The sequence below is a fragment of the Actinomadura keratinilytica genome (assembly GCF_039539665.1).
GTDB classification, from domain to species: domain Bacteria; phylum Actinomycetota; class Actinomycetes; order Streptosporangiales; family Streptosporangiaceae; genus Spirillospora; species Spirillospora keratinilytica.
This window is the reverse complement of the sequence record NZ_BAABDO010000039.1, coordinates 1-49,078: the sequence shown is the minus strand read 5'-3', so window position 1 is coordinate 49,078 and position 49,078 is coordinate 1. Positions and strand designations below refer to the sequence as shown.

The window sequence follows — 49,078 nt, the reverse complement described above, 5'->3', positions numbered from 1 at the left end:
GCCGTCGCGCCCGCGCCGCCGGCGGCCGCGGCGCCCGCCGCGGCGGGCGTCGCGGCCGCCGCAGAGCCCACGCTCGGCGAGCTGGCCGCCGCCAAGAACCGCTACTTCGGGTCGGCCACCGACAATCCCGAGCTCAGCGACGCCCCGTACGTGTCCATTCTCAGCAGCGAGTTCAGCTCCATCACCCCCGGCAACTCGATGAAGTGGGACGCCACCGAACCGCAGCGGGGGCAGTTCAACTTCAGCGGCGGGGACGCCATCGTGGAACTGGCCCAGCGCAACGGGCAGCAGGTGCGCGGGCACACGCTCGTCTGGCACAGCCAGCTGCCCGGCTGGGTGTCCAACGGCAACTTCTCCGCCACCGAGCTGCGGTCCATCCTGCAGAACCACGTCACCACCGTCGCGTCCCACTACAAGGGCAAGGTCGCGCACTGGGACGTGGTGAACGAGCCGCTGAACGAGGACGGCACCCTCCGCGACAGCGTCTTCTCGCGCACGCTGGGGGAGAGCTACATCGCCGACGCCTTCCGCGCCGCCCGCGCCGCCGACCCCGACGCCAAGCTCTACATCAACGACTACAACATCGACGGAATCGGCGCCAAGAGCGACGGCATGTACCGGCTCGTCAGCTCGCTGCTGGAGCAGGGCGTGCCCATCGACGGCGTCGGCTTCCAGGGGCATCTGGCGCTGCAGTACGGCTTCCCGTCCCGCATGCAGGAGAACCTGCAGCGCTTCGCCGACCTCGGCCTGGACGTCGCCATCACCGAGCTCGACATCCGCATGCAGCTGCCAGCCGACAGCACCAAGCTCGCCACCCAGGCCACCTGGTACTCCGACGTGACCAAGGCGTGCCTGGCCGTGTCCCGCTGCGTCGGCATCACCATCTGGGACTACACCGACAAGTACTCCTGGATCCCCGGCGTGTTCCCCGGCGAGGGCGCCGCGCTGCCCTGGGACGAGAACCTGCAGCCCAAGCCCGCCTACGACGCGCTGCGCGTCGCCCTGGGCGGCACCCCCGGCGGCGGCGACCCCGACCCGGTGGCGTCCTGCAGGGTGACCTACGCGGTCACCAACCAGTGGAACACCGGCTTCACCGCGTCCGTCACCATCACCAACACCGGCAGCACCGCCATCAACGGGTGGACCCTGACGTTCGACCTGCCCGCCGGGCAGCGCGTGGACCAGGGCTGGAGTGCCCAGTGGTCGCAGTCGGGGACGACCGTCACCGCCGTGAACGCCTCCTGGAACGGCACGCTCGCCCCCGGCGCGTCCACCTCCATCGGGTTCAACGGCACCCACGACGGCCAGGCGACCGCGCCCACCGCGTTCACCCTCAACGGCACCGTCTGCACCACCGCCTAGAAGAACCGGCGGCCCCAGAACCGGGCGCCGCGGCCCGTTAGCGACGGTGACCCCTCTCCGCAGCGGCCCGCGGCGCCCTTCCACGTCCGCCCGGGGGACCCGCCCGGCTCAGCGCTGGACGGGATCGATGCGGCGGCCGTCCTGGCCGAAGAACAGCGCCCGCGACACGTCCAGCGCCAGCCGCACCGGCGCCCCGACCTGCTGCCCGTGCCCGGACCTCAGCCGCACCACCAGGTCCGACCGGCGGTGCGCGCCCACATGATCGGACGCCGGCGCGGGCTCCCCGCGGCGGTTCCCCAGCCGCAGCAGCGAACGGACCCGGTCCAGCACCGCCGGCTCGGTGCGCGGGGCCGCGTCCTGCGCCGGCCGCTCCGCGCCGAGCAGGTCGCGGTCGACCACCGGCACGTCCGTCTCCACGTGCGCCAGCCACTCGTGCCCGTGGTACTCCAGCGCGCGCAGCCGCCCCGACAGCTCGGCGCCCCCGTCCGGCCCCTCCACGGGCCACAGCGCGTCGGCGCGCACCCCCACGACGATCGGCATGCCGTGGTGGCGCGCCAGGTGCTCCACCCGCGGATCGGTCCACGGCAGCCGCAGCTCCTGGCCGCCCAGGTCGATGCTGACGCTGCCCTCGCCCAGCTGCGCGTAGACGGTCCCGGTGAGCAGGTTGATCTGCGGGGCGCCCAGGAACGCGGCGGTGAACGCGGTGGCGGGGTCCTCGTACACCTGGGTCGGGGTGCCGAGGTCCTCCAGGCGCCCGTCGCGCAGCACCGCGATCCGGTCGGCCAGCGTCAGCGCCTCCACCTGGTCGTGGGTGACGTACACGGTGGTCACGCCGAGGCCGCGCACCAGCGCGCCGATCTCCAGCCGCAGGTCGGTGCGCAGCGCCGCGTCCAGATTGGACAGCGGCTCGTCCATCAGGAACACCGACGGCTCGCGGATGATCGCCCGGCCCATCGCCACCCGCTGCCGCTGCCCGCCCGACAGGCTGCCGGGCAGCCGGTCCAGCGTCTGGTCGATCTTCAGGGCGCGCGACAGCTCGACCACCTTGGCCCGGATCTCGGCCGGGTCCTCGCCCGCCAGCTCCAGCGGGAACGCCAGGTTGCCGTGGATGCTGCGGTGCGGGTACAGCGCGCCGTTCTGGAACACCATCGCCACGTTGCGCTCGCGCGGCGGCAGGTCGGTGGCCGGCCGGTCGTCCAGCCACAGCTCGCCGCCGCTGGGCTGCTCCAGACCGGCGATGATGCGCAGGATGGTCGACTTGCCGCAGCCGGACGGGCCGAGCAGCACCAGCAGCTCGCCGTCGCGGACGTGCAGGCTCAGGTCGCGCACCGCGCGCACCCCGCCCGGATAGACCTTGCTCACCGATTCGAGGGTGACTGCGGCCATCGCTGCACCTAAGGTCGGGGGTCATGGGCGCGGCAGCACCGCGCCCTTTCGGGGTGGGTCCGGCCGTGCCCCCCCTCACCGGCGGCGCCCTCGCGTGGCGCATGCGATACGGCGTCCGCCGCACGGACCGAGGTACCCGCAAGTACACCGTGATGTACGCCACTTTGTCCAGTATGACGCGCGGGTTCGGGCAGGTGGCCGCGCGCCCGCGGGGGCGCGCGGCGCACTCACGCCGACTCGCGCAGCACCAGGTGGGTCTGCAAGATCACCACCGGCTCGGCCACGGCCTCGCCCCGGATCCGCGACACCAGCAGCCGCGCCATGCTGCGGCCCATCTCCTCCACCGACTGGTGGACGGTGGTCAGCGGGGGATCGGCCACCGGGGCGCTGGCCGAGTCCTCGAAGCCGATCACCGCCACGTCCTCGGGGATGCGGCGCCCTCGCTTCTTCAGCACCCGCATCGCGCCCAGCGCCATCGGGTCGTCGGCGGCGAACACCGCGTCCAGGTCCGGGGCGATCTCCAGCAGCTCCTCGGCGGCGGCGACCCCGCTGGCCTCGCTGAAGTCGCCGTACACCACCAGCTCGGGCAGGCCCGCCTCGGCCAGCGCCTCCCGGTACCCGGCCAGCCGGTCGATGCCCACGCCCATGTCCTGCGGCCCGGCGACGGTGGCGATGCGCCGCCGCCCCTGGTCCAGCAGGTACTGCACGGCGCGGCGGGCGCCGTCGCGGTTGTCGACGTCGACGTAGCTGACCGGGGACAGGCCCGGGGGCCGCCCGCCCAGCACGGTCGGCACCCCGTTGGCCTCCAGCTTGGCCGGCAGCGGGTCGTCGGCGTGCAGCGAGGTCAGCAGCACCCCGTCGACGTGCTGCCCGGTCAGGTACTGCTCCAGCCGGGCGTACTCGTCGGGGGACTGCGCCAGCGCCAGCAGCAGCTGCAGCCCGGTGGCGTTCAGCTCCGAGCTGATGCCGCGGGTGATCCCGGCGAAGAACGGCTCGTCGAACACCCGCAGCTCGGACTCGGCCACCACCAGCGCCACCGTGTCGGTCCGCCGCGTGACCAGGGTGCGGGCCGCCCGGTTCGGCACGTATCCCAGCTCGTCGATCGCGCGCAGCACCGCTTCGCGGGCCCGGCGGCTCACCCGCGGCGAGCCGTTGATGACCCGCGACACGGTGCCGCGCCCGACCCCGGCCCGCGCGGCGACCTCCTCCAGCGTGGGCCGGTCCGACGGGCGTCTCACCGCCATGGGCGTCCCGCCGTCCGCGCGGCCGCGCCGGGCCTGCCTCCGAGCCCCCGTCCGAGCCCCTGCACGGGCCCCCGTCCGAGCCTCCGCACGAACCCGGTGTCCGGTGCCCGTCCGGGCACCCTGGTCTCCCGCATCTGTTCCGGCCCCTTCATCGCGTGCGACGCCGTCAGCGGCGGTCCGGCAGTCCGCCCTGCCGGATCACCCTCGAGTACCAGCGTGCGCTCTCCTTGGGCACCCGGCGCTGGGTGGCGTAGTCGACGTGCACCAGCCCGAAGCGCTTGGAGTACCCCCATGCCCACTCGAAATTATCCAGAAGCGACCAGGTGAAATAGCCGCGCAGGGGCACGCCCTCGGCGATCGCGTCGTGGCAGGCGCGCAGGTGCGCCTCCAGGTAGGCGATGCGGTCGGTGTCATTGAGGGGCAGGTCGCCGTTGGGGGTCTCGTCGTAGCCCGCGCCGTTCTCGGTGATGTACAGCGCGACCGGCGGGTACTCGCGGTGCAGCCGCATCAGCAGCTCGTGCAGGCCGGTCTCGTCGATCTCCCAGCCCATGCCGGTGACCGGGCGGCCGCCGTCGACGAACCGCACGAACTCGCTGCCCACCCACGGGGAGTGGCCGGAGAACGGGGACGTCGCCGCCTGGGTGGCCTCGCCCGGCGTGCCCGCCACGGTGAACCGGGAGTAGTAGTTGACGCCGAGCTGGTCGAGCCGCTGGTTGATCACCGCCAGGTCGCCGTCCCGCACGCACGCGTCGAAGTCGTGCCCCTCCAGGTCGGCCAGCACGTCGGCCGGGTAGGAGCCGCGCAGCAGCGGGTCCAGGAAGAACCGGTTCTGCATGCCGTCGATGCGGCGCGCCGCGTCCAGGTCGGCCTCGGACCGGGTCGCCGGGGAGACGGCGTACAGGTTGACGGCGGCGCCGAACCGGTTCTGCGGGCGGCGGGCGCGCATCGCCTCGACCGCCAGGCCGTGCCCGAGCATCAGGTGGTGCGCGGCGCGCAGCGCGGCGGCCGGCTCCCTACGACCGGGCGCATGCTCCCCCGAGGCGTACCCCAGGAACGCCGCGCACCACGGCTCGTTGATCGTCATCCACTGCGACACCCGGTCGCCGAGCGCCGCGTGCACCTCGCCGGCGTAGTCGGCGAACCGGTGCGCGGTGTCGCGCTCGGGCCAGCCGCCGGCGTCCTCCAGCGGCTGCGGCAGGTCCCAGTGGTAGAGGGTCGGCCACGGCTCGATGCCCGCCTCCAGCAGGGCGTCCACCAGGCGGCGGTAGAAGTCCAGGCCCGCGGGGTTGAGCCGGCCGGCGCCGGACGGCTGCACGCGCGGCCAGGACACCGAGAACCGGTAGGCGGTCAGGCCCAGTTCGGCCATGAGCGCCACGTCCTCGCGGAACCGGTGGTAGTGGTCGACCGCCACGTCGCCGGTGTCGCCGCCCAGCACCTTGCCGGGCGTGCGGCAGAAGGTGTCCCAGATGGACGGCCCGCGGCCGTCCTCGGCGGCGGCGCCCTCGATCTGGTAGGCCGCGGTGGCGGCGCCCCAGCGGAACCCCGCGGGGAACGCGACGGCGGGCGCGGGTTCGGAGCTGTGCTGTACGGAGGTCACGCCTTGATCGCACCTTCCATGATTCCGCCGATGATCTGGCGGCCGAACAGGATGAAGACGATGAGCAGCGGAAGGATGGCCAGCGTCGTCCCGGCGAACATGAGCGTGTAGTCCTTGAAGTAGGCGTTCGCCAGGTTGTTGATGGACAGCTGGACGGTCGGGTTCTCGGGGTTGAGCACCGCCAGCGGCCACATGAACTCGTTCCAGGTCTGCATGAACGTGAACAGGCCCAGCACGCCCGCCGCGGGCCGCAGCGCGGGCAGCACGACCCGCCAGTACAGGCCGAAGGTGGTGCAGCCGTCCACCCGGGCGGCCTCGATCAGCTCGTCGGGCACCGCCTGGTCGGCGTACTGGCGCATCATGAACACGCCGAATCCGGTGACCAGGAACGGCACGATGACCGCCTGCAGCCGGTTCTGCCAGCCCAGCTCCACCATGATCATGTAGAGCGGGATGATGCCCATCTGCACCGGGATCATCATGGTCGCGATGATCACCAGCAGCAGCGCGTTCTTGCCGCGGAAGCGCAGCTTGGCGAAGGCGAACCCGGCCAGCGAGGCGAAGAACACCGTGGAGACGGTGACGCACGACGACACGATCGCCGAGTTGACCAGGCCCTTGGCGAAGTAGGCGTCGGGGTTGTCGAACAGCCGGCCCACGTTGTCGCCGAAGTTGCCGCCGGGCGTCATCGGCGGCGGCACGGCGCCCACCACCTCGTTGCCGCGGGTGGCGACGATGATCATCCAGTAGATCGGGAAGATCGACAGCACCAGCGCGGCGATCAGCGTGAGATAGGTCAGCGGGCTGGCGTCCCACAGCCCGCGCAGCCGCCCGGAGCGGCGCCGCGCGCCGCCGGACCGGCCCGGCCGGGACAGCACGGCGGTCATCGCGCCCCTCCCGCACGCCGGACGAACAGGAAGTTGAGCAGCGAGAAGACGATGATCATCAGGAAGAGCATCCAGGCGATCGCCGCGCCGTAGCCGTAGGCGTCGCTACGGAACGCGTTGTCGAACATGTACATGGCGACGGTCTGGTACTGGTGCACCGGACCGCCGTCCATCCGGCCGCTGCCGAACAGCACCGGCTCGGTGAACAGCTGCAGGCCGCCGATCGTGGAGATGATGACGGTGAAGATGATGGTGGGCCGCAGCATCGGCACGGTGATCTGCCAGAACTGGCGCACCCGGGAGGCGCCGTCGATGGCCGCCGCCTCGTACAGGTCCTTGGGGATGGCCTGCATGGCGGCCAGGTAGATCAGCGCGTTGTAGCCGGTCCACCGCCAGTCGACCATCGCCGAGATCGCCACCCAGGACCAGCCGCGGGAGGCCTGCCAGTCGATCGGGTCGATGCCGACCTGGCCGAGCAGCCAGTTGACCACGCCGTAGTCGCGGGCGAACAGCTGGGCGAACACGATCGCCACCGCCGCGGTCGAGGTCACCATCGGGGCGACCACGCCGATGCGGTAGAAGGTGCTGGCGCGCAGCCGCCGGTTCAGCAGGTTGGCCACCCACAGCGCCAGCAGCAGCTGCGGCACCGTGGACATGAAGAAGATCCCGATCGTGTTGACGACCGAGTGCCAGAACGCCTCGTCGCCGAGCAGCTCGCGGTAGTTCTGCAGCCCGGTGAACTCCCGCAGGCCGGAGGCCAGCTCCCAGTCGTGCAGGGACACCCACACGGTGAAGACCAGCGGGAACGCGCCGAAGATCAGGAAGACGATGTAGAAGGGCGAGATGAACAGGTAGGGCGAGGCCCGCATGTCGAGCCACGCGAGACGGGTCCGCCAGCCGCGGCGGGGCGCGCCGGGCGGAGCGGACCGCTGCGCTCGGCCCGCCCGGTGGCGCCCGGAGCTCGCCGGGCGCACGTCGACGCTCATGAAACGTCCTTTCTGGGCGTCGGGGGGATTCGTCGGATGGTGCGGCGCGCCTGCGACGCGTCGGTGCGGCGCCCGCCTCCCCGCGGGGGGCGGGCGCCGGACGGGGCCGGAGGAAGCGGCGGCGGCGCGGTGGGGCGGTCTTCTGCTGCGCCACCGCCGCGGCCCCCTGGGCCTGCGCGCTTCCGGGGCCGGGACGGTATCCGGGGTCTCCCGGCCCGTCGCGGCTCCCGGGAGGCGCGGGCGTTACCTGGCCGCCTTGGTGGCGGCTTCGACGGCGCGGTTCCAGGCGTCGGACGCCTTGATCTGACCCTGGCCGACGCCGAGGAGCACGTCCTCGACGTCCTCACGCACGTCCTCGTTCTTCGGGCCGAGGTGCAGCGGCTTGACCGCGCCGGCCATCTCGCTGAAGATCTTGCCGATCGGCGCGTCCCCGAAGTAGGGGTTGGTCTTGCCGGTCACCGCCGGGTCCTGCTGGGCCTGCGGCGAGGACGGGAAGGTGTTCTTGTCCTTGAACGCGGCCAGCTGGCCCTGCGGGCTGGTCAGGAACTTGGCCAGCTCGGCGGCCTCCTTGGGGTGCTTGCTCTGCTTGGGCACCGCCAGCCAGGAGCCGCCCCACACGCCGGCGCCGCCGGGCAGCTTGGCCACGTCCCACTTGCCCTTGCCGTAGTCGCCGGAGAACTCCTCGATGCCGCCGAGCATCCAGGCGGGGCAGGGCAGCGTGGCGAAGGTGTCGCGCTTGAGGGCGGTCTGCCACTCGGGCGTGAAGATCCGCATGTTGGCGGTCAGGTTCTCGGTCTGGAAGCGCAGCGTGAGGTCGAACGCCGTCTTGACCGCCGCGTTGCTGGAGAACACCAGGTTGTCGTTGTTGTCGAAGTAGGTGTAGCCGACGGTCTTGCCGCCCTCCTGCGACACGGCGGTGCGCCAGATGGCGGTCGGCCCGTCCAGCCACTTGGTCTTGGGCACCTTCGCCTGGAACTTCTTGCCCGTCTCCAGGAAGCCGTTCCAGTCCGGCCACAGGTTGGACACCTCGTCGCGGTCCGTGGGCAGCCCGGCCTTCTCGAACAGGTCCTTGCGGTAGCACATGCCCATCGGGCCGATGTCGGTGCCCAGGCCGACCAGCTGCTTGCCGTCGGCGGTGATGCCCATCTTCCACTTCCAGGGCAGGAAGTTCTTCTCCAGCGACGCACCGCCGTAGTCGAACAGGTTGACGAAGCGGTTGGCCTGCTGCATGTAGGTGGGCAGGATGCCCTCCTCCAGCGCGACCACGTCGCCCGCGCCGCTGCCGGTGGCCATCCACTGCTGCAGGCGCGGCTTGAACTGGTCGAGCTCGGCGACCTTGCGCTGCCGGATCTTGATGTTGGGGTGGGACGCCTCGTACTGCTTGTACAGCCCCTCGTAGCCGAACTCGCCGAAGACGTCGACGGTGAGTTCGATCGTGCCGCCGGACGAGCCGTTGTCGTCGTCCCCGCCGCCGCAGGCGGAGGTGGCGGCGAGAATCCCGGCGAGCACGGCGGCCAGGCCAGTTCTCAGTCCCCTGCCGCCGGGGACGCGGCGCGTGGTGGCCCTCATTGGGGGACCCCTCTCGTTCGTGAAACGGGTGTGGGAGCGCTCCCACGAAGAAAAGACTGTGCTCCGCGTCACTGTCAATGGGTCGAAACACAACCGTTACGTTCGCGAAAACGGCTGGTACGCAACGTGTGGGAGCGCTCCCATCACATTCCGTAAGTAAGTCCTGGCTGTGGCTGTGCGGAGGGGTGCGCGCCAGCGGCCGGCGGTTGACAGGCGCCGCGCGGCCCGGGACTCTCGGGGAGTGGGAGCGCTCCCAAGCCGAGGAGCTTCGAGGAGCACGCATGAGAGCACGCATCGGACCCGCCGCGGTGGCGCTCGCCGCGCTCGCGGGCGCGATGGTGACGGGCACGGCCGCGTCCGCGCAGGCCACGGGGTCGCCTGCGCGGCACGTCCCGACCGCCGCGCCCGCCGCCGGCCACGCCCGCCCCGGCAACCCGCTGGACGGCCCCGTCCGCTTCTACGTCGAGCCCGACACCAACGCCGGGCGGCAGGCCGGGATCTGGGCGCGCGAAGGCCGCACCCGGGACGCGGCGTACATGCGAGCCCTGTCGCGGATCTCCCAGGCGGTGTGGTTCACCGGCGGAACACCGGACGAGGTGCGCGGGTCCGTCCGCGCCACGATGCGCGCCGCCGCACGGCAGAAGTCGGTGCCCGTCCTGGTCGCCTACTACGTGCCGGGCCGCGACTGCTCCCAGTACTCGGCGGGCGGCGCCCCGAACGAGCAGGCCTACCGCGCGTGGATCAGGGCGTTCGCCGAGGGCGTCGGCGGCGGCGAGGCCGTGGTGATCGTCGAGCCGGACGGCCTGGCGCTGCTGTCCAGCGAGCCCTGGTGCAACGAGGGCGGCGGCGGAACCACCGGGCAGCCGGAGGACATGTCCCTGGTCGAGGAGCGGTTCCGCGAGATCCGCTACGCGGTGGACACCTTCACCCGGCTGCCGCGCACCGGCGTCTACATCGACGCCGGCCACTCGGCCTGGCAGTCGATCAACGACTACGACGCCGGGTACGGGGAGCCGCGCGCCCAGCTCGGCATCGTCAGCCGCCTGCTGCGCGGCGGCATCGCCAAGGCCGACGGGTTCTTCCTCAACGTCTCCAACTACCGCGCCGACGCCGAGCTGGTGTCCTACGGCACCGACGTGGCCAAGTGCATCCGGTTCCGGCAGCGCACGGGCGCGGCGTCCTGCACGCCGGACGACCTGGCCGCCGAGCCCGCCGACCCGCGCCGGCTCACCCACTTCGTGATCGACACCAGCCGCAACGGGCAGGGGCCGTGGACCGCCCCGCCCGGCAAGTACACCGACCCGCAGGAGTGGTGCAACCCGCCCGGCCGCGGCCTGGGCGCGCGTCCCACGACCCGCACCGGCAACGGGCTGGTGGACGCCTTCCTGTGGGTGAAGCGGCCCGGCGAGTCCGACGGGCAGTGCACCCGCGGCACCCCCGGCCCCGCCGACCCCGAGTACGGGTCGGCCGACCCGGCCGCCGGCGAGTGGTGGCCGGAGTACGCCCTCGGGTTGGCTCAGCGGGCAGTTCCTCCCCTGCGCTGAGCACGGTCTCCCCCCGGGGGACGCGGGGAGGGGCGCGGGGCATGGGCCGCGCCCCTCCCCCCTCGCTTTCCGGCGCCCCGTCGCCTCGCGCGACGGGGCGCGGTCAGTCGCGCCGCCCGGCGGAGGCGTCGGCCGCCACCGGCAGGCGCGCCGGCGCGGGCGCGGTGGAGCGGCGCACGACCAGCTCCGGCCGGTACAGCAGCTCGGTGCGCGGGACCCGGCCGCCGCCGATCTCCTCCAGCAGCGTGCTCACCACCGCCAGCCCCATCTCCCGGACGGGCTGGCGGATGGTGGTCAGCGGCGGGTCCAGGTACGGGGTGAGCGGCGAGTCGTCGAACCCCACCACCGACACGTCCTCGGGCACTCGCAGGCCCCGGCCGCGCGCCCCGCGGACCGCGCCGATCGCGATGATGTCGCTGCCGCAGCAGATGGCGGTGCAGCCGAGGTCCAGCAGCCGCTGCGCCGCGGCCTGCCCGCCCTCCACCGTGAACAGCGTGTTGACGATCAGGTCGTCCACGTCGGTGACGCCCAGGTGCTCGGCCATGCCGCGGCGGAACCCCTCGGTCTTGCGGATCGAGGGGACGAACCGGTCCTGCCCGACGGCCAGGCCGATGCGCCGGTGGCCGAGCGAGGCCAGGTGCGCCACCGCCATCTCCAGCGACGTCACGTCGTCGTTGGAGATGAACGGCGCCTCGATGTCCTCGCGGTACCCGTTGACCAGCACGATCGGCAGACCGCGCTCGATCAGCCGCAGGTAGCGGGCGCGGTCGGAGCGCGAGTCGGCGTGCTCGCCGTTGACGAAGATGATCCCCGACACGCCGCGTTCCAGCAGCAGCTCGGTGTAGTCGTCCTCGCGGATGCCGCCCGGGGTCATCGCGCACAGCACCGCCGTGTACCCCGACAGCGCCAGGGTGTTCTCGATGACCTGCGCGAACGCCGGGAAGATGGGGTTGGTCAGCTCCGGCACGATCAGCCCGATCAGGCCGGTGCGCTGCTGGCGCAGCCGCGGCGGCCGCTCGTAGCCGAGCACGTCCAGCGCGGTGAGCACCGCCTGCCGGGTGGCCGGGGCCACGCCCGCCCGGCCGTTGAGTACCCGGCTCACGGTCGCCTCGCTCACTCCGGCGTGGGCGGCGATGTCGGCCAGGCGCATCGTCATGGCCACAACTTACCTGCCCCGGGCGGGATTTCCTCCCGTCGCCGGGGTGATCTCGCACCAGACGGCGGTGTCCGGCGGCAGGACGACCCGGTCGCCGTCCGGGCGGATCGGCCCGCTGGCCAGCAGCACCCGACCGTGCGCGGGGATCCGCACGGCGCCGCTCCCCATGTTGACCGCGCAGACCAGGCGGGGCGCGTCCGGGTCGGCGGGCTCGCGGGAGAACACCAGCGTGCCGGGCTCGCCGTCCAGCCAGCGCAGCTCCCCGTCGCCGAGCGCGGGGTGGCCGCGGCGGATCCGCAGGGCCGTGCGGTACAGCGACAGCATCGAGTCGGGGTCGGCGGACTGCCGCTCGACGGTCAGCTCCTTCCACTCGGGCGGGACGGGCAGCCAGCTGCCGCCCGGGCCGAACCCGAACGGCGGCTCGTCGCCGGACCACGGCAGCGGCACCCGGCAGCCGTCGCGCCCCGACTCGGGGTCGCGGCCGCGCTGGGGGTCCTGCAGATACTCCTCGGGCAGGTCGAGCACCTCGTTCAGGCCCAGCTCCTCGCCCTGGTAGATGTACGCCGAGCCGGGCAGCGCCAGCATCAGCAGCGCCGCCGCGCGCGCCCGCCGCCGCCCGACCGCGCCGTCGCCGTAGCGGGTGACGTGCCGCTTGACGTCGTGGTTGGACAGCACCCACGTGGTCGGGGCGCCCACCAGGCCGTTGGTGCGCAGCGACTCGGTGATGATCTCGCGCTTGGCGGCGGCGTCCCAGTCCGCGGTCAGGTAGTGGAAGTTGAACGCCTGGTGCAGCTCGTCGGGCCGCACGTACCGGGCCAGCCGCTCCGCCGTCGGCGCCCACGCCTCGGCGACCGCGATGCGCTCGCCGTCGTAGGAGTCCAGCAGCCGCCGCCAGGAGCGGTGGATCTCGTGCACGCCGTCCTGGTCGAAGTACGGCAGCACCTGCCGGCCGAGCATGGTCACCTGGCCGGCGTGGCCCACGTCGGGCAGGCCGGGCGCCTTGACCATGCCGTGCGCCACGTCCACCCGGAACCCGTCCACGCCGATGTCCAGCCAGAACCGCAGCACGTCCGCGAAGTCGGCGCGGACCTCGGGGTTCTCCCAGTTCAGGTCGGGCTGCTCGGGGGCGAACAGGTGCAGGTACCACTGGCCGTCGGGGACGCGCGTCCAGGCCGGGCCGCCGAACACCGACTCCCAGTCGTTGGGCGGCAGCTCCCCGCCGTCGCCGCGGCCGTCGCGGAAGATGTAGCGGTCGCGGGCGGGGGAGCCCGGCCCGGCCGCCAGCGCCTCCTGGAACCAGGCGTGCCGGTCGGAGGTGTGGTTGGGCACCACGTCCACGATGACCCGCAGCCCCAGCTCGTGGGCCTCGCCGACCAGCGCCCGCGCGTCGTCGAGGGTGCCGAAGACCGGGTCGACGTCGCGGTGGTCGGCCACGTCGTAGCCGAAGTCGGCCATCGGGGAGGCGTAGAACGGGGTGATCCACAACGCGTCCACGCCGAGCCCGGCCAGGTAGGGCAGCCGGGAGCGGATTCCGGGCAGGTCTCCGATGCCGTCCCCGTCGCCGTCGGCGAAGCTGCGGACGTACACCTGGTAGATGACCGCGTCGCGCCACCAGGCGGTGGCGGTGCCCGCGGGGCGGGCGGCGGGAGCGGTCTCGATGTGCTGCGTCATCAACATCCTCATCGGTGTGCGTGCGTTGCCGGTGCCGGCGCCGGCACCGGCGCGGGGGAGGCGCCGTGCGCGGCCGTCACTTGATGCCGCCGGCGGTGAGCCCGGCGACGATCCGCCGCTGGAACACCAGCACCATGACCACCAGCGGCACGGTGACGATCACCCCGGCCGCCATCTGGGTGCCGAACGGCTGGTCGAACCCGGTCACGCCGGTGAACTTGGAGATCGCCACGGTGGCGGTCTGCATCTCCTTCTCGTTCACCACCGACAGCGCGATGATGAACTCGTTCCAGGCCGCGATGAACGTGATGATCGCGGTGGTGAACACCCCCGGCGCGGCCAGCGGCACGATCACCCGGCGGAACGCCTGCCCGCGGGTGCAGCCGTCCACCATCGCCGCCTGCTCCAGCTCGAACGGCAGCTGCCGGAAGAACGCGGTCAGCAGCCAGACCGTCAGCGGCAGCGCGAACCCGAGGCTCGGCACGACCATGGCCTGGTAGGTGTTGATCCATCCGATGTCGGTGAACAGCTTCAGCAGCGGGACGAGCTGGGAGATGCCCGGGAACATGCTGGTGGCCACGATCAGGCCCAGCACCGCGTTCTTGAACGGGAACGTGAGCCGGGCCAGAGCATATGCGGTGAACACGCCTATCACCAGCGTGAGCACGGTGGTGATCCCGGCCACCACCAGGCTGTTGACCAGCGCACGGCCGAATCCGTTGCCGCCGGAGAACACCGCGGTGAAATTCTCCACAGACCAGCGGACGGGGACGAGCGTGTTGTCGAACTGGTCCTGCGGCCGCCGGAACGCCGAGACCACCATCCAGTAGAACGGCGCCAGGCAGAACGCCACCACCGCCGCGACGCCCGCGAACGGCGCCAGCCCGCGCACCCTTGCCGCGATCATGCCTTCCCCTTTCCGCGGGCCGCCCTGCGGGCCTGGCGGGCCTCGCCGATGATGTCGGCGCCCAGCAGCTTGACGAACAGGTACGCGATCAGCGCGATGTAGCCGAACAGGATGGTGGCGTACGCGGCGGCCGACCCGTACCGCAGGTTGCTCGCCTCGAACCACGACAGCATCGTCAGCGTCTCCACCGACCGCTTGTTGACACCGATCAGCACCGCGGGCAGGTCGAACATGCGCAGCGCGTCCAGCATCCGGAACAGCACCGCCACCAGCAGCGCCGGCCGCACCAGCGGCAGCGTGATCCACCAGAACCGCTGGAGTGCGGTCGCCCCGTCCACCCGGGCGGCCTCGTGCACCTCGCGGGGGATCAGCTGCAGCCCGGCCAGCACCAGCAGCCCGATGAACGGGGAGGTCTTCCACACCTCGGCGATGACGACGGCCAGCCGGGACGGCCACCCGTCCGCGGTCCACAGCACCTGGTGGCGGATGACCGCGTTGAACGCCCCGTCCGCCTGGAAGATCCACCGCCACAGCAGGCCGGAGATCGCCGTGGGGATCGCCCACGGCACCAGCACGCTGGCGCGCACCAGGCCGCGCCCCCGGAACGCCCGGTGCATGATCAGCGCCATGCCCACGCCGAGCAGCGTCTCCAGCGTCACGGTGGCCACGGTGAAGAACGTGGTGTTGCCGAAGGCGTTCCAGAACACCTCGGCGCGGTCCCCGGAGAAGACCGCGGTGTAGTTGTCCAGGCCGACGAACCGGTCGCCCTGCACGACGAACCCGTCGGCGTCCAGGCCCTGCCCGCGGGCGAACAGCGACTCGCGGAAACCGGCGAGCACGGGGTAGCCGACGACGAGCGCCAGCACCAGCAGCGTCGGCGCCAGCAGCAGCGCGGCCAGGCGCCGCGACCCGTCGCGGCCGCGGCGGCGGCCGCGGCGGGCGGCGGGCGCCGCGGTCCTGGTCTGGTCGAGCGTGGTGGTCATCAGGGTCTCTCCCGCGCGCTCAGGACGAGGCGATCTGGGTGAGCCTGCTCTGCAGGTCGGCCAGGGCCTTGTCGCTGCTCGTCCTGCCGCTGAGCGCGTCGTACACCGCGCCCTGGATCGCGGCGGTGACATCGCCGTACCGGACGGCCGCCGGACGCGGCTCGGCGTTCTCGATGGCGGTCTTCAGCGTCGGCAGGAACGGGTACTTCTTCACCAGTTCCGGGTCGTCGTAGAGCGCGGCGACCGTGGGCGCCTTGCCGGTGGCGAGGGCGTCGGCCTTCTGCTGCTTCGCGTCGGCCATGTACCGGATGAAGTCGAGCGCGGTCGCCTTGTTCGTGGCGAACGCCGAGATCGCGAAGTTGTGGCCGCCCAGGTTGGCCGTTCCGGGCCCGTTCCGCCCGGGGATGGGGGCGACGGCGAACTTCCCGGCGACCTTGGACGACCCGTCGTCGGCGTTGGCCAGTTCGTACTGGTACGGCCACTGCCGGTGGAACAGCAGCCGGCCCGCCTGGAAGTGGCGGCGGCCGCCCTCGCCGTCCAGGGTGAGCGCGGCGCGCGGCATGCGCCCGTCCTTCATCGCGTCGACCAGGAACCGCACCCCCGCCTGGGCCTGCGGGGAGGTGACGGCCGGCTTGCCGGACGCGTCGAGGATCGCGCCGCCGGCGCTGGCCACGGCCTCGGCGGTGGACACGGTGAGCCCCTCGTTCTTGCCGACCTCGGTGAGGAAGCAGTCGACGTCCTCGCCCTCCGGCAGCGCCTTGACCTTGTCGCACGCCGCCCACATCTCCGCCCACGTCTTCGGCGGCCCGGCCACGCCCGCCTTCTTCAGCAGGTCGGTGCGGTAGTACAGCAGCCCGGCGTCGGAGTTCAGCGGCATCGCGTACAGGCGGCCGCGGTACTCCCCGGTGGCCACCGTGGCCGGCAGCAGCGAGGCGAGGTCGAGCTCGTCCTTGGGCAGCTCGACCAGCCACCGGTTGGCGGCGAACTCGGCGGTCCACACCACGTCCAGGTTGAGCACGGTGTACGCGTCGGACCTGGTGGTGGCGTTCTGGACCATCTGCTGCCGCTGGTCGTTGGGCTCGTCGGGCAGCTCGATGATGCGGACCTTCTCCTGCGGGTGCGCGGCGTTCCACGCGTCGATCATCTTCTGCAGGTTGCCGGAGCGGTCCTTGCCGGTGGCGAACGTGATGGGGCCGCGCCCGGTGAGCCCGTCCTCGGCCTTCCCGCCGCCGTTCCCGTCGCCGTCGCCGCCGCACGCGGCGAGGGTCAGCGCGACTCCGGCGAGCATGCCGATCAGGGGTGTGCGCCGCATGGGACCTCCTCGTTCAGGGGCTCGTTCAGGGGCTCGTTCAGGGGCTTGGTCGGGGGCCGCGGGGGGTGGCCCGCCGCTGCCCTCCCGTCCGCTGGCAGGGGGGCCGGGACATAAGTCGGTTGTTGCCGGACGGTAGCAACGACTTTGCAGAACCGTAAAGACCTTGCAGAAATTTTCTGAAAGTGCTGCCTGACTCTGCGGTGGCGGGGAGGGGTTCTGTGGCCCGAGGGGGGTGAAACGGCACTTCCTGGAGGTGGTTGCCACTCCATGTGGTCGACGGCTTGCTGTAAGTCCATGCGGTAGTCTTGCAAGAGCTCTGCAAGCTTTGTAACTTCCCGGCAACCACCCCGACACGTTTCACCCGCCCGGGAGGCCCGCGTGGTCCGCTCTCCCCGATGCCGTCCCGCCGTCCGGCGGGGCACCGCCCTGGCCACCGCCGCCGTCGTCGCGTCTTGCCTCGTCCCCGCCCTCGCCCCGGCGGCCCTCGCCGCGCCCGGCGCGCCCGCCGACCGGCTGCTCGCCCGCACCGCCGTACGGCCCGCGCTCAGCCGCGAACGGTTCTACTTCGTCATGACCGACCGGTTCGCCAACGGAGACCGCCGCAACGACACCGGCGGGCTGTCCGGAGACCGCCTCGCCACCGGCCACGACCCCACCGACATCGGCTTCTACCACGGCGGAGACCTCGCCGGACTGATCTCCAGGCTCGACTACATCAAGGGCCTGGGCACCACCGCCGTCTGGATCACCCCGGTGTTCCGGAACCGGCCTGTGCAGGGGGAGGGCGCGAACGCCTCGGCGGGCTACCACGGCTACTGGATCACCGACTTCACCCGCATCGACCCGCACCTGGGCACCGACGAGGACATGAGACGGCTGGTTCGGGAGGCGCACCGGCGCGGGATGAAGGTCTTCTTCGACGTCATCACCAACCACACCGCCGACGGCATCGACTACGCCGAGAAGCAGTACGCCTACCGCGCCAAGGCCGACCACCCCTACCGCGACGCCGCCGGACGCCCCTTCGACGACCGCGACCACGCCCGCGGCGGCCGGCCCTTCCCCGAACTCGGGCCCGCCTCCTTCCCGTACACGCCGGTGCCGATCGAGGGTGTCACCAAGAACCCGTCCTGGCTCAACGACGTGCGGATGTACCACAACCGCGGCGACTCGACCTGGGAGGGCGAGAGCAACGAGTACGGCGACTTCGCCGGCCTGGACGACCTGTGGACCGAGCGCCCCGAGGTCGTCCGCGGCATGATCGACATCTATCGGACGTGGGTGCGCGGCGCCGGCGTCGACGGCTTCCGGATCGACACCGTCAAGCACGTCAACATGGAGTTCTGGCAGCGGTTCGCGCCCGAGATGCGCGCCTTCGCCCGCCGCGTCGGCACCGAGGACTTCTTCATGTTCGGCGAGGCCTACAGCGACGACCCGTCGTTCATCTCCCGCTACTCCACCGCCGGCCGCATGGACGCGGTGCTGGACTTCCCCTTCCAGTCCGCCGCCCGCGCCTACGCCTCCCAGGGCGCCGGTGCCGAGGTGCTCAGCCGCCTCTACCGCGCCGACGACGTCTACACCGACGCCGACTCCAACGCCTACTCGCTGCCGACCTTCCTCGGCAACCACGACATGGGCCGCATCGGGTACTTCCTCAAGCAGGACAACCCGGGCGCGTCGGACGCCGAGCTGCTGCGCCGCGACCTGTTCGCCCATGAGCTGATGTACCTGACGCGCGGCCAGCCGGTCGTCTACTACGGCGACGAGCAGGGCTTCACCGGCCGGGGCGGCGACAAGGCGGCCCGCGCCCCGATGTTCGCCGCCAAGGCCGCGCAGTACCTGGCCGACGACCTGATCGGCACCGACGCCACCCACGCCCGCGCCAACTTCGACACCGGCCACCCGCTCTACCGGGGCATCCGGACGCTGGCCGACCTCACCGCCCGGCATCCGGCGCTGCGCGACGGCGCCCAGATCGAACGGCTCGCACAGGGCGGCGTCTACGCCTTCTCCCGCATCGACGCCCGCGACCAGGTCGAATACGTCGTCGCCCTCAACAACGGCGCCGCGCCGCAGCGGGCCGCCGTCCCGACGTACTCGGCGGGCATGGCGTTCACCCCGATCTACCCCAAGCCGGGGGCCAGGGCGACCAGCGACTCCGGCGGGCGGCTGACCGTCACCGTCCCCGCCCGCTCGGCCGTCGTCTACCGGGCCGCCGGCCGCCTGGCCGCGCCCGCCGCCCGGCCCTCGGTCTCCCTGCGGCTCCCCGCGGCGCTCGGCGGCCGCGCCGAGATCGCCGCCGCCGTCCCCGGCGACGGCTTCGACCAGGTCACCTTCGCCGCCAAGGTCGGCGGCGGCCCGTGGCGGGTGCTGGGCACCGACGACGCCCGCCCGTTCCGCGTCTTCCACGACCTCGCCGGCGTCCCCGCCGGAACCCCGGTCGCCTACAAGGCCGTCGTCCGCGACTCCGCGGGCCGCACCGCCTCCGCCCAGGCCCGCGGCACCGTCGGCGGGCGGTGACCCGCCATGCGCCGACCGACGTCCGCTCCGGACGCCCCGTACCCGCACCCCACCGCACGCTGCACGCGCTCCCGGCGGAAGACGAGCGCCGCCCGACGGTGGGTGCGGGCGGCGGTGGCCGCCGTGATGCTGGCCGGGGGAGCGGTGGCCCTGCAGGCACCGGCCGCGGCGGACGCCGACCTGTCGCACGCCCGCGCCCACTGGATCGACCGGAACACGCTCGCGTGGAAGACGGACACCGGGCACCGGCACGAGCTGGTGTACTCGCCGTCCGGGAACGTGCGGGTGGAGAACGGCGACCTGGCCGGCGACCGCCGCGTCGTCCCGCTGACACCCGTCCCGGGCGGGCTGACCGCTGCGCAGCGCGCGCGGTGGCCGCACCTGGCCTCGTACGCCGCGTTCCGCGTGGCCGTCCGCGACATCGGCTCGGTGCTGCGCGGGCAGGTCGTGGCGGTCGAACGCGACCGCGGCGGGCGGCTGCTGAACGCCACCGGCGTGCAGATCCCCGGCGTGCTCGACGACGTGTACGGACGGGCGGCGTCCCGCGCCCGGCTCGGGCCCGTCTGGCGCGGCGGCGTGCCGACGCTGTCGGTGTGGGCGCCCACCGCGCGCCGCGTCGCGCTCGACCTGGCCGGGCGGACCGTCGCGATGCGCCGCGACGACGCCACCGGCGTGTGGTCGGTGACCGGGGCGCCCTCGTGGAAGAACCGCCGGTACGCCTTCCGGGTGACGGTGTTCGCGCCGTCCGCCGGACGCGTCGTCACCAACCTCGTCACCGACCCCTACAGCCTCGGCCTGACCGCCGACTCCGAACGCAGCCTGCTGATCGACCTGTCCGACCCGTCGCTGGCCCCCGCCGGATGGAAACGGCTGCGCAAGCCCGCCGCCCTGCGCCGCCCGTCCGTCTACGAGCTGCACGTCCGCGACTTCTCCGCCTCCGACCGCACCGTCCCCGAGCGGCTGCGCGGCACCTACGGCGCGTTCGCGGTGCGGGACTCGGCGGGCATGCGGGCGCTGCGCGGCCTGGCCCGCGACGGCGTGTCCCATGTGCACCTGCTGCCGGTGTTCGACTTCGCCACCGTCCCGGAACGCCGCACCGACCGGCGCGCCCCCGCCTGCGACCTGGCGGCGCTGCCCCCCGACTCCGAGCGGCAGCAGGAGTGCGTGGCGGCCGTCCGCGACACCGACGCGTTCAACTGGGGCTACGACCCGCTGCACTACACCGCGCCCGAGGGCTCCTACGCCTCCGACCCCGACGGGCCCGCCCGGACCAGGGAGTTCCGCGGGATGGTCGCCGCGCTCAACCGGGCCGGCCTGCGCGTGGTGATGGACGTCGTCTACAACCACACCCACGCGTCCGGGCAGGACCCCCGCTCCGTCCTCGACCGCATCGTCCCCGGCTACTACCACCGCCTCCTCGAAGACGGCCGCGTCGCCACCTCCACGTGCTGCGCCGGCACCGCGCCCGAGCACACGATGATGGACAAGCTCATCGTCGACTCGGTCGTCACCTGGGCCCGCCACTACAAGATCGACGGGTTCCGGTTCGACCTCATGGGCCACCACCCCAAGGCCGGCATGCTGCGCGTCCGGCAGGCCCTCGACCGGCTCACCCCCGAACGCGACGGCGTGGACGGCCGCTCCATCGTCCTGTACGGGGAGGGCTGGGACTTCGGCGAGGTCGCGGGCGGCGCCCGCTTCGAGCAGGCCACGCAGGCGAACCTGGCCGGCACCGGCATCGGCACGTTCAACGACCGGCTCCGCGACGCCGTGCGCGGCGGCGGCCCGTTCGACCCCGACCCGCGCGCGCAGGGCTTCGGGTCCGGCCTGTGGACGGCGCCCAACGGCGCACCGGCGGGCGGCACCGGCGCCGAACAGCGCGCCCGCCTGCTGCGCTCCGCCGACCAGATCAAGGTCGGGCTCACCGGCAACCTGCGCGACTACCGCTTCACCGCCTCCGACGGGCGCACCGTCACCGGAGCGCAGGTCGACTACAACGGCGCGCCCGCCGGCTACACGGCCGCCCCGCACGAGGCCGTCACCTACGTGGACGCGCACGACAACGAGACCCTGTACGACGCGCTCGCCTACAAGCTCCCGCCGTCCACGCCGATGGCCGACCGCGTGCGCATGCACGTGGTGTCCCTGTCGACGGCGCTGCTGAGCCAGGGCGTCCCGTTCGTGCACGCCGGGACCGAACGGCTGCGCTCCAAGTCCCTCGACCGCAACTCCTACGACTCCGGCGACTGGTTCAACCGCCTGCTGTGGGACTGCCGCGACGGCAACGGCTTCGGCGCCGGGCTGCCGCCCGCCGCCGACAACCGGGACAAGTGGCCGTACGCCCGGCCGCTGCTCGCCGACCCGGCCCTGCGCCCCTCGTGCGCCGACATCGCCGCCGCCCGCGCCCGCACCGGCGAACTGCTGCGCATCAGGGACTCCTCGCCGCTGTTCCACCTGCCCGCGGCCGCGGACGTGCAGCGGCGGCTGACCTTCCCGCTCAGCGGCCCCGGCGAGACACCCGGCGTCATCACCATGCGGCTGGACGGCCGCGGCCTCGACCCGCGCTGGAAGTCGATCACCGTCGTGTTCAACGCCACCCCGCGGACGCAGACGCAGACGGTGCCCGCGCTGCGGGACGCCGCCGTCGCTTTGCACCCCGTCCAGGCCGCGTCCGCCGACCCCGTCGTCCGCCGCTCCGCCTTCGACGCCGCCACCGGCACCCTGACCGTCCCCGCCCGCACCACAGCCGTCTTCGTCGAATCCTGACCAGAGCCTGATCGGGGGACCCGTCCCGCCCACACATCCAGGAGGCACGCGAATGCGACCACGCCGCACCGCCCTGCTCGCCGCGCTCACCCTGACCGCGGCGTTCGTCCCCGCCCTGGGCACCTCCCCGCCCGCCGCCGCGGACCCGCCCGGCGACAAGAAGGTCATCGTCCACCTCTTCCAGTGGAAGTGGAAGGACGTGGCCGAGGAGTGCGAGAGCGTCCTCGGCCCCAAGGGCTACGGCGCCGTGCAGATCTCACCGCCGCAGGAGCACATCGTCCTGCCGGACGCCGGGCAGGGCGGCTACCCGTGGTGGCAGGACTACCAGCCCGTCAGCTACCCCAAGGGCGACTTCGCCAAGCTCACCACCCGCCGCGGCGACGTCACCGCGTTCCGCGACATGATCGCCCGCTGCCACGCCGCCGGCGTCAAGGTGTACGCCGACGCGGTCATCAACCACGCCACCGCCTCGTCCGGCGGCACCGGCAGCGCCGGCACCCGCTTCACCGGCAAGTACACCTACCCCGGCACGTTCTCCGACGCCGACTTCCACACCTGCCGCCGCGGCATCGCCACCTACCAGGACCGCTGGGAGGTGCAGAACTGCGAACTGGCGGGCCTGGCCGACCTGAAGACCGAGGACGCCGGATACGTCCGCCCCACCCTCGGCGGCTACCTCAAGGACCTGGCGTCCCTCGGCGTCGACGGCTTCCGCATCGACGCGGCCAAGCACATCCCCGCCGCCGACCTCGCCGCCATCCTCGCCGAGATGCGCAGGCAGATCGCCGCCGACCCCGCCTTCCCCGCCACCGGCACCCGCGACCCCTACGTCTACCAGGAGGTCCTCTACGGCTCCGGCGAGGCGGTCAGGCCGTCGGAGTACCGCGGCAACGGCGACGTCACGGAGATGCAGGCCATGGACTTCCTGGCCATGAAGTTCTGGACGACCGGCGACCCGAACAACCGGCTGCACCAGCTGCACGCCTTCCCCGTCAACTGGGGCGACGACATGGAGCCGGGCGACAAGGCGGTCGTCATGGTCGACAACCACGACAGCCAGCGCGACGCCCTGTCCGGCCGCCGCATCCTCACCTACAAGAACGGCGCCGCGTACCGGCTGGCCAACGTGTTCATGCTCGGCTGGGACTACGGCACGCCCGTGGTGATGTCCAGCTTCGGGTTCACCCACCGCGACACCGGCCCGCCCACGAACGGCGGCGGCACCACCAAGGACGTCACCTGCGACGGCACCGAATGGATCTGCGAGCACCGCTACCCGGAGATCGCCGCCATGGTCGGCTTCCGCAACGCGGTGGGCGACACCCCCGTCAACAAGGCCCACGACGCGCCCGAGCAGGACTGGTACACCGACTACACCGAGGGCGGCCCCGGCAACAAGATCGCCTTCAGCCGGGGCGACCGCGGCTACGTCGTCATCAACCGCGACGAGTCCTCCGACTGGAACCGCACCTACCGCACCCGCCTGGCCCCCGGCCGGTACTGCGACGTGATCGGCGGCGGCTACGACCCCGCGTCGAAGTCCTGCGACCCGTCACACGTCATCACGGTCGCCGACGACGGCACCTTCACCGCCAGCGTCCCCAGGATGACCGCCCTGGCCATCCACGTGAACGCCAAGCTCTGAAGGCCGGCACCGCGTGAGGGCCGCGTCCATGACGCGGTCCTCCCCGCGGTCGATGCCCGGCCGGCGACCGGCCTCGGCCGATATCGGTTTGGCATCGCCTGCCCCCATCGACCAGGCTCGCCGTGTGGACGATCTCGGTGTGCGGCTGGTGCGCGACCACACGATCCTCTCGGTGGTCGTAGGCTCACGCGCCTACGGGCTGGCGGTCGACGGCAGCGACGTGGACCGGCGCGGGGTGTTCGTGGCGCCGACGCCGCTGTTCTGGCGCTTCGACAAGCCCCCCACGCACGTCGACGGCCCCGCGCCCGAGCAGTTCTCCTGGGAGGTCGAGCGGTTCTGCGTCCTGGCGCTGGGCGCCAACCCGACCGTCCTGGAATGTCTGTGGTCGCCGCTGGTGGAGCGCGTCACCCCCGTCGGCGAGGAGCTGCGCGGTCTGCGCGGCGCGTTCCTGTCCCTGCGGGCGCACCGCACCTTCCTGCGCTACGCCGAAAGCCAGTTCCGCAAACTGGAGGCCGACCTGCGCACCCGGGGCGAACCGCGCTGGAAGCACGTGATGCACCTGCTGCGCCTCCTGATCAGCGGACGCCACCTCGTCCGCCACGGCGAACCGCTCGTCGACGTCGGCGACCACCGCGAGATGCTGCTGGCCGTCCGCCGCGGCGAGCTGCCCTGGGACGAGATCACCCGCTTGCGCGCCGCCCTGACCGCCGACATGGACAAGGCCCTGGCCGCCACCCCGCTCCCCGCCGCCCCCGACCGCCCCCGCATAGAAGACTGGCTGATCTCCCTACGCCGCACCCGAATCACCTCAACCCCCTGAAACAGGACACCGGTACCCGCGCAAGCCCCGCGGTGGTCGATCCACGCGATTGCGCGTTCCCGTCGTCGGCTCGGCCGCCCGTCGGCGATTGCCGGCGGCGCGCGGCGATGTGCAGACCGTGTGCCGGGGTTCAGTAGAACTGCTCTACGACCCGCACGTCGCGGGCGACCAGGTAGTCGGCGGGGTCCAGGTTCATGGCTGCACGCTTCGGTGACGCCCAGTACTGCTTGTTGCGCTCCTCGAAAGACTCCGGACCGTCGTAGGAGATCAACCACACGAACTGGCTGCGCTCATGGTCCAGCCATGCGCCGCCTATCTCGAATCCGAATTCCAAGCGCAGCGGGACGACCAGTTCCCGCCACTTGGCCGCCCACTCCTCCAGCAGACCCTCGCGGATCGTGTACGTACGCAGCTGCGTCGTCCTTGCCATCTCCGTTGCCTTCCGTATTCGATGCTCGCGAATGCCGCGTCGCAATGCCCCCGACCATGATCGACAGACTGGCCCGTTCCGGCCGCTGCCTTGCCCGGTCGGAGCAACTCATTTGATCATGAATGAAGACGTACTGTGTTCCCGCGGCCTCCGCAGGAGACGGCCGATTCGCGTGATATGTGATGGAAGGGCCATATGAGGCGTCGGCGGGGCGCACTGCTCCTCCAGGTTCTTCTCGTCCTGCTGGCGAGCCTGCTGGGCATCGTCACCAACTACGCCACCAACGTCGACGACACGCCCCTTGTCCTTCGCGTTCTGCAGAAGGCCGCGGTACCGGGCATCGGGGTGCTCATCCTGGCGTTGATCATCGGACACGTCATCGCCTTCCGGCTGGAAAGCCCGGCGCCGCAGCCCCGCATGTGGGATCAAGACCGTGCTCCCTACCCGGGCCTGGACGCCTTCACCGAGGGCGAGGCGGCGGTCTTCTTCGGGCGGGACGTCCAGATCGCCGAACTGACCCGCCGGCTGCACGCCTCTTCCGAACGTCCGTCCGACCGGTTCGTGGTGCTGGTAGGGGCCTCGGGCAGCGGAAAGTCATCGTTGGCCCAGGCCGGCGTCATGTCCCGGCTTCGGCAGCGGCGTTGGGTGATCCTGCCGGTGCTGACCCCCGGCTCGAACCCGATCGGCGCTCTGGCCGCGGCCGCAGGAGCACCGGACACCGCGGCGGCCGTGCGCCGGCTGCGCCGTTCTCCGGCGAGCCTGACCGACCTGCTCGACGAGAGCCGTCGCAGAGGCAACCGGTTCCGGCGCATGCTCCTGGTGATCGACCAGTCGGAGGAGCTGCTCACCCTGGCGGGCGAGCGGGAAAGAGACCTCTTCCTCGGGGCGATCGCGGAGGCACTGGCGCGTGACCCCCGTCTCTGGGTGCTCGCCACCGTGCGCATCGAGTTCCTGCGGGACTTCCTCGACACCTCGCACGCCGAGCTGTTCCAGAGCCCGGTCGCGATCGGGACACTGGGACGTTCCCAGCTGGCCCAGGTTATCGAGCAGCCGGCCGCCCTGGTGGGGCTGCGTTTCGCACCCGGACTCATCGAAGTGATGATCGAGGAGGCGGGAACCAGCGACGCGCTGCCGCTGCTGGCATACCTGCTGCAGGAGCTGTACTTCTCCGTGGGGCCGAATGCGCTGGTCACCGAGGATGCTTACCGGGCTCTTGGGGGTGTGGCGGGAGCGCTGGCGCGGCAGGCCGACTACGTCGTGGTCGAGTTGCGCGGTGAGCAGGGGGTCGACGCGATCCTGTCGGTGCTGCTCAAGTTCGTCACCATCGAGGGGCAGGACGTCACGCGGCGGCGGGTGGCGTTGGAAGACCTGTCCGCCGACGAACGCGCGGTGGTGGACGCCTTCGTCGACGCCCGGCTGCTCGTCACCGACGTCGGCGACGGCCGGCCCTACGCCCAGGTCGCCCACGAGGCGCTGTTCCGGCAATGGCCGCCGCTGCGGCAGGAGGTCGAGACCCGCGCCGAACAGCTTCGTCGGCGGGGTGAGCTCGAACGCTGGGCGGCCGACTGGGAGCACTCCGGCCGCAGCGCCGACTACCTGCTCACCGGGGAGCGGTTGACGCTCGCCCGGCAGTGGTTCGCCGGCCTCGAGGAGGCCGGGCAGGCGTCCGGCGAGGTCCGCGCGCTGATCGAGGCGTCCCAGCGGCGTGACCTGGCGTTCCTGCGCAGGGTCTCCGACGGGATCGCCGAACATGTGCTCACCAACGCCGAGCGGTATCCCGAGCTGTCGACCATGTTGTCGCTGGCGGCGCTGTCGGACTGCCCGCCCACGCAGGCCGCGAGGCGTGCTCTGATGACCGCGCTGGCCTTCAACCACCTCTCCGACGTTCTGGAAGGGCACACCGACGCGGTGCGCAACCTCGCCTGGTCTCCCGACGGGTCCCGCATCGCCACGGCGTCGCGGGACGGCACGGCGAGGATCTGGGACGCCGCGACCGGCGACACCGTCACCGTCATCGACGGGCACGACGACATGGTGGAGATGGTGGCCTGGTCCCCGGACTCCACGAAAGTGGCCACCGCCTCACGCGACCGCACGGTCGGCATCTGGGACGCGGCCACCGGACAGCGGCGTGCGAGCCTGACCGAGGCGACCGACGTCGTACGATGCGTCGCCTGGTCGCCGGACGGCCGTTGGGTCGCCGCCGGGTCTCGGGACCTGGTAGTGCGGGTCTACGAAGCCGCCACGGCGCGTCTCATCCGCGAACTGCACGGCCATGCGGACAACATCCTCGGCCTGGCCTGGTCTCCCGACGGCGCTCGGCTGGCCAGCGGATCGCACGAACGCGCCGTCCGCGTCTGGGACGTCGAGACGGGCGAGCAGTGCGCGATGCTCGAGGGGCCGGAAGACTTCGTCGAAGGCGTCGCCTGGCATCCCGATGGCGAACACGTGGCCGCGGCGTCCGGCGACCAGACGGTCCGGTTCTGGCATGCCGCCACCGGACGGCAGGACATGCTGATCAGAGCTCATGAGGAGCGCGTGTGGAACGTCGCGTGGTCGCCGGACGGCACCCGGCTCGCCTCCTGCGGCGCCGACCGTACGGCGCGGGTGTGGGATCCCGCTTCCGCCCAGGAGATCGCCGCCCTCCGGGGGCATGACGGCGACGTATGGGGGGTGTCCTGGTCGCCGGACGGCAGTCGGCTGGCCACCGCCTCGGGAGACCGGACCGCGAGGGTATGGCACCTCACACCGCGCGGGGTCGAGGAGACGCTCCTGACCGGGCATCGCGGGCCCCTGCGAGGCGCCATCCACTGGAGCGGCGCGCGGCAGCAGATCGTCACCTGCTCGGATGACGGGAGCGTCCGGTTCTGGGACCGGGAGTCCGAACGGCAGACGGTGGTCATCAGCCGGCACCGGGACGCCGTCCTCGGCATCGCGTCGGCTGGATCCGTCCTGTTCACCTGCTCGGCCGACAAGACGATGACCGCCTGGGACGTCCGGCCGGGTGTTCCCGCGCGGATGCTGTGGTCGGTCGACCATGCCGACGCCGTACCGGAGGCGATAGCCCTCGCCGGAGACCGGCTCGCCACCGCGGGGCGCGACCGGCGGATCCGCCTGTGGAGCCGCGCCGACGGCTCGCTCCTGGGCGAACTCACCGGACACCGGGATTGGGTGACGGGAGTGGCCTGGTCGCCGGGCGGAGTCCTGCTGGCGTCGACCTCGGATGACCGTACCGCCCGCATCTGGGATACGGGGAACGCGCGGGAACTCACCGTGCTGCGGGGCCACGATAACTGGGTGGACGACGTGTCCTGGTCACCGGACGAGCGCTTCGTCGTCACCTGCTCGGCCGATCGGACCGCTCGCATATGGTCTGCGGCGAGCGGCGACCAGGTCGCCGTGCTCGAGGGCCACGAAGCCCGGGTGCACGCCGTGGCCTGGTCTCCCGACGGGACGCGGATAGCGACCGCGTCGTACGACCGGACCGTTCGCGTCTGGGACGCCCGGAGGGGCACGGAGGTCGGGATCATCGGGGTTCACCGTGACCGGGTGACCAGTGCCGTATGGACCCCTGACAGCCGGTACGTCATCACCGGCTCCTTCGACGGTACGGCCCGCCTCTGGAAGGCCGAGACCGATCTCGACGAGCTCAAGGCGGTCGCGCGCACCCGCGTCTTCCGCCCCCTGAGCGACGACGAGCGACGCGCCCATATGCTGCCCGTCCCCGATCAGTGATCGAGCGCGTGGCGCAGGGCCGGGTGGGAGGGCGTCTGCGGTGTATCGGGATGGGCGGGAGGCGCGAACTGATTGATCTTGGTGCTCGTCATACGCACCTGCAAGGGCTGGACGGCCGGGCGGCCGCGGCCCGGTGGTGTGAAGGACAAGGGCATAGAGGGGAGTCGCGGGCGGCGATGGCTTGGGGACCTCAGGAGCACCAGGACGGCCTGACGGCGGGCGGGAACCTGTTCCGGCATCTGATGTCCGGAGGTCAGCTCACCCCGCTGCCGGCGGGGGGAGTCGTCCTGCAGCGGGGCGAGAACGCCTACGCCGATCTGCCGCTGGAGTACTCCCGGTTCTACGGCATGAACGTCCAGCACCAGTCGGTGGTGGCGATCGGCTCGCCGGCGTTCATGCTGGGGGCGATGGCGGGCAACGTCATCGCCCGCAAGCGCGCCGAGTCGGCCGCGGCGCCGCAGTGGCGCGAGCACCAGATCGCCCGCGTCGTGCTCACCGCCCAGCGGCTCATGGTCGCGACGGACCGGGTGGCTGATGTTCTGGCACGGGGGACTGGTGGAGTTCGTCCCCAACCCCGAGCAGTTCACCATGGTGCTCGCCTACTCCGACACCGAACCGGTCATGCTGCGCGGCCCGGGGGTGCCGTGGGTGGCGGTGTCCATGGCGAACCTGCTCTACGACCCCGACCAGATGGCGCGGCTTCCCGGGTTCGCGGGGATGGCCGCCTGGTACCGGAGCCAGGTCGAGCAGGAGTACCGGCTGAGCCGGCAGCGCGAACTGGAGGCTCCGGCGGCCCCGGCGCACGATCAGGCGCCTCCGCCGCGGCAGGGCGGCGGCGCCGTCCAGGCGGAGGCGCAGGAAGGGCCGGACGAGCCGGCTTGAGCGCCCCGCGGCCGGCGTGTCCCTCTCGCCGCGGCGATGAACCGGGCCGGGTGCCTCAGGAGCGGGCGGCGGTGAGGGCGGCGTCGACGGTCGCGGGGGCGAGGAGGTGGTCGAGGGTCATGACGGCGCAGCCGATGAGGCCCGCGGTGTCGCCCAGGCGGCTGGGCTCGATGCGCAGCCGGCCGGTGGCCAGGGCCGTGGCGCGCCGGTAGACGACCTCGCGGACGCCCGCGATGAGCGGCTCGTAGGCGCCCGTCAGGTCGCCGCCGAGGACGACCACGGCCGGGTTGAGCAGGTTCACCGCGGTGGCGATCACCTCGCCGAGCAGGCGGCCCGCGTCGCGGACCAGGCCGACGACGGCGGGGTCGCCCGCGCGGGCGCGCGCGGACAGCTCGGCCAGGTCGCGGGCGCCGGAGCGGGCCAGCAGCGCCGCGCCGCCCGCGACGGCCTCCAGGCAGCCCAGGTTCCCGCAGCGGCAGGGGGACTCCCCGGCGCCCGGGACGGGCACGTGCCCGATCTCCCCGGCCGCGCCGAGCGCGCCGCGCTGGATCCGGCCGCCCATGATCAGCCCGCCGCCGATGCCGGTGGAGACCTTGACGAACAGCAGGTCGGCCAGGTCGGCGAACCGGGTGCGGTGCTCGCCGAGCGCGGCGGCGTTGACGTCGTTGTCGAGCAGGACGGGCACGTCGAACCGCTCGGCGACCAGCGGGCCGACCTCGACGCCGTCCCACGCCTCGGGGGTCAGGCCGACCGGGTCGGGGACGGCCAGGCCCGCGCCGCGCACCGTCGCGGGGGACCGGCCGGCCTTGCCCAGCAGTTCGCTCCAGCGGTCCAGCAGGCGGGGCAGCACCGCGCCGGGGGACAGGTCGGCGGGCAGGTCCACGTCGGCCTGCACGAGCAGCGTGCCGGCCAGGTCGCACACGGCCGCCTGGCCGCGGGACCGGCCGAGGTTGGCGACCAGCACGGCCCCGCCCGCGGCGTTGAACTCCAGCCGCGCCGGCGGGCGCCCGCCGGTGGAGGCGCCGTCGGCCCGCTCGACCAGCAGCCCGTGCGCGATCAGCTCGTTGACCCGCGCCGCCACGGCGGGACGGGACAGGCCGGTGAGCCGCCCCAGTTCGGCGCGCGTGGACACGCCCTCCTCCCGGACGAGCCGGAGCACCTCGCCGCTGGTGGACGGGCTTCTGCGCATCCCGTCAGTGAAGCACGGGCTCCTTGCGGATGTCCACATGGCGAAACCACCGGGAGTTTTGTCATCATAGATGCCTAAGTCTGTTGTCTGGGTTTTCGTTACCGCGATAGGTTGCGGAGCGTTCGTCCCCCCGGTTCTGGAGCGTTCTATGAGCACCACGCCGCATCCCGTCGTGGCGCGCGTCACCCGGCGTGTCGCCGAACGCAGCGCCGGACGCCGCGCCGCGTACCTGCGCCGCATCGCCGAGGCCAAGGCCGCCGGCCCGGCCCGCACCGCGCTCGGCTGCGCGAACCTGGCGCACGGGTTCGCCGCCTGCGGCCCGCTGGAGAAGCTGCGGCTGCGCGGCGAGGAGACCCCCAACATCGCGATCGTGTCGGCCTACAACGACATGCTGTCGGCGCACCAGCCGCTCAAGGACTACCCCGACCGGATCAAGGCCGCCGTCGCCGCGGCGGGCGGCACCGCCCAGTTCGCCGGGGGCGTGCCCGCCATGTGCGACGGCATCACCCAGGGCCGCGCCGGGATGGAGCTGTCGCTGTTCAGCCGCGACGTGGTCGCCATGGCCACCGCGGTCGCGCTGGCGCACGACATGTTCGACGGGGCGCTGCTGCTCGGCGTCTGCGACAAGATCGTCCCCGGGCTGGTCATCGGGGCGCTGTCGTTCGGGCACCTGCCGGTGATCCTCGTCCCGGCCGGGCCGATGCCGTCCGGGCTGCCCAACGCCGAGAAGGCCAAGGTGCGCAAGCGGTACGCGGCGGGCGAGATCGGCCGCGACGAGCTGCTGGAGGCCGAGGCCGGGTCCTACCACGCGCCCGGCACCTGCACCTTCTACGGCACGGCCAACTCCAACCAGCTGCTCATGGAGGCGATGGGCCTGCACCTGCCGGGGGCCAGCTTCGTCCCGCCCGGCACCGAGCTGCGCGACGCCCTCACCGACGCCGCCGCGCGCCGCGTCCTGGAGCTGACCGCGCTGAAGGGCGACGACGCCTACCTGCCGATCGGGGAGATGCTGGACGAGCGCGCGTTCGTCAACGGCGTCGTGGCGCTGCTGGCCACCGGCGGGTCCACCAACCACACGCTGCACCTGGTGGCGATGGCCGCGGCCGCCGGCATCGAGCTGACCTGGGACGACTTCGACGAGCTGTCGGCCGTCACGCCGCTGCTCACCCGCCTGTACCCCAACGGCACCGCCGACGTGAACCACTTCCACGCCGCGGGCGGCACCGCCTTCCTCATCGGCGAGCTGCTGGACGCCGGGCTCCTGCACGAGGACGCCCGCACCGTCGGCGGCGGCACCCTGGCCGCCTACCGCCAGGCGCCCAGGCTCACCCCCGACGGCCTGACCTGGGAGCCCGGCCCGCGCACCTCCGGCGACACCGATGTCCTGCGCCCGGTGGACGAGCCGTTCGACCCGCAGGGCGGGCTGCGCACCGTCCGCGGCAACCTGGGCCGCGCGGTCATCAAGGTGTCGGCGGTGCGGCCCGAGCACCGCGCGATCGAGGCGCCCGCGCGGGTGTTCGGCTCGCAGGAGGAGCTGCACCGCGCGTTCTCCGCCGGGGAGCTGGACCGCGACGTCGTCGTGGTCGTCCGCCACCAGGGGCCGCGCGCCAACGGCATGCCCGAGCTGCACCGCCTCACCCCGCCGCTGTCGGTGCTGCAGGACCGCGGCCACCGCGTCGCGCTCGTCACCGACGGCCGGATGTCGGGGGCGTCCGGGACGGTGCCCGCCGCGATCCACGTGTCCCCCGAGGCGGCGGCGGACGGCCCGCTGGCCCGGCTGCGCGACGGCGACATCGTCCGCCTCGACGCCGACAAGGGCCTGCTGGAGGTGCTGGTCTCCGACGAGGAGCTCGCCGCGCGGGAGCCGCACGGGGGCGCGCCCGCCCGGGGCGAGTGGACGGGCACCGGCCGCGAGCTGTTCGACGCCTTCCGCCTGGCCGTCGGTCCGGCCGAGCGCGGCGCCGGGGTGGTCGTGTGACCGTGCGGGCGGAGGCGGCCGGGCCGTGGCTGGTCGGCGACGTCGGCGGCACCAACGCCCGGTTCGCGCTGGTGGAGGGCCCGGGCGCCGCACCGGACCGGGTGCGCGTCCTGCCGACCCGCGACTTCACCGGGCTGGGCGAGGCCGCGGCCGCGTACCTGGCGGAGGAGACCGCCCGGCCCGCCGCCGCGTGCCTGGCGGTGGCCGGTCCCGTCGGCGGCGGCCGCTACCACCTGACCAACGCCGACTGGCGCCCGGGCGAGGTCGCCGGCGTCCGCGACCGCCTCGGGCTGCCCGTGGTCGAGGTCGTCAACGACTTCGCCGCGCTGGCGGCGTCGCTGCCCCTGCTCGGCCCGGACGACCTGCGCCCCGTCGGCGGCGCGGCGCCCGCGCCGGACGGCACCGCCCCGCTGGCGGTGCTCGGCCCCGGCACGGGCATGGGCGTGGCCGGGCTCGTCCCGGTGCCGGGCGGCGGGTGGCTTCCCACGCCGGGGGAGGGCGGGCACGTCGACGCGCCCGCCGCCACCGACGAGGAGGTCGAGGTGGTGCGGCTGCTGCGGGCCGAATGCGGCGCCGCGAGCGCCGAGCTGCTGCTGTCCGGCGACGGCCTGGCCCGCCTGCACCGGCTGCTGGGCGCGGTGCGCGGCACGCCCGCCGAACCGCTGACCGCCGCGCAGATCGTCGCCGGACGCGACGACCCGCTGTGCGCGGGCGCGGTGGCCGCGTTCTGCGCGCTGCTCGGGTCGTTCGCCGGGAACGTGGCGCTCACGCTGGGCGCGCGCGGCGGCGTCTACCTGGGCGGCGGCATCCTGCCCCGGATCGCCGACACGCTGGCGGCCAGCGACTTCCGCGCCCGCTTCGAGGCCAAGCCCCCGGTCGAGGACTACCTGCGCGCGATCCCCACCGCGCTGGTCGTCCACCCCTACCCGGCCCTGCTCGGCGCCGCCGCCCACCTGGCCCGGACGCACCCGGGCCGCGGCGCGGCCGCCCCTACCCTGGAGAAGGCATGAGAACCGAGGAACTGTTCGACCTGGCCCCCGTCGTGCCGGTGGTGGTGCTGGACGACCCCGACGCCGCCGTCCCGCTGGCGCGGGCGCTGGTCGCGGGCGGCCTGCCGGCCATCGAGGTGACGCTGCGCACCGCCGCCGCGCTCGCCGCGATCGAGCGCATCGCCGCCGAGGTGCCGGACGCCGTCGTCGGCGCGGGCACGGTCGTGCGGCCCGAGGACGCCGCGCGCGCCGCCGAGGCGGGGGCGCGCTTCCTGGTCAGCCCCGGCTGCACCGACCGGCTGCGCGAGGCGATGACCGAGACCGGGCTGGCGGTGCTGCCCGGCGTGTCCAGCGCCTCGGAGGCGATGGCGCTGCTGGAGCACGGCATCACCGCGATGAAGTTCTTCCCGGCCGAGGCCGCGGGCGGCGCCGCCTACCTCAAGGCGCTCGGCGGGCCGCTGCCGCAGGTGCGGTTCTGCCCGACGGGCGGCGTCACCACCGACAACGCGCCGCGCTACCTGGCGCTGCCCAACGTCGGCTGCGTCGGCGGCACATGGATCACCCCGGCCGACGCCGTCCGCGCCGGCGACTGGGACCGCATCGAGGAGCTCGCCGCCAAGGCCGCCGCCCTGCGTCCCTGACCGGGGCGCGCGGGGCGTCCGACACCGGACGGCCGCGGTCGGGGCCGGCGGTCCCGACCGCGGCATCGTCGTTTTCGCCGGACCGGCCGGCGCGCCCCCGCGGGGCCCGTGTCAGGGGTTCCCGCCGGTCCGCTGGGTGCGGCGCCACCGCACGGTGAGGACCACCGCGCGGACCACCCACACCAGCAGGGCCAGCTGCAGCACCGCCAGCAGGCCCGCTTTCACGCCCACGGTGAACGTCGCCACCAGGAAGACGGCCAGCAGCAGCGGGAAGGCGAAGTGGTGCCGGTGTCCGTGCACCGGGTGATGCCGGTGTCCGTGCCTGAGGTGGCGGCGGTGTCCGTGCATCCAATGGTGGTGTGCGAGCGCCGGATGCGGTCCCCAGCCCGGGCCCCAGCCCGGCCCCCACGCGGGGGCGAATCCAGGGTGCGGCGCGGGCGGGTCGGGCAGCCCGTTGGGCTCGGGCAGGTCGTGGACGACGGCGGCGAGGTCGGCGCGCGTCTTGGCGGCCAGCACCGCCTCCAGCCGTTCGTCGAGCTCCTCGCGGGTCAGCCGCCCGGCCGCGAAGTGGTCGTGCAGGGCCACGGCCACCGCGTCGCGTTCGCTGTCGCCGATGCGCAACCGGTCGATGTCAGGATCGGGCGAAAGACGGGGCATGGAAGCCTCACTCCTCACGGTCGTCGTCGGGCACGTCCTCGCCGTCGTCGGCCAGGATCCGGTACAGGTCGCGGCGCGTGCGGGCCAGCACGTCGCGCGCCCGGGCGACCTGGTCGGGCGACCCGGAGTGCACGATCTGCATCAGCGCCGCCCCCGTCTGCGCGGCCTGCTTGAACATCTCCGGGACGCCCTCGCCGTAGTCGGGCGTCATCGCCGCCCACGGCTCGCGCAGCTCGTCGGCGTGCGCCTCGACGTAGGCGCGGCCCTCGTCGGTGAGGCGGTGGACGCGGCGGCCCGCGCCCTCCTCGGCGCGGATCAGGCCCTCGTCGACCAGCTGCTGCAGCGCCGGGTACACGGCGCCGGGGCTGGGCCGCCAGGCGCCGCCGCTGCGCTCGCCGATCTCCTGGATGATCTGGTAGCCGTTGCGCGGCTCCTCGGCCAGCAGCGCCAGGATCGCCGCGCGCACGTTGCCCTTGCGCGCCTTGCCCTTGCCCCACGGCGCGCCGCGGCCCCAGGGGCCGCCGGGCCCGAAGAAGCCGCCGAACCCCGGGAACTCCCCGCGCGCCGACGCCCCCCAGCCGAAGCCCCGGCCGTGCGCCGCGGCGTGCGCGGCCGCATGCGATGCGGCGCGCGCCGCCGCGCGGGCCGCCGCGCCGCGGAGCTTGGCCGCCGCGAACGCCGCCCACGGCCACTCGGACTCGAACGTTGCACCCATGTTCTCCACCGCCTTCCGAGATCGTTCGTTGATCTCTCGCGATACGACAACGATATATCGAAGACGTACGGAGCGGCCACCGGGTTCCCGGAACCGGAGCGCATGGCGAGATGCAAGTAGCTCGATATCGAGATAAATTAGGAGATGGCTTGACGTCGAGAGAAAAAGCCGCGGAACTTAGGCGGCCCTGAGTCCCGGCCGGATCCGCTCCTAGGGCAGGATTCTGGCAAGGGACCGTGCGCCCCGCCGCCCTGGACCGCGCACCGGGGACCCTGCCCGTCCGTCGACCGGACCGGCAATGCGTCCCCGGCGGCGGCCGGGAGCCCGCAGGAACGATTGAACAGGATCGACGACGCCGCGCAGTCGCGTCCCGGACCGGACGCGCGGCGGTGACGGAGGAGGAGTCCGTGTCCGCTAACAGCTTCGGCAGCCGCAGCACGCTGCGGGTTGGCGACAAGTCGTATGAGATCTACCGGCTGGACGCCGTCGAAGGCTCGGCCCGGCTCCCGTACAGCCTGAAGGTGCTGCTGGAGAACCTGCTGCGCACCGAGGACGGCGCCAACGTCACCGCCGAGCACATCCGCGCGCTGGCCGAGTGGGACCCGGCGGCGCAGCCGAGCCGGGAGATCCAGTTCACCCCGGCCCGCGTGATCATGCAGGACTTCACCGGCGTGCCCTGCGTGGTGGACCTGGCCACCATGCGCGAGGCCGTGCGCGACCTGGGCGGCGACCCGTCCCGGATCAACCCGCTGGCCCCGGCCGAGATGGTGATCGACCACTCCGTCATCGTCGACTACTTCGGCTCGCCGGACGCGTTCGAGCGCAACGTGCGGCGCGAGTACGAGCGCAACCGCGAGCGCTACCAGTTCCTGCGCTGGGGCCAGACCGCGTTCGACGAGTTCAAGGTCGTGCCGCCCGGCACCGGCATCGTCCACCAGGTCAACATCGAGCACCTGGCCCGCGTGGTGTTCGACCGCGACGGCGTCGCCTACCCCGACACCTGCGTCGGCACCGACTCGCACACCACCATGGAGAACGGCATCGGCGTGCTCGGCTGGGGCGTCGGCGGCATCGAGGCCGAGGCCGCCATGCTCGGCCAGCCGATCTCCATGCTGATCCCGCGGGTGGTCGGCTTCAAGCTCACCGGCCAGCTGCCCGCCGGCACCACCGCCACCGACCTGGTGCTGACCATCACCGAGATGCTGCGCCAGCACGGCGTCGTCGGCAAGTTCGTCGAGTTCTACGGCGAGGGCGTGGCCGCCCTGCCGGTCGCCGACCGCGCCACCATCGGCAACATGAGCCCCGAGTTCGGCTCCACCTGCGCCATCTTCCCGATCGACGGGCAGACCCTGGACTACCTGCGGCTGACCGGCCGCTCCGAGGAGCAGATCGCGCTGGTCGAGGCGTACGCCAAGGAGCAGGGCCTGTGGCTGGACCCGGCCGCCCAGCCCGACTTCTCCGAGCACCTGGAGCTCGACCTCGGCACCGTCGTGCCGTCCATCGCCGGCCCCAAGCGCCCGCAGGACCGCATCTCCCTCGCCGAGGCCAAGCAGACCTGGCGGCGCGACGTGCGCAACTACGTCTCCGACGGCAGCATCCAGGGCCCGGTCGACGAGGCGTCCGCCGAGTCGTTCCCCGCGTCCGACTCCCCGGCGATCTCCCACGACGCCAACGGCGACAAGCCGCGCCCGCACGGCGAGGACGGCGCGCGGCGCCCGCACAACCCGGTGCCGGTCACCCTGGCCGACGGCACCGAGTTCGAGCTCGACCACGGCGCCGTCGTCATCGCCGCCATCACCTCCTGCACCAACACCTCCAACCCCTACGTCATGGTCGGCGCGGGCCTGCTGGCCAAGAAGGCGGTGGAGAAGGGCCTGACCCGCAAGCCGTGGGTGAAGACCTCGCTGGCCCCCGGCTCGCAGGTCGTCACCGGCTACCTGGAGCGCTCGGGCCTCGCCCCGTACCTCGACAAGATCGGCTACAACCTGGTCGGGTACGGCTGCACCACCTGCATCGGCAACTCCGGCCCGCTGCAGGAGGAGATCTCCAAGGCGGTCAACGACGCCGACCTGGCCGTGGTGTCGGTGCTGTCGGGCAACCGCAACTTCGAGGGCCGCATCAACCCCGACGTGAAGATGAACTACCTGGCCTCGCCGCCGCTGGTGGTCGCCTACGCGCTCGCGGGCACGATGGACATCGACATCCTCAACGACCCGATCGCCGACGGCGCCGACGGCCCGGTCTACCTGCGCGACATCTGGCCGTCGATGGAGGAGATCAAGGAGATCGTCGAGGGCTCCATCGGCCAGGAGATGTTCCTGCGCGACTACGCCGACGTCTTCAAGGGCGACGAGCGGTGGCGCGAGCTGCCCATCCCCACCGGCGACACCTTCGAGTGGGACCCGGACTCCACCTACGTGCGCAAGGCCCCCTACTTCGAGGGCATGGGCCTGGAGCCCGACCCGGTCGCCGACATCCACGGCGCCCGCGTGCTGGCCAAGCTCGGCGACTCGGTCACCACCGACCACATCTCCCCGGCCGGGGCCATCAAGGTCGGCACCCCCGCCGCCAAGTACCTGCAGGACAACGGGGTCGAGGTCAAGGACTTCAACTCCTACGGCTCGCGGCGCGGCAACCACGAGGTGATGATCCGCGGCACGTTCGCCAACATCCGGCTGCGCAACCAGCTGCTGGACGGCGTGGAGGGCGGCTACACCCGCGACTTCACCCAGGAGGGCGCGCCGCAGGCGTTCATCTACGACGCCGCGCAGAACTACGCCGCCCAGAACATCCCGCTGGTGGTCATCGCGGGCAAGGAGTACGGCTCGGGCTCGTCCCGCGACTGGGCCGCCAAGGGCACCGCGCTGCTGGGCGTGCGCGCCGTCATCGCCGAGTCCTACGAGCGCATCCACCGCTCCAACCTCATCGGCATGGGCGTGCTGCCGCTGCAGTTCAAGGAGGGCGAGTCGGCCGCCTCGCTCGGCCTGACCGGCACCGAGACCTTCGACATCGTCGGGATCGAGAAGCTCAACGAGGGCGAGACCCCGCGCGAGGTCACGGTGAAGGCCGACGGCAAGGAGTTCACCGCCATCGTCCGCCTCGACACCCCGGGCGAGGCCGACTACTACCGCAACGGCGGCATCATGCAGTACGTGCTGCGGAACCTGCTGCGCAAGTAGGGTCGGCGAGGGCGCCGAGGTCAGGCGCCGGCGGCAGGCGGCGGCCGAGCCTGTGCTTGCCGTCGTCAGGTCCAGGCCGACGCCACAGCGGCGCCGCGGCTAGCCACGCGCTGACGGGCCGTCCCCCCGGTCGCCGGGGGGACGGCCCGTCCCGTTCCGCCCGCGCCCGCGAAATCCCACCGACAGTGTCGGGATGTAACGTTCCAGGCATCATGCCTGATCTTGACTTCCTGCTGGTCGGCGGGCTGGCCGCGCTGCTCGGCGCGATCGTGCAGAGCAGCGTCGGACTCGGCGTCGGACTGGTCGCCACTCCCGTCGTGACGCTGCTGTTCCCCGCGATGATGCCCGGCGCGATCCTGGTCGCCGCGGTCGTGCTGCCGGTGGCGACGCTGTTCCGCGAGATGCGCCACGCCGATCTGCGGGGCCTGGGCTGGGCGTTCGGCGGGCGGCTGGCAGGGACCCCGCTCGGCGTGTGGGTGGTGGCGGTCATGCCCGTCGACGCGCTCGGCGCGTTGATCGGCGCGGTGGTGCTGGCCGCGGTCGCCGCGTCCGCCTGGTCGGGGGCCGTCCCCCGCACCCCGGCCACCCTCACCACCGCCGGGCTGCTGGCGGGCGCCACCGGCACCGCCTCGGCCATCGGCGGACCCCCGATCGCGCTGCTCTACCAGCGCGAGGACGGCCCGCGGGTGCGCGCCACCCTGTCGGTCTTCTTCACCGTCGGAGCCATCCTGTCGCTGGTCACCCTGGCCGCCGCGGGGCAGCTGCCGCGGGAGCAGGTCGTCGCCGGGCTGGCGCTGACCCCGTTCGTGCTCACCGGGTTCGCCGTGGCGGGTCCGCTGCGCCGCTACCTGGACGACGGGCGCATGCGCCACGCCGTCATGGCCGTGGTGGCCCTGTCCGCCCTGTCGCTGATCGTGCGTAGTGTGATCTGACGTGACGACGCGACGCCCTACCCGGGCCGACCTGGAAGCGGCCCGCGACCGCGTGATCCCCGACGTGCTGCCCGACGACGGCACGCCCCTGCGCGTGCTGTTCTGCGGCATCAACCCCGGCCTGTACTCGGGGGCCACCGGCCACCACTTCGCCCGCCCCGGCAACCGCTTCTGGCCCGCCCTGCACCGCGCCGGCTTCACCGACCGGCTGCTCGCCCCCTCCGAACAGCACCTGCTGCCCTCCTACGGGCTGGGCATCACCAATCTGGCGCCCCGCACCACCGCCCGCGCCGACGAGCTGACCGCCGAGGAGCTGCGCGAGGGCGGCCGCCGCCTCGTCGCGCTCGTGGAACGGCACCGCCCCGCCTATCTGGCCGTCCAGGGCGTCACCGCCTACCGCACCGCGTTCGGCAGGCCCCGCGCCCAGATCGGCCCCCAGGACGACACGATCGGCTCCACCCGCGTGTGGGTCCTGCCCAACCCCAGCGGCCTCAACGCCGGCTGGCCCTTGGACAGGATCGCCGCCGAACTGACCCGCCTCCGCCGAGCCGCCGAAACGAGTCGAGTGCACGCGCTGGACGGACGCCGGAGACCGCCCGAGGGCTAGAACTCGATCATCACCTGCGGGTCGAACACCACCGTGAACCCCACGTCCGCCTTGATCTCGGCGGTCAAAACCTCGCCGGCCTCCGCCGTCCGGTCCAGCCGGTAGGCGCTCGCCCCGTCGTCCAGAAGCAGCACCTGAACCCTGGGACGAGGCTCGACGTCCACGATCCAGTACTGCGCGATGCCGCACGCGGCGTACTCCTGCACCTTGCGCACCCGGTCGCGCCGCTCGCTGCCGCTGCCGGGGGAGACGACCTCCACGGCGAGGAGAACCTCCGTGCCGGGGACCGTCCTCGGTTCGCGGTGGACGATGGAGGCCCGGGCCACGCCCTTCGGCACCACGAAGACGTCCGGTTTGCGGATACCGGCCGGTGTTGTGATCTCCCATTCGCCGCCGTGGGCGACGAAGACGTCCGCTCCCGCCTCCTTGGCCGCCGACCGCACGACCTCCCACACGCATTCCGCCGCCCAGTTGTGCGGCCAGCTCGGCGACAACTCGACCAGCCATCCGTCCTCAAGCTCGAAACCCTTGCCGTCGTCGTCGCGAGCGTGCAGATCCTCGACCGTGTAAGGGCCGAAGCGTCGGTCATGCGTGATGGTCACGGCCCTGCTCCCGTCGGTGTGCGAGGTCTGTTGGAAACTACGCTACCCGCTGGACCTTCCGCGACACAGCGTAGCGGGATGGTCGCAGTCAGGAAGGGGGATGGGTGGAAGAGGAGGAGACCATCAGCTCGACGTCGGCCACCAGGGTGGGCTGGGGCTGCCAGAGGCCGGGGCGGCCGAGGGCGACGATGGGGCGGGGGAGGGCCCGGATGTCGGCCAGCCGCCAGTGGTGGGACGACGGGTCGGCCCAGGAGCCGCAGTCGCACGGCTCGCCGTTCACGGCCGCCGAGCAGACGTCGTCCAGGCGGGCGACGGCGATGACGGCGCCGAGCGTGGCCAGCGGGTCGCGCGGGTCCCAGCCGGCGGCCTGGATCAGCGGCGAGTCGCATGCGCGCAGGTCGACGCGCATGGAGGCGTGCACGAGCAGCGGTCCGCGGTAGGCGGTCGGCGCCTCCTGGTTGGAGACGGTCTTGCCGCCCCGGGCGATCGCGAAGGCCCAGGGTTGCTGGACGCTTATCGCCTGCACGCGGTCCCCCTCCCGTGCTCGCTGGTATCCATCTTCACCGCGCCGTCCAGAGCGGGACGCCCGGTTTGCAGCGGAGTATCCGGCTCCGCCGGTGGGGTCGCCGCGGGTGCGCCAGGCAAGAATGGCGGCGAGGTCAGATGCGTTCGGGTCACGGTGGTGTGGGCCGGGAGTGGAAGCGGTCGCGGTCGAGGGGTCGGCGTGATGATCGGTTCCCACCATGATTCGCCAACCGGCGCCGGAGCGGCAAGCAGGACACGTGAGATTCTCGCCAACGGCCGGTCCGGCGGCCGCCTCCGGCGGTCAGCCCTTGAGCGCCCCCGCCATCAGGCCGCGCATGAAGAACCGGCCGAGCAGCAGGTAGACCAGCAGGGTCGGCAGCGACGCCAGCAGCGCCGAGGCCATCTGCTGGTTGTACTGGACGGCCACCGCGCCCGAGCCCGCGGTGTTGTTCAGCATGACGGTCACCGGCCAGCTGTCGGGCGCGCCGAGGAACACCGCGAACAGAAAGTCGTTCCACATCGAGGTGAACTGCCAGATCAGCGTCACCGCGAACGCCGGGCCCGACACCGGCAGCACGATCGACCGGTAGGTGCGCAGCAGGCCCGCGCCGTCCACCCGGGCCGCCTCGATCAGCTCGTCCGGGATGGTGACGTAGTAGTTGCGGAAGATCAGCGTGCAGATCGGGATGCCGTACACCACGTGCGCCAGCACCAGCCCGCGCACGGTGCCGGCCAGCTCCAGGTCGGTCAGCATCCCGGCCAGCGGGATCATCACCGCCTGGTAGGGGATGAACATCCCGAACAGGAACAGCGTGAACACCGCGTCCGCCCCGGGGAAGCGCCACTTCGACAGCACGTACCCGTTCAGCGAGCCCAGCGCCGCCGAGATCAGCGAACCGGTCACCGCGATCTTGACGCTGTTCTCCAGGCCGGGCCGCAGCGCCTGCCAGGCCGCCCGCCAGCCGTCGGCGCTCCAGTCCCGCGGCAGGCTCCACGCCGTCGACGGGTCGGCCTCCTGCAGCGCCTTGAAGCTGGTCACGACCAGCACGTACACGGGGATCAGGAAGAGCACCGCGAAGGCGAGCAGCACCGCGAACCGCACGCCGCGCAGCACCTGCGGCCGGGCCGGGACGCGCCGCCCCGCGCCGGCGCCGGTCCGCGCGCTCACCGGTCGCGCTCCGCCCGCACCGACCACACCAGGTAGGGGACCACCAGCAGCGCCACCGCGAGCAGCAGGTACGTGGCGATGGTGGCGCCGTTGGCCGGGTCGTGCCGGTCGAACACCTCCACGTACGTGGCGATGGCCGGCACGTAGGTGATGATCTGCTTGCCCGCGATCGCCATGATCAGGTCGAACACCTTCAGCGAGATGTGCCCCAGGATGATCAGCGCCGACAGCGTCACCGGCCGCAGCTGGGGGAATACCACGTACCGGTACACCTGCCACTCGGACGCGCCGTCCACCCGGGCCGCCTCCCGCAGGTCGTCGGGCACCCCGCGGAACCCGGCCAGGTACAGCGCCATGACGTACCCGGTCATCTGCCAGATCGCCGGGATCGCCATGGCCGCCATGCCCCACGACGGGTTCTGCCACCAGTCGTTGGCGAGGGCGCCCAGCCCGATCCGGTCGAACAGCTGATTGAGGCCGACGGCGCGTTCGGGCGGCGCCGGGTTCATCAGCCACCGCCACACCACCCCGCTGGCGATGAACGAGATCGCCATGGGGAACAGGTAGACGGCCCGGAACCCCGCCTCGGCCCGGATGCCCTTCTCCATCAAGAAGGCCAGGAACGCGCCCAGCAGCAGCGCCCCGCCGACGAACACCACCGTGAACAGCAGCGCGTGCCGGACGGCCGGGGGCCAGCTCGGATCGCTCCACAGGTCGGCGAAGTTGCGTCCCTCGTCGAACCCGTACGGGGTGACCTCGTCGTGGCTTCCGCTCACCGCCACCCGCGTGTTCCAGGCGATGAGCCCGTACACGAACACGCCGATCGCCACCATCGACGGGGACACCAGCAGCAGGCCCGGCAGCCACCGTCTGCCGCGTCCCAGCCTCAGCGTCGCCACGCGGGCGCCCTCCCATCTCCGCGGGACCGGCGCCGGGCGGCCGCGCGGACGCGCCCCGCGGCCGCCCGGCGCGCCGTCACCGGCCGCTGTTCTTCGCCGCCTCCACCAGGGCGGCCTGCAGCTTGCCCACGTCCCTGCTCTGCAGGAACAGGCCCACGGCCGTGTCGATGTCGGTGTGCCACTTCTTGTTGGCGGTGACGCCGTGCCAGAACGAGCCGGCCAGCCTGATGTCCGGCCTGGTCCACTCGTTCAGCGCGTACTCCAGGTAGCCCTTGTAGAGGCCGCGGTCGGCGTCCTTGCGGGCCGGGATGGACCCCTTCTTGGGGTTGAACAGGTCCTGGCCCTCCTTGCTGGCCGCCTCCTTCAGCCAGGCGATCGCGCCGGCGCGGTGCGGGGCGCCGCGCGGCAGCGTGAAGCTGTCCGACAGCCACAGGTACGTGCCGTCGGTGCCGGGCGCGGGGGCGTACTTGAAGTCGGTGTCGAGCGTCTTGCCCAGGCCGTTGGGCGCCGGGTTGACGAAGTAGCCGTAGGCCCAGTCGCCCATGATGTTGAACGCGGCCTTGCCGTCGACGACCGCCTTGGCCGCGCCCTGCCAGTCGGTGGACGCCGCCTCGACCGTGGTGTACTCGAGGATCTCGGCGAAGTCGGTGAGCGCCTTGGCGACGGCGGGGGTGCTCCAGTCGGCGCCCGGCTTCCACAGGGCGTTGTAGGCGTCGGTGCCGAGGTCGCCCAGCAGCACGTTCTCCAGCAGGTGGTCGGCGGTCCACTGGGCGCCCAGCGACAGCGGCACCTTGCCGGTCCTGTCCTTGACGGCCTTGAGCGCGGCGATGAACTCGGCGACCGTCTTCGGCGGCCCGGACAGCCCGGCGTCCTCGAGGATCCGCGGGTTGTACCAGAGCACGTTGGAGCGGTGGATGTTCACCGGCACCGAATAGATCCTGCCCTGGTAGGTGATCTGCTCCAGCAGCTGCCGCGGGTAGGCCGAGCGCAGGCCGTTGTCGTCGTAGAAGGAGTCCAGCGGCTCGATCTGCCCGGCCTTGATGTAGTCGAGCAGCTCGGCGCCGGCGTGGCCCTGGAAGGAGTCCGGGGGCTTGCGGTTCTGCAGCCGGCTGGCCAGCACCGCCTGCGCCTGGGTGCCCGAACCGCCGGCGATGGCGGCGTTGACGAACTCGGTGCCCGGGTTCTTCTTCTCGAAGTCGGCCTTCATGGCCTGCAGCCCGTCGGCCTCGCCGGGACCGGTCCACCAGGAGAAGACCTCCACCTGGGACGCGTCCGAGCCGCCCTCGTCGCCTCCGCCGCAGCCGGACACCGCGAGCATCCCGCCGAGGACCACGGCGGCGACCGCCTTCCACCGTCCACGCATCGTTCGTCCCTTCGGTGACGCCACAACCAAGCGTCCGTTCAAATTCGCGGACGGGTCAACGGCGGCGGCCGAAAAGTGATCTCGCGGTTATCCGGGCGCACGGCCCCGGACATGCCGCGGCGCCCCGCGCGCACCGTGCGCGCCGGGGCGCCGCGTCCGGACGGTCACCGGTGCGATCACCAGCGCAGTGCCGGAGGAAGCCGGTCGGTTCCGGCGTCGGGCCAGTCCAGGGGGGCGCCGAGCGGGGCCAGCTCGGCCAGCTGGAGCCGGTACCAGGGGGAGGAGTCGGGCCGCTCGGCCAGCTCCAGGCAGCGGTCCCAGGTCCACCACTCGGCGGTCTCGACCTCGTCGGGGTTGGGCGTGACCTGCCCGGACGTCACCGCGCGCACCACGGGGCAGCGCTCGTTCTCCACCACGCCGTCGGCCGCGGTGGCGCGGTACCGGAACGCGGGCAGCACCGGCGTGACCGACTCGGCCGAAACGCCCAGCTCGGTGTCCAGGCGGCGCAGCACCGCCTCGCGCAGCCCCTCGCCGGGTGCGGGATGCCCGCAGCAGCTGCCCGTCCACACCCCCGGGAAGGTCCGCTTGCCCAGCGCCCGCCGCGTGATCAGCACCCGCCCGCGCGGATCGACCAGGAAGCAGGAGAAGGCGAGGTGATACGGGGTGTGGCGATGATGGCTCGCCGTCTTGGGGGCCCGTCCGGCGACCTCATCGGCCTCGTCGAGCAGCACGATTTCCTCCACCATGCTCTCATTACTACAGCCCCGGGCCTGCGACCAGGAGTGAGTTCCTCCTCACCGGCGCGCCGTCCCGAAACGGGGCGAGCTGTGGCGATTCGGTGCAGATTCGATATCGGTGTCGTGCGGGCGGCGTGCCACCGGCGCGGCGCGGACGAAGCACCACTAAACTCGGACGGGCCCGGCGAGCAGGGGCAGAGAGGCCCCCGATGGAGGAGTTGACGCGCGTGACCCTGCTGGAGTCGATCACAGGTCCGGCGGAGCTCAGGCGACTGGACGCCGCGCAGCTGTCCCGGCTCGCGAGCGAGATCCGGGAGTTCCTGGTCGAGGCGGTGTCCAAGACCGGCGGCCACCTCGGACCCAACCTCGGCGCGGTGGAGCTGACCATCGCGCTGCACCGGGTCTTCGAGTCGCCGCATGACAAGATCCTCTTCGACACCGGCCACCAGGCCTACGTGCACAAGCTGCTGACCGGCCGGCACGACTTCAGCAGGCTGCGGCGGCGCGGCGGGCTGTCGGGATACCCCAGCCAGGCCGAGTCCGAGCACGACATCATCGAGAACTCGCACGCCTCCACCGCCCTGTCGTACGCCGACGGGCTGGCCAAGGCGTTCCGGCTGCGCGGCGAGACCGACCGCGCGGTGGTGGCGGTGGTCGGCGACGGCGCCCTCACCGGCGGCATGTGCTGGGAGGCGCTGAACAACATCGCGGCGGGCCGGGACCGGCCCGTCATCATCGTGGTCAACGACAACGGCCGCTCCTACTCGCCGACCATCGGCGGGCTGGCCAGCCACCTGGCCGAGCTGCGGGTCACCCAGGGCTACGAGAACGCGCTCGACCTGATCAAGAAGACGGTGCCGAAGGCGCCGGTGGTCGGCGGCGTGGCCTACGAGGCCCTGCACGGCATCAAGAAGGGCCTCAAGGACGTCCTGCAGCCGCAGGCGATGTTCGAGGACCTGGGCATCAAGTACGTCGGGCCGATCGACGGCCACGACATCGAGGCGGTCGAGCGCGCGCTGCGCCGCGCCCGCCGGTTCGGCGCCCCGGTCATCGTGCACTGCATCACCCGCAAGGGCCGGGGCTACGCGCCCGCCGAGAACGACGAAGAGGACTGCATGCACGGCGCCGGGTCGTTCGACCCGGCCACCGGGCGGCCGGTCGCCAAGAAGGGCGGCCCGAGCTGGACGAAGGTGTTCGGCGAGGAGATGGTGGCCATCGGGGCCGAGCGCCCCGACGTGGTCGGCATCACCGCCGCCATGCTGCACCCGGTGGGGCTGGCGCCGTTCGCCGAGGCCTACCCCGACCGCATCTACGACGTGGGCATCGCCGAGCAGCACGCGGTCACCTCGGCCGCCGGTCTGGCGCTGGGCGGCCTGCACCCGGTGGTGGCCGTGTACGCCACCTTCCTCAACCGGGCGTTCGACCAGGTCCTCATGGACGTCGCGCTGCACAGGCTGCCGGTGACGTTCGCGCTCGACCGCGCCGGGGTGACCGGCGACGACGGCGCCAGCCACAACGGCATGTGGGACCTGTCCATCCTGTCGCTGGTGCCGGGCCTGCGCATCGCGGTGCCGCGCGACGGCGCCCGGCTGCGCGAGCTGCTGCGCGAGTGCGTGGCGGTCGACGACGGCCCGACCGCGATCCGCTACCCCAAGGGCTCGGTGACCGACGACATCGAGGCCGTCGACACCGTCGGCGGCATGGACGTGCTGGCCCGCCACGACGGCGCCAACGGCGCCCGCGTGCTGGTGGTCGCCACCGGGTCGATGGCGGGGGTCGGCGTGGGCGTCGCCGAGCGGCTGGCCGCGCAGGGCATCGGCGTCACCGTCGTCGACCCGCGCTGGGTCAAGCCGCTGGACGAGGCGCTGGTCGACCTGGCCGCGCAGCACCGCATGGTGGCCGTGGTGGAGGACAACGGCCGCACCGGCGCCGTGGGCGACGCGGTGGCGCGGCTGCTGCGCGACGCGGGCAACGACGTGCCGGTGCGCACCTTCGGCATCCCGCAGGAATTCCTCGACCACGCCGCGCGCGCCGAGATCCTGGCCGACATCGGGCTCACCCCGCAGGACCTGGCCCGGCAGATCACCGAGGCGGTCACCGCCCTGACGGACGCGGCCGAGCCCGAGACCGAGCCTGAGGACGTCGCGTCCTCCGAGTGACCCGGCGCTGTTGCCAGGCCGTCCGGCCCCGGGCATGCGCATGCCCGGGGCCGCGCTCGGTCATCCGAAGCGCGGTCCCGGTGCGCGCGGGCGCCGCCAGGCCCGCCGGGGCGGTGCCCGCCTGACCCGCGGTGAGCACGCGGCCATCAGTCCACCACGCTGACGATCACCCGCTTGACGACGCCCTTCGGGCCGGCCTTCAGGAAGACGTCCTTGAACAGGACGCGCCCCCGCTCCTCGTCGACCAGCGACGTGCGGATGTGCAGGAACGCCCCGTGCCGGCCGGCCTTCTGGGAGACGACCGTGAACTTGGCGTCGGCGTGCGCGAGGGCCGGCGCGCCCGCGAGCGCGCCGAGCACGGCGCCCGCGGTGACCGTGACGCGGAACGGCATTGACATCATGACGACTCGCTTTCGCATACGTCGGATGGGCCGGGCGGGGCCGGTGAACGGGGCGGTGGCCCCGCCCGCGTGGGCGCGGACGGGGCCACCTTTGGAACGTGAACCCCTGCGGAAAGGCGCGGCTGTCAGTGGCCGAAGCCGCCGAACCCGCCGAACCTGCCGCCGCCGAACCCGGCGAACTGCCGGAACGACGCGACGCCCTTGGGACCGGCGAAGAACTTCTGCTTCTTGAAGAACGGGCCGTGGCCGAAGCCGTGGCCGAAGCCGCCGCCGAACCCGCCGAAGCCGCCGAAGCCGCCGCGGCCGAACCCGGCCACGACCCTGGAGGCGGCGATGCCCTTGGGGCCCGCGATCTGCTTCACCGTGACGAAGTTGGCGCCGCCGAAGCCCCGGCCGAAGCCGTCGCCGCCGGCGGTGCTCGCCATGGCAGCGGAGGGGGCGAGCAGCGCCGCACCGGTGGTGGCGGCGCCCAGGATGGCGATGCGTTGCAGCGTGTTCATGAGAATCCTCTCTTTCCCTTCGCCGCGCTGCGGCTGTGCCGCCGCACGGCTCGGTAGTCGCTGCTGGACCATCTGGTGACGATCCGTTGCGTACCTTCACCACCGCAACTACCCGTTGGAGTCGCTGCAACACGGTCCGTAGGTAATAACCGCTTTTTGGGGTCGTGGGTTCGTGATGACCTCCATGTCCCGTGGCGTCCGGTTCATGATCGGCATCTTCCGGCGCGCCGGTTTGTAATTGATCAAGTGCGGTGAGTAATCAACTGGGCCGATCTTGAGCCCGACGCGACAGAAAGGGCTGGACATGAGCGTGCGGACAACAGGCGCCGGCCGGTCGGCCGGCACGGTACGGGTGGCGGCTCCCGTCCTGGCGGCGGGCCTGGCGGTCGCGGCGGCCCCGCCCCCGGCGGCGGCCGACGCGGCGCCGGGGGAGGC

At 72.7% G+C, this 49,078-nt stretch carries 39 protein-coding genes; 15 read left to right on the top strand and 24 right to left on the bottom strand.

What is annotated here, in order from left to right; all coding sequences use genetic code 11:
* Window positions 1-1,362: glycoside hydrolase family 10 protein (locus ABD879_RS15165; RefSeq protein ID WP_345021870.1), on the top strand; the 1,362-nt coding region annotated here is incomplete at its 5' end.
* Window positions 1,363-1,470: 108 nt separating this feature from the next.
* Here the strand turns inward: ABD879_RS15165 and ABD879_RS15160 are convergent.
* The 6 genes from ABD879_RS15160 to ABD879_RS15135 all read right to left on the bottom strand — a co-directional run bounded on the left by ABD879_RS15160 (window position 1,471) and on the right by ABD879_RS15135 (window position 9,031).
* Window positions 1,471-2,748: an ABC transporter ATP-binding protein gene (locus ABD879_RS15160; protein WP_345021868.1), complete on the bottom strand. Its 1,278-nt coding sequence runs from the start codon at window positions 2,746-2,748 to the stop codon at window positions 1,471-1,473.
* 227 nt (window positions 2,749-2,975) lie between these two features.
* Complete coding sequence (locus tag ABD879_RS15155) at window positions 2,976-3,992, bottom strand: LacI family DNA-binding transcriptional regulator (RefSeq protein ID WP_285495356.1); 1,017 nt, start codon at window positions 3,990-3,992, stop codon at window positions 2,976-2,978.
* 166 nt (window positions 3,993-4,158) lie between these two features.
* A complete protein-coding gene (locus ABD879_RS15150; RefSeq protein ID WP_345021864.1) occupies window positions 4,159-5,589 on the bottom strand; it encodes a GH1 family beta-glucosidase in 1,431 nt (476 codons plus the stop codon).
* Entirely contained in the window at window positions 5,586-6,476 is an 891-nt protein-coding gene (locus ABD879_RS15145) for a carbohydrate ABC transporter permease (protein WP_345021862.1), read from the bottom strand. Before ABD879_RS15145 ends, ABD879_RS15150 begins: the two co-directional genes overlap by 4 nt.
* Complete coding sequence (locus tag ABD879_RS15140; RefSeq protein WP_345021860.1) at window positions 6,473-7,462, bottom strand: carbohydrate ABC transporter permease; 990 nt, start codon at window positions 7,460-7,462, stop codon at window positions 6,473-6,475. Before ABD879_RS15140 ends, ABD879_RS15145 begins: the two co-directional genes overlap by 4 nt.
* 243 nt (window positions 7,463-7,705) lie before the next feature.
* A complete protein-coding gene (locus tag ABD879_RS15135) occupies window positions 7,706-9,031 on the bottom strand; it encodes an ABC transporter substrate-binding protein (RefSeq protein ID WP_345021858.1) in 1,326 nt (441 codons plus the stop codon).
* A 281-nt stretch (window positions 9,032-9,312) separates the two neighbouring features.
* Here ABD879_RS15135 and ABD879_RS15130 point away from each other — a divergent pair, with 281 nt between their 5' ends.
* Window positions 9,313-10,575, top strand: a complete 1,263-nt coding sequence (locus ABD879_RS15130; RefSeq protein WP_345021856.1) for a glycoside hydrolase family 6 protein — start codon at window positions 9,313-9,315, stop codon at window positions 10,573-10,575.
* A 103-nt stretch (window positions 10,576-10,678) separates the two neighbouring features.
* Here the strand turns inward: ABD879_RS15130 and ABD879_RS15125 are convergent, their stop codons facing one another.
* The 5 genes from ABD879_RS15125 to ABD879_RS15105 form a co-directional block, all read right to left on the bottom strand.
* The gene (locus ABD879_RS15125) at window positions 10,679-11,731 is read right to left on the bottom strand and encodes a LacI family DNA-binding transcriptional regulator (RefSeq protein WP_345021854.1); all 1,053 of its coding nucleotides are present in this window, start codon (window positions 11,729-11,731) and stop codon (window positions 10,679-10,681) included.
* Window positions 11,732-11,740: 9 nt separating this feature from the next.
* Window positions 11,741-13,402, bottom strand: coding sequence for a glycoside hydrolase family 13 protein (locus ABD879_RS15120; protein ID WP_345021852.1), 1,662 nt, complete (start codon window positions 13,400-13,402; stop codon window positions 11,741-11,743).
* A gap of 76 nt (window positions 13,403-13,478) precedes the next feature.
* Complete coding sequence (locus ABD879_RS15115) at window positions 13,479-14,309, bottom strand: carbohydrate ABC transporter permease (RefSeq protein ID WP_345021850.1); 831 nt, start codon at window positions 14,307-14,309, stop codon at window positions 13,479-13,481.
* Window positions 14,306-15,292 (bottom strand): carbohydrate ABC transporter permease, encoded by a 987-nt coding sequence (locus ABD879_RS15110; RefSeq protein WP_345021848.1) that lies wholly within the window; start codon window positions 15,290-15,292, stop codon window positions 14,306-14,308. Before ABD879_RS15110 ends, ABD879_RS15115 begins: the two co-directional genes overlap by 4 nt.
* 19 nt (window positions 15,293-15,311) lie before the next feature.
* Window positions 15,312-16,604: an ABC transporter substrate-binding protein gene (locus tag ABD879_RS15105; protein ID WP_345021847.1), complete on the bottom strand. Its 1,293-nt coding sequence runs from the start codon at window positions 16,602-16,604 to the stop codon at window positions 15,312-15,314.
* Window positions 16,605-16,982: 378 nt separating this feature from the next.
* On the opposite strand from ABD879_RS15105, the gene ABD879_RS15100 reads away from it, so the two are divergent.
* From ABD879_RS15100 to ABD879_RS15085, 4 genes are all read left to right on the top strand, one after another.
* On the top strand, window positions 16,983-19,124 hold the full coding sequence (locus ABD879_RS15100; protein ID WP_345021845.1) for an alpha-amylase family glycosyl hydrolase: 2,142 nt from the start codon (window positions 16,983-16,985) through the stop codon (window positions 19,122-19,124).
* A gap of 6 nt (window positions 19,125-19,130) precedes the next feature.
* Complete coding sequence (gene pulA, locus ABD879_RS15095) at window positions 19,131-21,890, top strand: pullulanase-type alpha-1,6-glucosidase (RefSeq protein ID WP_345021842.1); 2,760 nt, start codon at window positions 19,131-19,133, stop codon at window positions 21,888-21,890.
* Between the two features lie 52 nt (window positions 21,891-21,942).
* The gene (locus tag ABD879_RS15090; RefSeq protein WP_345021840.1) at window positions 21,943-23,535 is read left to right on the top strand and encodes an alpha-amylase; all 1,593 of its coding nucleotides are present in this window, start codon (window positions 21,943-21,945) and stop codon (window positions 23,533-23,535) included.
* A 124-nt stretch (window positions 23,536-23,659) separates the two neighbouring features.
* On the top strand, window positions 23,660-24,355 hold the full coding sequence (locus tag ABD879_RS15085) for a nucleotidyltransferase domain-containing protein (RefSeq protein WP_345021838.1): 696 nt from the start codon (window positions 23,660-23,662) through the stop codon (window positions 24,353-24,355).
* Window positions 24,356-24,485: 130 nt separating this feature from the next.
* On the opposite strand, the gene ABD879_RS15080 is transcribed toward ABD879_RS15085, so the two are convergent.
* Window positions 24,486-24,785, bottom strand: coding sequence for an NIPSNAP family protein (locus ABD879_RS15080; RefSeq protein WP_345021836.1), 300 nt, complete (start codon window positions 24,783-24,785; stop codon window positions 24,486-24,488).
* A gap of 195 nt (window positions 24,786-24,980) precedes the next feature.
* Here ABD879_RS15080 and ABD879_RS15075 point away from each other — a divergent pair, with 195 nt between their 5' ends.
* Window positions 24,981-28,520, top strand: coding sequence for an nSTAND1 domain-containing NTPase (locus tag ABD879_RS15075; RefSeq protein WP_345021834.1), 3,540 nt, complete (start codon window positions 24,981-24,983; stop codon window positions 28,518-28,520).
* A gap of 340 nt (window positions 28,521-28,860) precedes the next feature.
* Here the strand turns inward: ABD879_RS15075 and ABD879_RS15070 are convergent, their stop codons facing one another.
* Window positions 28,861-29,016, bottom strand: a complete 156-nt coding sequence (locus ABD879_RS15070; RefSeq protein WP_345021832.1) for a hypothetical protein — start codon at window positions 29,014-29,016, stop codon at window positions 28,861-28,863.
* Between the two features lie 38 nt (window positions 29,017-29,054).
* Between ABD879_RS15070 and ABD879_RS15065 the strand changes: the two genes are divergently transcribed.
* Complete coding sequence (locus ABD879_RS15065) at window positions 29,055-29,402, top strand: hypothetical protein (protein WP_345021830.1); 348 nt, start codon at window positions 29,055-29,057, stop codon at window positions 29,400-29,402.
* 55 nt (window positions 29,403-29,457) lie between these two features.
* Here the strand turns inward: ABD879_RS15065 and ABD879_RS15060 are convergent, their stop codons facing one another.
* On the bottom strand, window positions 29,458-30,591 hold the full coding sequence (locus ABD879_RS15060) for an ROK family transcriptional regulator (protein ID WP_345021828.1): 1,134 nt from the start codon (window positions 30,589-30,591) through the stop codon (window positions 29,458-29,460).
* Between the two features lie 148 nt (window positions 30,592-30,739).
* Between ABD879_RS15060 and edd the strand changes: the two genes are divergently transcribed.
* Genes edd through eda form a run of 3 tightly spaced genes read left to right on the top strand, consistent with a single transcriptional unit; the run spans window position 30,740 to window position 34,199 of the window.
* Entirely contained in the window at window positions 30,740-32,569 is a 1,830-nt protein-coding gene (gene edd / locus ABD879_RS15055) for a phosphogluconate dehydratase (protein ID WP_345021826.1), read from the top strand.
* Complete coding sequence (glk, locus tag ABD879_RS15050; protein ID WP_345021824.1) at window positions 32,566-33,579, top strand: glucokinase; 1,014 nt, start codon at window positions 32,566-32,568, stop codon at window positions 33,577-33,579. The genes edd and glk overlap by 4 nt, the downstream gene beginning before the upstream one ends.
* Complete coding sequence (gene eda / locus ABD879_RS15045; RefSeq protein ID WP_345021822.1) at window positions 33,576-34,199, top strand: bifunctional 4-hydroxy-2-oxoglutarate aldolase/2-dehydro-3-deoxy-phosphogluconate aldolase; 624 nt, start codon at window positions 33,576-33,578, stop codon at window positions 34,197-34,199. Before glk ends, eda begins: the two co-directional genes overlap by 4 nt.
* Window positions 34,200-34,310: 111 nt before the next feature.
* On the opposite strand, the gene ABD879_RS15040 is transcribed toward eda, so the two are convergent.
* Together ABD879_RS15040 and ABD879_RS15035 are read right to left on the bottom strand one after the other, a co-directional pair.
* Window positions 34,311-34,856 carry a DUF1707 SHOCT-like domain-containing protein gene (locus ABD879_RS15040; protein ID WP_345021820.1) on the bottom strand — a complete coding sequence of 182 codons (546 nt, stop codon included), beginning with the start codon at window positions 34,854-34,856 and terminating at the stop codon, window positions 34,311-34,313.
* Window positions 34,857-34,863: 7 nt separating this feature from the next.
* Window positions 34,864-35,571, bottom strand: a complete 708-nt coding sequence (locus tag ABD879_RS15035; protein ID WP_345021818.1) for a PadR family transcriptional regulator — start codon at window positions 35,569-35,571, stop codon at window positions 34,864-34,866.
* A 407-nt stretch (window positions 35,572-35,978) separates the two neighbouring features.
* On the opposite strand from ABD879_RS15035, the gene ABD879_RS15030 reads away from it, so the two are divergent.
* The 3 genes from ABD879_RS15030 to mug all read left to right on the top strand — a co-directional run bounded on the left by ABD879_RS15030 (window position 35,979) and on the right by mug (window position 40,289).
* On the top strand, window positions 35,979-38,750 hold the full coding sequence (locus ABD879_RS15030; protein WP_345021816.1) for an aconitate hydratase: 2,772 nt from the start codon (window positions 35,979-35,981) through the stop codon (window positions 38,748-38,750).
* Window positions 38,751-38,962: 212 nt separating this feature from the next.
* On the top strand, window positions 38,963-39,682 hold the full coding sequence (locus ABD879_RS15025; RefSeq protein ID WP_345021814.1) for a sulfite exporter TauE/SafE family protein: 720 nt from the start codon (window positions 38,963-38,965) through the stop codon (window positions 39,680-39,682).
* Between the two features lies 1 nt (window position 39,683).
* Window positions 39,684-40,289, top strand: coding sequence for a G/U mismatch-specific DNA glycosylase (gene mug / locus ABD879_RS15020; RefSeq protein ID WP_345021812.1), 606 nt, complete (start codon window positions 39,684-39,686; stop codon window positions 40,287-40,289).
* Here mug and ABD879_RS15015 read toward each other — a convergent pair.
* The 6 genes from ABD879_RS15015 to idi all read right to left on the bottom strand — a co-directional run bounded on the left by ABD879_RS15015 (window position 40,286) and on the right by idi (window position 45,592).
* Window positions 40,286-40,891 carry a Uma2 family endonuclease gene (locus tag ABD879_RS15015; RefSeq protein ID WP_345021810.1) on the bottom strand — a complete coding sequence of 202 codons (606 nt, stop codon included), beginning with the start codon at window positions 40,889-40,891 and terminating at the stop codon, window positions 40,286-40,288. The genes mug and ABD879_RS15015 overlap by 4 nt on opposite strands.
* 88 nt (window positions 40,892-40,979) lie before the next feature.
* Window positions 40,980-41,417 carry an ASCH domain-containing protein gene (locus tag ABD879_RS15010; RefSeq protein ID WP_345021808.1) on the bottom strand — a complete coding sequence of 146 codons (438 nt, stop codon included), beginning with the start codon at window positions 41,415-41,417 and terminating at the stop codon, window positions 40,980-40,982.
* A 300-nt stretch (window positions 41,418-41,717) separates the two neighbouring features.
* The gene (locus ABD879_RS15005) at window positions 41,718-42,584 is read right to left on the bottom strand and encodes a carbohydrate ABC transporter permease (RefSeq protein WP_378269406.1); all 867 of its coding nucleotides are present in this window, start codon (window positions 42,582-42,584) and stop codon (window positions 41,718-41,720) included.
* A complete protein-coding gene (locus tag ABD879_RS15000) occupies window positions 42,581-43,483 on the bottom strand; it encodes a carbohydrate ABC transporter permease (protein WP_378269404.1) in 903 nt (300 codons plus the stop codon). Before ABD879_RS15000 ends, ABD879_RS15005 begins: the two co-directional genes overlap by 4 nt.
* Window positions 43,484-43,559: 76 nt before the next feature.
* Window positions 43,560-44,846: an ABC transporter substrate-binding protein gene (locus ABD879_RS14995; protein WP_345021806.1), complete on the bottom strand. Its 1,287-nt coding sequence runs from the start codon at window positions 44,844-44,846 to the stop codon at window positions 43,560-43,562.
* A gap of 176 nt (window positions 44,847-45,022) precedes the next feature.
* On the bottom strand, window positions 45,023-45,592 hold the full coding sequence (gene idi, locus ABD879_RS14990) for an isopentenyl-diphosphate Delta-isomerase (RefSeq protein WP_345021804.1): 570 nt from the start codon (window positions 45,590-45,592) through the stop codon (window positions 45,023-45,025).
* Between the two features lie 218 nt (window positions 45,593-45,810).
* On the opposite strand from idi, the gene dxs reads away from it, so the two are divergent.
* Entirely contained in the window at window positions 45,811-47,742 is a 1,932-nt protein-coding gene (dxs, locus tag ABD879_RS14985) for a 1-deoxy-D-xylulose-5-phosphate synthase (protein ID WP_345021872.1), read from the top strand.
* A gap of 146 nt (window positions 47,743-47,888) precedes the next feature.
* Here dxs and ABD879_RS14980 read toward each other — a convergent pair whose 3' ends face one another.
* Both ABD879_RS14980 and ABD879_RS14975 read right to left on the bottom strand, forming a co-directional pair.
* On the bottom strand, window positions 47,889-48,134 hold the full coding sequence (locus ABD879_RS14980; protein ID WP_345021802.1) for a hypothetical protein: 246 nt from the start codon (window positions 48,132-48,134) through the stop codon (window positions 47,889-47,891).
* 134 nt (window positions 48,135-48,268) lie between these two features.
* The gene (locus ABD879_RS14975) at window positions 48,269-48,643 is read right to left on the bottom strand and encodes a hypothetical protein (protein WP_345021800.1); all 375 of its coding nucleotides are present in this window, start codon (window positions 48,641-48,643) and stop codon (window positions 48,269-48,271) included.
* Window positions 48,644-49,078: the final 435 nt, after the last annotated feature.

Coding starts and splice junctions, on each gene's coding strand:
- ABD879_RS15160 (WP_345021868.1), bottom strand. CDS start 2,748: ATGGCCGCAGTCACCCTCGAATCGGTGAGCAAGGTCTATCCGGGCGGG.
- ABD879_RS15155 (WP_285495356.1), bottom strand. CDS start 3,992: ATGGCGGTGAGACGCCCGTCGGACCGGCCCACGCTGGAGGAGGTCGCC.
- ABD879_RS15145 (WP_345021862.1), bottom strand. CDS start 6,476: ATGACCGCCGTGCTGTCCCGGCCGGGCCGGTCCGGCGGCGCGCGGCGC.
- ABD879_RS15140 (WP_345021860.1), bottom strand. CDS start 7,462: ATGAGCGTCGACGTGCGCCCGGCGAGCTCCGGGCGCCACCGGGCGGGC.
- ABD879_RS15135 (WP_345021858.1), bottom strand. CDS start 9,031: ATGAGGGCCACCACGCGCCGCGTCCCCGGCGGCAGGGGACTGAGAACT.
- ABD879_RS15130 (WP_345021856.1), top strand. CDS start 9,313: ATGAGAGCACGCATCGGACCCGCCGCGGTGGCGCTCGCCGCGCTCGCG.
- ABD879_RS15125 (WP_345021854.1), bottom strand. CDS start 11,731: ATGACGATGCGCCTGGCCGACATCGCCGCCCACGCCGGAGTGAGCGAG.
- ABD879_RS15120 (WP_345021852.1), bottom strand. CDS start 13,402: ATGACGCAGCACATCGAGACCGCTCCCGCCGCCCGCCCCGCGGGCACC.
- ABD879_RS15115 (WP_345021850.1), bottom strand. CDS start 14,309: ATGATCGCGGCAAGGGTGCGCGGGCTGGCGCCGTTCGCGGGCGTCGCG.
- ABD879_RS15110 (WP_345021848.1), bottom strand. CDS start 15,292: ATGACCACCACGCTCGACCAGACCAGGACCGCGGCGCCCGCCGCCCGC.
- ABD879_RS15105 (WP_345021847.1), bottom strand. CDS start 16,604: ATGCGGCGCACACCCCTGATCGGCATGCTCGCCGGAGTCGCGCTGACC.
- pulA (WP_345021842.1), top strand. CDS start 19,131: ATGCGCCGACCGACGTCCGCTCCGGACGCCCCGTACCCGCACCCCACC.
- ABD879_RS15090 (WP_345021840.1), top strand. CDS start 21,943: ATGCGACCACGCCGCACCGCCCTGCTCGCCGCGCTCACCCTGACCGCG.
- ABD879_RS15080 (WP_345021836.1), bottom strand. CDS start 24,785: ATGGCAAGGACGACGCAGCTGCGTACGTACACGATCCGCGAGGGTCTG.
- ABD879_RS15075 (WP_345021834.1), top strand. CDS start 24,981: ATGAGGCGTCGGCGGGGCGCACTGCTCCTCCAGGTTCTTCTCGTCCTG.
- ABD879_RS15065 (WP_345021830.1), top strand. CDS start 29,055: ATGTTCTGGCACGGGGGACTGGTGGAGTTCGTCCCCAACCCCGAGCAG.
- ABD879_RS15060 (WP_345021828.1), bottom strand. CDS start 30,591: ATGCGCAGAAGCCCGTCCACCAGCGGCGAGGTGCTCCGGCTCGTCCGG.
- edd (WP_345021826.1), top strand. CDS start 30,740: ATGAGCACCACGCCGCATCCCGTCGTGGCGCGCGTCACCCGGCGTGTC.
- eda (WP_345021822.1), top strand. CDS start 33,576: ATGAGAACCGAGGAACTGTTCGACCTGGCCCCCGTCGTGCCGGTGGTG.
- ABD879_RS15040 (WP_345021820.1), bottom strand. CDS start 34,856: ATGCCCCGTCTTTCGCCCGATCCTGACATCGACCGGTTGCGCATCGGC.
- ABD879_RS15035 (WP_345021818.1), bottom strand. CDS start 35,571: ATGGGTGCAACGTTCGAGTCCGAGTGGCCGTGGGCGGCGTTCGCGGCG.
- ABD879_RS15025 (WP_345021814.1), top strand. CDS start 38,963: ATGCCTGATCTTGACTTCCTGCTGGTCGGCGGGCTGGCCGCGCTGCTC.
- ABD879_RS14995 (WP_345021806.1), bottom strand. CDS start 44,846: ATGCGTGGACGGTGGAAGGCGGTCGCCGCCGTGGTCCTCGGCGGGATG.
- idi (WP_345021804.1), bottom strand. CDS start 45,592: ATGGTGGAGGAAATCGTGCTGCTCGACGAGGCCGATGAGGTCGCCGGA.
- ABD879_RS14980 (WP_345021802.1), bottom strand. CDS start 48,134: ATGCCGTTCCGCGTCACGGTCACCGCGGGCGCCGTGCTCGGCGCGCTC.
- ABD879_RS14975 (WP_345021800.1), bottom strand. CDS start 48,643: ATGAACACGCTGCAACGCATCGCCATCCTGGGCGCCGCCACCACCGGT.